Genomic DNA, 56,839 nt, shown 5'->3' on the forward strand with positions numbered 1-56,839 from the left:
TGTTTATGTTTTGTCATAGTAGACCTCGTTTCTAACTCAAACGTCTCACACTTAATTCCACCATAAAAATCCGTTTTAGACTAATTTCCACTTTGGTCAGGCAAGTGGAAGTTACTTTGAGAAGTTACAAAAATAGTTTTTTTATTTTAGTAAACGTTTCCCTTGTTTTCAAATTGCTAAAAAAGTGGTACAATATAGGATAGCTTACTATTATCTGAATCAACTGATTTGGAGAGAAAGGATTCATTTTGAAATCAATAGGCTTTATTGAAAAGCTGAAAGGGTTGTCTAGTAAAGAGCTGATTTTATTGGGAATTATCCTGAGTATCTTTTTGCCCTTTTATCTTTTTGTAGTTGTATTCTGTTTATATATTATCAGTTTGATTTTTACAGGAGACATGAAAAGTATTCTTCAGAAAATGGGGGAGCATCCGATGCTGCTTCTTTTTCTTGGCTATAGTACTGTTATATCCATTCTTGCACAAAATTGGATGGGTCTTGTGGCTTCAGTAGGAATGTTTCTGTTTGCTATTTTATTTTTGCACTATCAGTCGATTTTATCCCATAAATTCTTTCGCTTGATTTTGCAGCTCGTCTTGTTTGGTAGCGTCTTGTCAGCTGCTTTTGCGAGTTTAGAACATTTCCAAATTGTGAAGAAATTTAACTATGCTTTTCTTTCCCCCAATATGCAGGTCTGGCATCAGAATCGTGCAGAAGTGACCTTCTTTAACCCTAATTATTATGGAATTATTTGTTGTTTCTGTATCATGATTGCCTTCTATTTGTTTACAACGACCAAGTTGAATTGGTTGAAAGTATTCTGTGTGATTGCAGGCTTTGTGAATCTCTTTGGTTTGAACTTTACGCAAAATCGAACTGCCTTTCCTGCTATTATCGCTGGAGCCATTATTTATCTCTTTACGACCATTAAAAACTGGAAGGCCTTTTGGCTTAGTATTGGGGTCTTCGCGATTGGTTTGAGTTTCCTCTTTTCCAGTGATTTGGGAGTTCGGATGGGTACTTTAGACTCTTCTATGGAAGAACGCATTTCTATCTGGGATGCTGGGATGGCCTTGTTTAAGCAAAATCCTTTTTGGGGTGAAGGACCATTGACCTATATGCACTCTTATCCTCGGATACATGCTCCTTATCATGAACATGCCCACAGTCTTTATATTGATACGATTCTGAGTTACGGAATTGTGGGGACCATTTTATTAGTTTTGTATTCTGTTGCTCCTGTTCGCTTGATGATGGATATGAGTCAGGAGTCGGGGAAACGTCCGATTATCGGTCTTTATCTATCTTTCCTTACAGTGGTTGCTGTACACGGAATCTTTGACTTGGCCCTCTTCTGGATTCAGTCAGGTTTCATTTTCTTGTTAGTTATGTGCAGTATTCCATTGGAGCATCGAACTTTGGTATCGGACATGACAGATTAAGTTTTATAAGATTAAAATTCTTCTACCTTGGGTAGGAGATTTTTTATGCGATGGGCATGTTGTGCATCTGAGGTGTAAGTCCTCTGTAGGGATCCACTATCGGTGAATACAATAGCTCTCCCCAAGCCTGACTATCGTGAGGTAGTGGATTAAAATGGTCTGGGGATAGATCGTTTTAAGTCTGACGCAGGAAATAAGAATTGTCAGAGGAAGGGATAGCGAAATCGTGGCACTACTAACAGGAACGTGATAGCAAGGCGTATATAGTGGATAAGGTAGCGAGAAATTTTAAAGTATAAAAGATAGTCTTAATCTATATGTGTAAATCACGAAAGTAATTGAATTCGGAATAAGGTTGGTGTGAAAAAGATATAGTAAACGGAATCTTGAATACTAGAATGATACTTCTACAATATTGTTATAATTTAATTTGAATTCCAAAATCACATTGTTCAGTCTGTATTTCGTTTTACTATAGGTCTTCCTAAACTCCAAAGTTTCTGCGTCAAATTTCCTATTTTCGCTGTAGCCTTTGATACTTCGAACGACAATTTGAATCATATATTCAGAAAAAATGAAAAATTTGTGTTAATAAGCCTAAATATTCTGAAAATTCGTTTGATTTTTAATGGATAATGTGATATAATGGTTGTCAATCTATAATTCACATAAACAGAGGAGTAGAAAATGAAAAAAAGTCGTGTATTTGCTACGGCAGGTCTTGTTTTATTAGCAGCAGGTGTACTTGCAGCATGCAGTTCTTCAAAATCATCTGATTCATCAGCGCCAAAAGCTTACGGTTATGTTTATACAGCAGATCCAGAAACATTGGACTACTTAGTTTCAGGTAAACAAAGTACAAAGGTAGTAACTTCAAATGGTATTGATGGTTTATTTTCTAATGATAAGTATGGAAATCTTATTCCTGCAGTTGCAGAAAATTGGGAAGTGTCAAAAGATGGCTTAACCTACACTTATAAGATTCGTAAGGGTGTAAAATGGTTTACATCAGATGGTGAAGAATACGCTGAAGTGACTGCTAAAGACTTCGTAAATGGATTGAAGCACGCTGCAGATAAAAAATCACAGGCCATTTACCTAGCTGAAAATTCTGTTAAAGGTTTGGCGGATTACCTATCAGGGACTTCAACAGACTTTTCAACAGTTGGTGTTAAAGCGGTTGATGATTATACACTTCAATATACTTTGAACCAGTCAGAACCATATTGGAATTCTAAAATGGTTTATTCAATTTTCTGGCCTTTAAACGAAGAATTTGAAAAATCAAAGGGAAGCGATTTCGCTAAACCGACAGATCCAACATCTTTGCTCTACAATGGACCATTCTTGCTCAAAGCTTTGACTGCAAAATCTTCTGTGGAATTTGTAAAAAATGAGCAATATTGGGACAAAGAAAATGTTCATATAGACACTGTTACCCTAGCATACTATGATGGTTCTGACCAGGAATCGCTGGAACGTAACTTTACAAATGGAGCTTATAGTAAAGCTCGCCTTTTTCCTACTAGTTCTAACTATGCTAAAGTTGAAGAAGACTACAAAGATAATATCTATTATACCCAACCAGAAGCTGGAATTGCAGGTTTGGGTGTGAATATTGATCGTCAAAGTTACACTTATACTTCTAAGTCAACCGATTTAGAAAAAAACTCTACTAAAAAGGCATTACTTAATAAAGATTTTCGTCAAGCGTTGAACTTTGCCTTTGATCGTTCGTCATACTCTGCTCAAATAAATGGTAAAGACGGAGCTACTTTAGCAGTTCGGAATTTATTCGTGAAACCAGATTTTGTTTCAGCTGGAGAGAAGACTTTTGGTGATTTAGTTGCTGCTCAACTTCCTGCCTACGGAGATGAGTGGAAAGGTGTGAATTTAGCTGATGGTCAGGATGGTTTATTTAATGTTGACAAAGCTAAAACAGAATTTGCCAAAGCTAAGAAAGCTTTAGAAGCAGAGGGTGTACAATTTCCTATTCATCTGGATATCCCAGTAGACCAAACAGCCAAAAATTTTGTTGCACGTATTCAATCCTTTAAACAATCTATAGAGACGGTTCTTGGTGCTGAAAATGTCGTAATTGATATTCAACAAATGACAACTGACGAGTTGCATAATGTTACTTATTATGCTGCAAATGCTGCTGCAGAAGATTGGGATTTATCTGGAGCAGTTGGATGGAATCCAGACTTTGAAGATCCATCTACTTATCTTGATATTTTGAAATCAACCAGTGGTGAAACGACAAAATCTTACTTAGGGTTTGATAATCCAAATAGTTCTGCAGTAGTTCAAGTTGGTTTGAAAGAATACGATAAATTAGTTGATGAAGCCGCTAAAGAGACAAGTAATTTGAATGTACGCTATGAAAAATATGCTGCAGCTCAAGCATGGTTGACAGATAGTTCCCTCTTCATTCCTGCTATGGCTTCTACTGGAGCAGCACCAGTAATTTCACGAATTGTTCCGTTTACAAATGTGTTTGCACAATCTGGGGATAAAGGTTCGGAACTATACTTTAAATATATTCAATTACAAGATAAGGTTGTAACAAAAGAAGAGTATGAAAAAGCTCGTGAAAAATGGTTGAAAGAAAAAGCTGAATCAAATGAGAAAGCTCAAAAAGAATTGGCAAGTCATGTGAAGTAAATAATTTCTAATAGAACTTTCTCTCCATGAGGAGAAGGTTCTTTTGGGATTTTTAAAGGAAATAATATGAAAAAATATATTTTTATGCGTGTTTTGCGGTCATTGGTTTCGATTTTCTTAGTAACGACTTTGACCTACACGATTATCTATACCTTGGTTCCTCGAAAATTGATTTTCAAGCAGGATCCTAACTATAATAAAATTGCGACAACGGCTGATAAACGTGATAACTATGAAAATACTGTGTTTGAGCGTATGGGCTACATTGAGTATTACGATACTAAAGAGTTGCAAGAAAAGGCAAGTAGCATGGATTCTTCTGTAACAGTAGAGGCAAATGCGACCAATAAAGCTATTTATGAAAAGTACATCAATCAATTAGGTCATGGTTGGACTTTGGGAGAATTTACTGAAAGTGGTCAATTTTATGCTACTCGTGAAATTCCAATTTTTGAACGTGTTTTTCACTTCTATGCTAACTTGATTGACATTGACCATACAAATAAAATTCAAGACCCTGAAAACCCAGACTTGAAACGCTATCTTCGTTTTGAAAATGATCCAGCTATCGGATGGTCATTGGTCGGTTCGGGTACTAAACATAAATATCTCTTGTACTTCAACAGTCAGTTCCCATTTGTGCATCAAAATTTTGTGAATATCAATTTAGGTGACTCTTATCCAACCTATGCTAATACACCAGTTCTTCAGGTTATTACTCAAGGTCAAGGACAAACCAAAACTGCCCAAGTTCAGTTCCCAACAGGTAAGAAAACGTCTTCTGTGAATATTTACTCAAGAACCTACAAGTCACCTAGTCAGGCTGACTCTCGTGAAGTAGCTAGCTATGGGAAAGATGATCCTTACACAGCGACTGAAAGTAATTACCAATATCCATCTATGATTGTCAGCTCTGCTATTGCTGGTTTGATTGGTTTGGTGATTTCTTATGCGATTGCCGTGCCACTTGGTTCAGCCATGGCTCGTTTCAAGAACACTTGGATCGATAGCTTCTCAACAGGGGCTTTGACCTTCTTGATGGCACTTCCAACAATCGCCCTTGTTTATATTGTTCGATTGCTTGGTTCCTCAATTGGTTTACCAGATTCATTCCCTATCTTGGGAGCTGGAGATTGGCGTTCTTACGTTTTACCAGCAGTAATCCTTGGTTTGTTGGGTGCTCCTGGTACAGCCATTTGGATTCGTCGTTACATGATTGACTTGCAATCTCAAGACTTTGTTCGTTTTGCTCGTGCAAAAGGTTTGTCTGAAAAAGAAATTTCAAACAAACACATCTTTAAAAATGCCATGGTTCCGCTGGTTTCAGGAATTCCTGGTGCCGTTATTGGGGTTATCGGTGGTGCAACCCTTACTGAAACAGTCTTCGCCTTCCCAGGTATGGGTAAAATGTTGATTGACTCTGTAAAAGCATCTAATAACTCCATGGTCGTTGGTCTTGTCTTCATCTTTACATGTATTTCTATCTTCTCCCTTCTTTTAGGAGATATTTGGATGACCATTATTGATCCACGTATTAAATTGACTGAGAAAGGAGGCAAATAATGTCTACAATCGATAAAGAAAAATTTCAGTTTGTAAAACGTGACGATTTTGCCTCTGAAACTATTGATGCGCCAGCATATTCTTACTGGAAGTCAGTGTTTAGACAATTTATGAAGAAAAAATCAACTGTAGTTATGTTGGGAATATTGGTAGCTATCATTTTGATGAGTTTCATCTACCCAATGTTTTCTAAGTTTGATTTCAATGATGTCAGCAAGGTAAACGACTTTAGCGCTCGTTATATCAAGCCGAATGCTGAGCATTGGTTCGGTACAGACAGTAACGGTAAATCTCTTTTTGACGGTGTCTGGTTCGGAGCTCGTAACTCTATCCTCATTTCTGTGATTGCGACAGTGATTAACTTGGTTATCGGTGTTTTTGTCGGTGGTATTTGGGGAATTTCAAAATCAGTAGACCGTGTGATGATGGAAGTTTATAACGTCATCTCAAACATCCCATCTCTTTTGATTGTTATTGTCTTGACTTACTCAATCGGAGCTGGATTCTGGAATCTGATTTTTGCCATGAGTGTGACGACATGGATTGGAATTGCCTTCATGATCCGTGTGCAAATCTTGCGTTACCGTGATTTGGAATACAACTTGGCGTCACGTACTTTGGGAACACCAACCTTGAAGATTGTTGCTAAAAACATCATGCCTCAATTGGTATCTGTTATTGTGACAACCATGACTCAAATGCTTCCAAGCTTTATCTCATACGAAGCCTTCTTGTCTTTCTTCGGTCTTGGATTACCAATTACAGTGCCAAGTTTGGGTCGTTTGATTTCAGATTATTCACAAAACGTAACAACTAATGCTTACTTGTTCTGGATTCCATTGACAACCCTTGTCTTGGTATCCTTGTCCCTTTTCGTAGTTGGTCAAAACTTAGCGGATGCTAGTGATCCACGTACACATAGATAGGAGTAGAAATGACAAAAGAAAAAAATGTAATTTTGACTGCTCGCGATATTGTCGTGGAATTTGACGTTCGTGACAAAGTATTGACAGCCATTCGCGGCGTTTCCCTTGAACTAGTTGAAGGAGAAGTATTAGCCTTGGTAGGTGAGTCAGGATCAGGGAAATCTGTTTTGACAAAGACTTTCACAGGTATGCTTGAAGAAAATGGTCGCATTGCCCAAGGTAGTATTGACTACCGTGGTCAGGATTTGACAGCCTTGTCTTCTCACAAAGATTGGGAACAAATTCGTGGGGCTAAGATTGCGACTATCTTCCAGGATCCAATGACTAGTTTGGACCCCATTAAAACAATTGGTAGTCAGATTACAGAAGTTATTGTAAAACACCAAGGAAAGACAGCTAAAGAAGCGAAAGAATTGGCCATTGACTACATGAATAAGGTTGGGATTCCAGATGCAGATAGACGTTTTGATGAATACCCATTCCAATATTCTGGAGGAATGCGTCAACGTATCGTTATTGCGATTGCCCTTGCTTGCCGACCTGATGTCTTAATCTGTGATGAGCCAACGACTGCCTTGGATGTAACTATTCAAGCTCAGATTATTGATTTGCTAAAATCTTTACAAAACGAGTACCATTTCACAACAATCTTTATTACCCACGACCTTGGTGTGGTGGCAAGTATTGCGGATAAGGTAGCGGTTATGTATGCAGGAGAAATCGTTGAGTATGGAACTGTTGAAGAAGTCTTCTATGACCCTCGCCATCCATATACATGGAGTCTCTTGTCTAGCTTGCCTCAGCTTGCTGATGATAAAGGGGATCTTTACTCAATCCCAGGAACACCTCCGTCACTTTATACTGACCTGAAAGGGGATGCCTTTGCCTTGCGCTCTGACTATGCAATGCAGATTGACTTCGAACAAAAAGCTCCTCAATTCTCAGTATCAGAGACGCATTGGGCTAAAACTTGGCTTCTTCATGAGGATGCTCCAAAAGTAGAAAAACCAGCTGTGATTGCAAATCTCCACGATAAGATTCGTGATAAAATGGGATTTGCCCATCTGGCAGACTAGGAGGAAGGAAATGTCTGAAAAATTAGTAGAAATCAAAGATTTAGAAATTTCCTTCGGTGAAGGAAGTAAGAAGTTTGTCGCGGTTAAAAATGCCAACTTCTTTATCAACAAGGGAGAAACGTTCTCGCTTGTTGGTGAGTCAGGTAGTGGGAAAACAACTATTGGTCGTGCCATCATTGGTCTAAATGATACAAGTAATGGTGATATCATTTTTGATGGTCAAAAGATTAATGGTAAGAAATCGCGTGAACAAGCTGCGGAATTGATTCGTCGTATCCAGATGATTTTCCAAGACCCTGCAGCAAGTTTGAATGAACGTGCCACTGTTGATTATATTATTTCTGAAGGTCTTTACAATCATCATCTGTTCAAAGATGAGGAAGAACGTAAAGAGAAGGTTAAAAGTATTATCCGTGAAGTGGGGCTTCTTGCTGAGCACTTGACTCGTTACCCTCATGAATTCTCAGGTGGTCAACGTCAACGTATCGGTATTGCCCGTGCCTTGGTCATGCAACCAGACTTTGTTATTGCGGATGAGCCCATTTCAGCTTTGGACGTTTCTGTACGTGCCCAAGTCTTGAACTTGCTTAAAAAATTCCAAAAAGAACTTGGCTTGACCTATCTCTTTATCGCCCATGACTTGTCGGTTGTTCGTTTTATTTCAGATCGTATCGCAGTTATTTACAAGGGTGTTATTGTAGAGGTTGCAGAAACAGAAGAATTGTTTAACAATCCAATTCACCCATATACTCAAGCCTTACTTTCAGCGGTACCAATCCCAGATCCAATCTTGGAACGTAAGAAGGTCTTGAAGGTTTACGATCCAAGTCAGCACGACTATGAGACTGATAAGCCATCTATGGTAGAAATCCGTCCAGGTCACTATGTTTGGGCTAACCAAGCCGAATTGGCGCGTTACCAACAAGGGTTAAACTAATAATGGTTTTATAATTTCCATGTCAATTTTTATGGAAATTATAAACCTTTTTTTGTTGGACTGATTTGAAAAAACTTTGAAAGCGGCTTGAAAGAATTTTCGAAAAATTTTAAAAAATTCTGAAATATTCTTGACAGGTGATGAAAAAGGTGGTAAGATAGGAAACATCAAAAAAGAAAGCAGAAAAAGAAATGAATAAAAGACAAGCTGTAACAATGAATCAAAACTTTTACTTTAGCTACTTTAGATAGTGTTTGTAGACATGTCACCATGGATGCAAACAGTTCAAGCAATTTGTTTGTATCTATGTGGCTAAGATTTTTGATTGTGGTCCATATAGATGAATATCTAAATGGACTAGCAAAGTTATAACTTGTTAGATTTTTTCAAGCATCCGTTTAGGTATTATCTAGGCGGTTTTTTGTTTTATACTCTTCGAAAATCAAATTCAAACCACGTCAACGTCGCCTTGCCGTACTCAAGTACAGCCTGCGGCTAGTTTCCTAGTTTGCTCTTTGATTTTCATTGAGTATTATCTTTTCTGAGAAGGAGTTTCATTATGAAAGTTGTTCGAAAATTGCTAGCACCCCTCTTGGTAGTGGGGATCCTCTTAACCTCTCTGATCAGTTTGCATCAGTTGAAGGCAGATAAGAAAAAAGATGTATTTCGTATCGGTATTTCACAATTTATTACCCACCAGTCTCTAGACGCTACTAGAGAAGGTTTTGTGGATGAGCTGGGCAAGCAAGGTTATATTGAAGGGAAAAATATCGAGATTGATTTGCAAAATGCACAGGGAGAACAAAGAAATCTAAAAACGATTTCCCAGCAACTAGCAGAATCTAGTGATGTCGTTCTAGCTATCGCAACGCCTTCTGCTCAGAGCTTGGCTAATACAACACAAACGACACCGGTTATCTTTTCAGCGGTAACAGATCCTGTCAGTGCCAAGTTGGTTGAGTCAAGAGAACATCCTGGGGGCAATGTAACTGGGACAAGCGATCAGTCATCAGATGCCATTTCAACCCAAATCAATTTGATAAAGAAAGTGTTGCCAAAAGCTAAAACGATTGGAATCCTCTATACTCAGAGCGAGCCAAACTCAGTTGTCCAAAAGGATGAAGCTAAGCGCCTTCTGGAAGAAAAAGGCTTTACCGTTGTTGAAAAAACAGTCTTGGACAGTAACAACGTCAAGGCGGCAGCAGAAAGCTTGATGGCAGAGGTGGATATGGTTTTTGTACCAACGGATAATATCATTTCATCAACCATGGAAACAGTCAAGCAGGTTTCTATTAAACACAAGGTTCCAGTATTCGGTGGTTCAACAGAAATGATTGCTGTTGGCGGCTTGTATAACTACGGAACTAATTATGAAGAATTGGGAAGACAGACAGCTCGCATGCTGATTCGTGTTTTAAAAGGTGAGAAGCCAGAAAATATAGCAGTTGAGTTGCCTGAAAAACTGGAATTACATACCAATCAAGAAATGGCAGATGCATTGGGAATTGATATTAGTAAGTTAGAAGGCAAGGAATAAGGAGGTTTGAGATGAATTTTGTATTATCTAGTTTATCAGAAGGTTTGTTGTGGTCGATTATGGCTATTGGGGTCTACTTGACTTTCCGTATTTTGGATATTGCGGATATGACTGCTGAAGGAGCCTTTCCACTGGGGGCGGCTGTCGTCGTATCTCAGATACAGGGAGGGACAAATCCTTGGATTGCGACCGTACTTGCTGTGCTGGCAGGTATGGTAGCAGGTCTGGTATCAGGAATGCTCCACACCAAGATGAAAATTCCAGCTCTCTTGACAGGGATTGTGACCTTGACAGGGCTTTATTCAATCAATATTAAAATCATGGGAAGTGTGCCCAATCTTTCCTTGGGAGATTCTGCAACTGTCTTTAAACAGTTGGCTAGCTTGGGACTGACAAATGAAGAAGCTGTTTTCTCACTTAGTTTGGCCTGTCTATTACTTGTTTGTTTGGTCTTGACTCTTTTGATGAAAACAGAGATTGGCTTGGTCTTGCGTTCGACTGGGGACAATATTCCGATGAGTGAGGCCAATGGGGTCAATGTAGACACCATGAAGATTGTTGGTTACATGATTTCAAACGGCTTGATTGCCCTATGTGGTTCCTTGTTTGCCCAAAATGATGGATTTTCAGATGTGACTTCTGGGACAGGAACCATCGTTGTTGGTTTGAGTGCAGTGATTATTGCGGAAGTCTTGATACACGACTTGACCATTGGAGGCCGCTTATTATCCATCGGAATCGGTGCTATTGTATACCGTTTGATTATTTTAAATATCTATGAAATTCCAAATCTAGATCAAAACCTAGTTCGTCTCTTTAATGCAATTTTGCTAGCCTTAGTTTTATTTGCACCAGAATTGCAAAAGAGGTTAAAGATTCGTGGTCTGAAATTGAGAAATGAATAGGAGGAGAAAGTTATGGCAAGTTTGTTAACACTTGAAAATATTCACAAAACATTTGAAGCAGGGACGGTCAATGAGAACCATGTCCTCAAAGGATTAGATTTAGAAGTTGAAGAGGGAGATTTTATCTCTGTGATTGGTGGAAATGGAGCAGGGAAATCCACTTTGATGAATATCTTGGCTGGCAATCTATCGGTGGACGAAGGGGACCTTCTACTGGCAGGGAAATCCATTAAAAATCTGAGTGTAAGAAAGAGAGCTAAGGATATTGCCCGTGTTTTTCAAGATCCTAAGATGGGAACAGCTTCTCGTTTGACGATTGAGGAGAATATGGCTATTGCCTTGAGACGCGGGCAGAAGAGAGGGCTTGGTTGGGGCGTGAAGGAGAAGGATAGAATCCAGTTCCAAGAAGCCTTGAAAGAGTTGAATATTGGCCTTGAAAATCGCTTGAAAGTAGATACTCAATACCTTTCAGGAGGACAAAGACAGGCCTTGACCCTAGTCATGGCAGCCTTGGTGAAACCTAAGCTCTTGTTGTTGGATGAACATACTGCGGCACTTGACCCGAAAACTAGTCAAATGGTGATGGATTTGACGCAAAAGATTGTGGAACACCATCAGTTGACGACTTTGATGATTACCCACGATATGAACCATGCGATTGAGTACGGAAATCGTCTCATTATGCTCTATCAAGGCAAGATAGTGGTGGATGTAAAAGGAGAAGAGAAAAAGCATCTGACAGTTGAAGACCTCATGCATCTCTTCCAGAAAAATAGTGGCCAAAGTTTGGTCAGTGATGAATTGGTTTTGGGATAAAGAAAAAGGCTGAGATCTAGTGTCTCAGTCTTTTATTTCTTGCGTTTTGCAAAATCTCTTCAAACCACGTCAGCTCTATCTGCAACCTCAAAACAGTGTTTTGAGCAGCATGCGGCTAGCTTCCTAGTTTGCTATTTGATTTTCATTGAGTATAAACTCAGCAAGGAGCCCTCTTTTGCAGAAAAGAAGGGTTCTTTTTGCTGTCTATTCCCTCCCTGAAAGCGTAAAACAAACTAGTCAGGGTGGCTAGTTTGTGGTATAATGAAAGAGACTCAAAAAGAAACAGGAGAAAAATGATGGATTTACTTTTAGCAATTGTATTGATTGTGCTAGCTTTTCTAGGAGGAGCTCTTGGAGGAATGTACTTGGTTCGTAAGCAAATCGAAAAAGAATTTGCTGACAACCCACGTTTGAATGCTGAAGCAGTTCGTACTCTTTTGAGTGCAAATGGTCAAAAACCAAGCGAAGCTAAGGTACAACAAGTTTACCACCAAATCATCCGCCAACAAAAGGCAGCCCTTGCCAACAATAAAAAGAAAAAATAAATAAGGAAAAGTCTGGGATGAAAGTTCCAGACTTCTCACTATGTTGGCTATGGTTTAGGGATGAGACTTTTTCCTTGCATTCTATTGATATTTGATTATGATTAAGAGAGATAGTTGTTGATGAGGCTGTCATTATTCAGTTCATAAGGAACGGTAATCATAATGAACTATCAATCAGAAAAAAGACTAGAAAGAAGACTGTATGGATAATCGACCAATTGGTTTTTTGGATTCGGGTGTCGGGGGCTTGACCGTTGTGCGCGAGCTCATGCGCCAGCTTCCCCATGAAGAAATCGTCTATATTGGAGATTCGGCACGGGCGCCCTATGGTCCCCGTCCTGCTGAGCAAATTCGTGAATATACTTGGCAGTTGGTCAACTTTCTCTTGACCAAGGATGTTAAGATGATTGTCATTGCTTGTAACACTGCGACTGCGGTCGTCTGGGAAGAAATCAAGGCTCAACTAGATATACCAGTCCTGGGTGTGATTTTGCCAGGAGCTTCGGCAGCTATCAAGTCTAGCCAAGGTGGGAAAATCGGGGTCATTGGAACGCCCATGACGGTACAATCAGACATTTATCGTCAGAAAATTCATGATCTGGATCCAGACTTACAGGTGGAGAGTTTGGCCTGTCCCAAGTTTGCTCCCTTGGTTGAGTCGGGTGCTCTGTCAACCAGTGTCACCAAGAAAGTGGTCTATGAAACCCTGCGTCCCTTGGTTGGAAAGGTGGATAGCCTGATTTTGGGCTGTACCCATTATCCGCTCCTCAGACCCATTATTCAAAATGTCATGGGGCCAAAAGTTCAGCTCATTGATAGTGGGGCAGAGTGTGTACGGGATATCTCAGTCTTACTTAATTATTTTGAAATCAATCGTGGTCGCGATGCTGGACCACTTCATCACCGTTTTTACACAACAGCCAGCAGCCAAAGTTTTGCACAAATTGGTGAAGAATGGCTGGAAAAAGAGATTCATGTGGAGCATGTAGAATTATGACAAATAAAATTTATGAATACAAGGATGAACAGGACTGGTATGTCGGGTCCTATGGTATTTTTGGTGGCGTCCGGACGTTGACGGATGATGACTTGGATTTTCCTCTATTGGAGTTTGCCCAAAGATTTCGAGATGAGGATCGAGGTTTTCCTGTTTCTGTTACTGTTTTACGCTATGGTTCTCTCTACCGTTTATTGTCTTTTGTGGTAGATATCCTCAACCAAGAAATGGGACGAAATGTGGAAGTTATCCAACGTCAGGGGGCTTTGCTCTTGGTTGAAAATGGGCAACTCCTGCATGTAGAATTGCCTAAAGAAGGGGTCAATGTTCATGATTTCTTTGAGACAAACAAGGTCAGAGAAACCTTATTGATTGCGACTCGAAACGAAGGCAAGACCAAGGAATTTCGAGCTATCTTTGACAAGCTAGGCTACGATGTGGAAAACCTCAATGACTATCCTGACTTGCCTGAAGTAGCAGAAACAGGCATGACCTTCGAAGAAAATGCCCGTCTCAAGGCAGAAACCATTTCCCAATTAACGGGCAAGATGGTTTTGGCAGATGACTCAGGTCTCAAAGTCGATGTCCTTGGTGGCTTGCCAGGTGTCTGGTCAGCTCGTTTCGCAGGAGTGGGAGCTACTGACCGTGAAAACAATGCCAAACTCTTGCACGAATTGGCCATGGTCTTTGAACTCAAGGACCGCTCGGCTCAATTCCATACAACCCTAGTCGTAGCCAGTCCAAACAAGGAAAGCTTGGTTGTTGAAGCAGACTGGCCTGGCTACATTAACTTTGAACCCAAGGGTGAAAATGGCTTTGGCTATGACCCTCTCTTCCTTGTAGGAGAGACAGGCAAGTCCTCAGCTGAATTAACCCTTGAAGAAAAAAATAGCCAATCTCACCGTGCCTTAGCCGTTAAGAAACTTTTGGAGGTATTTCCATCATGGCAAAGCAAACCATCATTGTAATGAGCGATTCCCATGGCGATAGCTTGATTGTGGAAGAAATCCGTGATCGCTATGTGGGCAAAGTTGATGCCGTTTTTCATAACGGCGATTCTGAACTGCGTCCCGATTCTCCCCTTTGGGAAGGCATCCGTGTTGTTAAAGGGAATATGGACTTCTATGCAGGCTATCCAGAACGTCTGGTGACTGAGCTTGGATCGACCAAGATTATCCAAACCCATGGTCACTTGTTTGACATCAATTTCAACTTTCAAAAGTTGGACTACTGGGCTCAGGAAGAAGAGGCCGATATCTGTCTCTATGGTCACTTGCATGTGCCAAGTTCTTGGATGGAAGGCAAGACCCTCTTTCTAAATCCAGGTTCCATCAGTCAACCACGTGGTACCGTCAGAGAATGTCTCTATGCTCGTGTGGAGATTGATGACAGTTATTTTAAAGTGGACTTTTTGACACGAGACCATGAGGTGTATCCGGGCTTGTCCAAGGAGTTTAGCCGATGATTGCCAAGGAGTTTGAGACTTTCTTGTTGGGGCAAGAAGAAACTTTTTTGACTCCTGCTGAAAATCTAGCTGTGTTGATTGATACCCACAATGCGGATCATGCGACACTCTTGCTCAGTCAGATGACCTATACCCGTGTTCCTGTTGTAACAGATGAAAAACAGTTTGTTGGGACGATTGGGCTCAGAGATATTATGGCTTATCAGATGGAGCATGACTTGAGTCAAGAAATTATGGCGGATACGGATATTGTTCATATGACGAGAACGGACGTAGCGGTCGTCTCGCCTAATTTTACTATTACAGAGGTCTTGCACAAGCTGGTAGATGAGTCCTTCTTGCCGGTTGTGGATGCGTCTGGTATTTTCCAAGGGATTATTACGCGCAAGTCTATCCTCAAGGCAGTCAATGCCCTCTTGCATGACTTTAGTAAGGAATATGAGATTCGATGCAAATAAAAGACAGGATTTCAGACTTTTTAGAGGAAAAGCAGGGTCTGTCTGCCAATTCCAAGCAGTCCTATAGGTATGATTTGGAGCAATTTTTAGACATTGTAGGCGAGCGGATTTCTGAGACCAGTCTCAAGATTTACCAAGCCCAGCTAGTCAATCTAAAAATCAGCGCTCAGAAGCGAAAGACTTCGACCTGTAACCAATTTCTCTACTTTCTCTATCAAAAAGGAGAAGTGGATAACTTTTATCGTTTGGAATTAGCTAAACAAGCTGAAAAGAAGACCGCAAAGCCGGAACTGTTAGACCTAGACTCTTTTTGGCAAGAAAGTGACGTTCCAGAGGGTCGCTTGCTAGCGCTCTTAATTCTAGAAATGGGGCTCTTACCGAGTGAGATTTTAGCTCTCAAGGTTGAGGATATCAATCTGGATTTTCAGGTGTTGCGAATCAAGAAGGCTTCCCAACAGAGGATTGTTACCATTCCCACAACTTTGCTTTCAGAATTAGAGCCCTTGATGAGCCAGACCTATCTTTTTGAAAGGGGAGGGAAAGCCTATTCCCGTCAGTGGGCCTTTCGTCAGCTAGAGTCTTTTGTCAAGGAGAAAGGTTTTCCATCATTATCAGCTCAAGCCTTACGTGAACAGTTCATTCTAAGACAAATAGAAAACAAGGTCGATTTGTACGAAATTGCAAAAAAATTAGGATTAAAAACAGTCCTTACCTTAGAAAAATATAGATAATGGATATTAAATTAAAAGATTTTGAAGGGCCCCTGGACTTGCTCTTGCACCTGGTTTCTAAGTACCAGATGGATATCTACGATGTTCCTATCACAGAAGTCATTGAACAGTATCTAGCCTATGTCTCAACTCTGCAGGCCATGCGTCTGGAAGTGACAGGTGAGTATATGGTTATGGCCAGTCAGCTCATGCTGATCAAGAGCCGCAAGCTTCTTCCAAAGGTAGCGGAAGTGACCGATTTGGAGGATGACCTGGAGCAGGATCTCCTCTCTCAAATTGAAGAATACCGCAAGTTCAAGCTCTTGGGGGAGCACTTAGAAGCCAAGCATCAAGATCGGGCCCAGTATTATTCCAAAGCGCCGACAGAGTTGATTTACGAAGATGCGGAGCTTGTGCATGACAAGACGACCATTGACCTCTTTTTGGCTTTTTCAAATATCCTAGCCAAGAAAAAAGAGGAGTTTGCACAGAATCACACGACTATCTTGCGGGATGAGTATAAGATTGAGGACATGATGGTTATCGTGAAAGAGTCCTTGACTGGACGAGATCAATTGCGCTTGCAGAATTTGTTTAAGGAAGCCCAGAATCTCCAAGAGGTCATCACCCTCTTTTTGGCAACCCTAGAGTTAATCAAAACCCAGGAGCTGATCCTCGTGCAAGAGGAAAGTTTCGGAGATATTTATCTCATGGAAAAGAAGGAAGAAAGTCAAGTGGCCCAAAGCTAGACTTGATAGAGAGGAAAGATGAGTACTTTAGCAAAAATAGAAGCGCTCTTGTTTGTAGCGGGTGAAGATGGGATTAGAGTCCGCCAGTTAGCTGAACTCCTCTCTCTGCCACCGACAGGCATCCAACAGAGTTTAGAAAAATTAGCCCAGAAGTATGAAAAGGACCCAGATTCCAGTTTGGATCTGATTGAGACTGGGGGCGCTTATAGATTGGTGACCAAGCCTCAATTTGCAGAGATTTTGAAGGAATACTCTAAGGCACCTATCAACCAGAGTTTATCTCGGGCTGCCCTTGAGACCTTGTCCATTATTGCCTACAAACAGCCCATCACACGGATAGAGATTGATGCCATCCGTGGGGTCAACTCGAGTGGGGCTTTGGCAAAGTTGCAGGCCTTTGACTTGATACGAGAAGACGGGAAAAAAGAAGTGTTGGGTCGTCCCAACCTCTATGTGACTACAGATTATTTCCTAGATTACATGGGGATAAACCATTTAGAAGAATTACCAGTGATTGATGAGCTTGAGATTCAAGCCCAAGAAAGCCAATTATTTGGTGAAAGGATAGAAGAAGATGAGAATCAATAAGTATATTGCCCACGCAGGTGTGGCCAGTAGGAGAAAAGCAGAAGAGCTGATCAAGCAAGGTTTGGTGACGGTTAACGGCCAAGTGGTACGTGAACTAGCAACGACCATCAAGTCAGGCGACAAGGTCGAAGTTGAAGGCCAGCCTATCTACAACGAAGAAAAGGTCTACTATCTGCTTAACAAACCACGCGGTGTCATTTCCAGTGTGACAGATGACAAGGGGCGTAAGACTGTTGTCGACCTCTTGCCTAACGTGAAGGAGCGCATCTACCCTGTAGGTCGTTTGGATTGGGATACATCAGGAGTTTTGATTTTGACTAATGATGGGGATTTTACGGATGAGATGATTCACCCTCGTAATGAGATTGACAAGGTTTATGTCGCGCGTGTTAAAGGTGTGGCCAATAAGGATAATCTCCGCCCCTTGACCCGTGGACTGGAGATTGATGGTAAGAAAACCAAGCCGGCTGTCTATGAGATTCTCAAAGTGGATCCAGTCAAAAACCGCTCTGTGGTGCAGTTGACTATCCATGAAGGGCGTAATCACCAGGTTAAAAAGATGTTTGAAGCTGTCGGCCTTCAAGTAGACAAATTATCACGGACTCGTTTTGGACACCTAGACTTGACAGGACTCCGTCCGGGAGAATCCCGTCGTCTTAATAAAAAAGAAATCAGCCAACTACACACCATGGCTGTAACCAAGAAATAATGAAACGAATTTTGATAGCGCCTGTGCGCTTTTACCAACGGTTTATCTCACCAGCCTTTCCACCCTCTTGTCGCTTTGAGCCGACTTGTTCCAACTACATGATTCAGGCTATTGAAAAACATGGCTTCAAGGGTGTTTTGATGGGTTTGGCTCGAATTTTACGTTGCCATCCATGGTCGAAAACAGGTAAGGACCCCGTCCCAGACCATTTTTCCCTTAAACGGAATCAAGAAGGGGAATGAGGTTGGGCAAAAGGTTTTAATAAAATGATAAAAACGCATCCTATCAGGTTTGAGTGAGCTTGATAGGATGCGTTTTATCATGTAAAGATGTGATTGAGTTTAAAGCAGCTTATTTCAAGGCTTTTTGTGCATCTTCAATCATGAGTTTTGTTGATTCAAGTCCGCCTCCGCTTAGATACCAGAGATCTGGTGTTAGTTGGATGATCTTTCCATTTTTAGCGGCAGGTGTTTCAGCGATGAGGGCATTTTCTAGGACGCCATCGTTGCTTGAGTTGTCACCACCGATGGCAAGGGTACGGTTGATGACAAAGAGGATGTCAGGGTTGATTTCTTTGACACTTTCAAAGCTGACTTCTTGTCCGTGGCGTGAGTCTTCGAATTTAGTGTCAGTTGGCTTGAATTTCAAGGTTTGATACAAGAAAGAGAAACGAGATTGGGCACCAAAGGCAGCCATTTTTCCTTCATTGAGGAGGATAGCAAGGGCTTTTTTGTCAGAACTTTCGTTTTTAGTTGCGACTTCTTGGATGCTCTTGTCTAGCTTGTCCAATTCTTCCTTGGCTTTCTGTGTACCAGTTTCACCAAAGGCGCTTGCTAGGGATTCGATATTAGTCTTGGTAGAAGTCCAGTAGTCATCTTTGCCTGCTTGGAAGAGAACAGTCGGAGCGATTTCGTTGAACTTATCTACGAATTTTTGGGTACGTGGTGAAGCGATAATTAGGTCTGGTTCAAGAGCAGCAAGGGCTTCTAGGTCTGGCTCAACCATAGAACCAACATTTTTAACTTTTCCAGCTAGGTCTTTTAGATAAGTCGGAACAGTTTTTGTAGGCATTCCGACGATATTCTTTTCAAAACCTAAAGCGCGAATAGTATCCGCAGCACCGAGGTCAAAGGTCACAATCTTTTCAGGGACTTTTGAAAGTGTGACTATACCTAGTGAACTTTTAATGGTTACCTCTGTTGGAGCAGAGCTACTTGACTCCGTCTTACTAGTGCTTGAGTTTGTACTACATGCACCAAGTAGGAGCAAGAAGCTGGCCGCTAGGGCAGTGAGATAAAGTTTAAGGGATGTTTTCATAATTTCTCCTTTTTAAAATGTGATAACGATTTAGGGAGTCTCTAGGTTTTATTGACTAAGAGACTGAAAGTTCTCTAACTTGAGCTTCTATGTTACTAGCTATAGATACAAATCTTTTTGCCATTGATATCAGCTAGCGTGATAGGAATTTCATATAGTTGACTGAGCAGATCAGCTTGCATGATTTGATCTGTTGTTCCCTTGCGAAAGACTCGGCCGTCCTTGAAGGCGACAATTTCATCCGCATACTGGCTGGCCATGTTAATATCGTGGAGGACGATGATAATGGTCTTTCCGAGTTCTTCCACCAGTCTCCGAAGAATCTGCATCATGCTAACGCTTTGTTTGATGTCGAGATTGTTGAGTGGTTCGTCCAGCAAGATAAAGTCTGTATCCTGGGCCAGTACCATAGCGATAAAGACCCGCTGGAGCTGGCCTCCAGACAGGCTATCGATGTAGCGGTCTTTTAAGTTGGTCAGTTCTAAATAGTCCATAGTTTCTCGGATTTTTTCCCAGTCTTCTGGTCTCAGTCGACCTAGACTGTAAGGAAAACGTCCAAAACTGACCAGTTCTTCAACAGTCAATTTGGCTTGGTAATTGATTTTCTGCTTTAGGATAGTCAGTTCTTGAGCCAGTTCTTGTGAATTCCAACTCTCGATTTCACGGCCTTTGATACTGAGAATTCCCTGATCTTTCTTGGTCAGTCTGCTCATGATGGAGAGGAGAGTCGATTTTCCAGCACCATTTGGACCAATGAAGGCTGTCAGTTTCTGAGGACTGACTTCAAGTGAAATGTCTTGCAGAATATCCTGTTTTTGAATGGATTTGTCAATGTTTTCCAGTTTCACCGACGTGCCCTCCTGTAGAGTAAAATAAAGAATAGGAGCCCCCCTACACTCTCGATAATCATACTGATGCGAATTTCCAGTGCAAAGACTCGTTCAATCAGGGCCTGCCCCAAGGTCAAGCTAATAAATCCAACCAGAATGGCTACGATAAAGAGTAACTTGTGCCGATAGTCTTTGACGATTAGGTAGGTGAGATTGGCCAGCATAAAGCCGAAGAAGGCCATAGGTCCCACTAGGGCAGTTGCTGTTGAGGTCAAAAGTACGATGCCCCAGAGGAGCTCTTTCTGTTCTTTTTCAACATCGAGTCCCAATATTTGAGCTGTTTCTCTTTGTAGGTGCAAGACATCCAGAATGACTGCTTTTCGAAAGAAAAAGATGGTCAAAGCAAGGATAATCAAAGAGCCGATGACTAGGATGGAAGTGTTGAGATGCTGAAAGGAAGCAAAGAGACTGTTTTGTAGTTTATCGTATTCATTTGGATCCATCAGGACTTGGAGGAAGGTACTGATATTTCGAAAGAGACTTCCGAGGGCTAGACAGATCAGCAGGATGAAGACCAGGTCTTGCTTCATCAGTGTCTTCAAGTAGCCTTGTAAGGCAAGAAAGAAGAGGGATTGAAGCAGAAGCAAAACTAGGAATTCTAAGATAGGAGACTTCCCAAGTTGAAGAAACTTGCTTTCAAAAACCAGTAGCAGAGTTTGTAGCAAAACATAGAAGGATTGGATTCCTAAAATACTAGGCGTCAGGAAGCGATTTTCCGTCAGGGTTTGAAAACTAATGGTCGAAATCCCTGTCGCGATGGCTACCAAGAGATAAACGATGATTTTTTGGGAACGCAACTTCCAAGCAAAGGCTGACAAGTGAGTGATGGGCCAAAAGTAGAGGAGACAAGCTCCGATGGCCAGAATAATGAGAAGCCAGAAGAGCTTGGTATGTTTGCTTTTAAACTGCATCTTTTCGTCCCCCTCTCCATAGAAGTAGGATAAAGACGAGGCTACCAATGATTCCTAGTAGAAGACTGACAGACAACTCATAGGGTCGAATCAGAACTCGGGATAGGATATCGCAAGCCAGAACTAGATTGGCTCCAACCAGTGCGACGATAAGTTTGGTCTGACTTAGATTATCTCCATAACGCTTGCGAACAAGATTGGGAACAATAACTCCGAGAAAAGGTAAGCCACCCACGGTAATCATGGTGACACTAGTCGTTATAGCAACCAGAAAGAGAGCCAGTTTTTCAAGTAGGGAGTAAGAAATCCCCAAACTCTCACTGGCTTCCTTGCCCAGATTCATGATGGTAAAAGTTTGGGATAATTTCCAAACGGCTATCAGGATGATGAGGCCTAAAAAGAGCCATTCATACTGATGATTCTGAATCATGGAGAAGGAGCCCTGGGTCCAAGCTGTCATACTCTGAACCAGATTGAAACGGTAGGCGATAACTTCTGTCACAGAACCGATAATCCCGCTATAGATGATCCCAATCAGAGGCAACATCCACCTTTCCTTTATAGAAAAAATAGTCATAAAGGCTAGGAAGAAGAGGGTGAATACGATGGATGAAACAAAAGCGAAGAGCATCTTTTGGGTCAGACTAGCCGACGGAAAGACAAAGAGGCTCAGCACCATTCCCAGTTTGGCAGCTTCAGTCGTTCCAACTGTGCTTGGAGCAGCAAACTGATTTTGAGTGATAGTCTGCATGAGAAGTCCTGCCATACTCATACTAGAGGCAGTCAGGAGAATGCTAATGGTCCTTGGGAGACGGGACTCTTGAAAGAGAAGCCAGGTCTGCTGGTCGAAAGCAAAGAGCTTTCCCCATGAAAAATCACTGGTTCCAATGCTAATAGAGAGAAAGACTAGGAGTAGAAGTAAGCCAATTAAATAATGAGAAAGTTTCATACCCCATCCTTTCATGTAGATTTGGTACCGAAAGATACCTGCGGATATTACTGTAACACGATTTCTTTAATCTGTCAATAAATTTTCTGACAATTTAATAAATAAAACAAGGAGAGAGCACTAGGACTTTCTCCTCTGTTATCTTATTCCAAAATATTATTCCCCTCTTTAACTCGCCAACGATAGTCTGATAAAATAATATCTTCGAGGGAGTAGCTAGCTTGCCAGTCAAGATATTGTTTAGCTTTTGATGCATCTGCTAGGACGCTGGCTGGATCACCAGCACGACGAGCAACAATTTCGTGTGGTATTTTTTGATTCAGTAGTTCTTCAGCAGTTTTAAAGATTTCTTTGACAGTATAGCCTTTTTCAGTTCCTAAGTTAAAGATTTGAGAAGAACTGTTTTCTTGAAATAGGTAGTTCATTCCTTTAACATGAGCCTGTGCAAGGTCCAAGACATGAATGTAATCTCGAATACATGAACCATCACGTGTATCGTAGTCATCTCCAAATATTTTCAGGCTATCATTTTGTCCCAATGCGGTCTTGTTGATATTTGGAATGATATGAGTTGGATTTTTCACGCGCAGACCGTTTGAAGCATCCATTTCAGCCCCAGCTACATTAAAGTAACGGAAAATGACATATTTCCAATCGTAGCGATTGGCCATCCAGTAAATCATTCGTTCGCCCATCAGTTTTGTCTCTGCATAAGGGTTGACAGGGTCGAGCAGGGTATCTTCAGTAGCTGGCTTGTCAATACAGTTATTACCATAGAGAGAAGCAGTCGAAGAGAACATGATTTTTTGAATACCAACTTCAGATAAGACTTTGAGAACTTGGTTCATACCAGCAACATTGGCAGTGAAGTATTTACTTGGATTTTCAATACTTTCGCTCACAACAATTTCACCTGCACAATGAAGAACAGCATCAATCTTATTTTCTTCTAAGTAAGCTTTTAGGGCGCTAGCATCATAAACATCCAGTTGTTTAAAGCTAGCACGACTATCCACAGCCGAACGATTTCCTGTAGAGAGATTATCTAGAACATGTACCTGATAGCCAGCATTTAAAAGAGCTTTAACGGTATGGGAGCCAATATAGCCAGCTCCACCTGTAACAAGAATTGTTTTGGTCATGATTTTTTCCTTTACCTATTTTTGTACTATTTTAAAGAAAGAAGAAGGCGAAGTCAACTATTTTCTGCAAATTTCATGAAAAAATTGAACAAATATAGTATTGAATTGTTTTTTGTTTGGGAATTAATAGTTGGGTTAATCTTGGAATAGTTCTTAGATTTTACCTCACATGCAAGAAAATACAATCTTTTTCTAAGATAGAGCAGGACTAAGATACTAACTTAGAAATCCACCTTCCCACTATCCTTCTCCTATAAAAAGTGGTAAAATGGATGGAAGAAAGAAGGAACTGAAATGACAACATTATTTTCAAAAATCAAAGAAGTAACAGAACTAGCTGCGATCTCAGGTCATGAGGCGCCTGTCCGTGCTTATCTTCGTGAAAAGTTAACACCGCACGTGGATGAAGTGGTGACAGATGGCTTGGGTGGTATTTTTGGTATCAAACATTCAGAAGCTGCAGATGCACCGCGTGTCTTGGTCGCTTCTCACATGGATGAAGTTGGTTTTATGGTCAGCGAGATTAAGCCAGACGGTACATTCCGTGTCGTAGAAATCGGTGGCTGGAACCCTATGGTAGTCAGCAGCCAACGTTTCAAACTTCTGACTCGTGATGGTCGTGAAATTCCTGTGATTTCAGGCTCTGTTCCTCCACATTTGACTCGTGGAAAGGGTGGACCAACCATGCCTGCTATTGCAGATATCGTCTTTGATGGTGGTTTTGCGGATAAGGCTGAGGCAGAAAGCTTTGGCATCCGTCCTGGCGACACCATCGTACCAGATAGTTCTGCAATCTTAACAGCCAATGAAAAAAATATCATCTCAAAAGCTTGGGACAATCGCTATGGAGTTCTCATGGTGAGCGAGCTAGCTGAAGCCTTGTCAGGTCAAAAACTTGGCAATGAACTCTATCTTGGCTCTAACGTCCAAGAAGAAGTTGGTCTTCGTGGTGCTCATACTTCCACAACTAAGTTTGACCCAGAAGTTTTCCTAGCAGTTGACTGCTCACCTGCTGGTGATGTTTATGGGGGTCAAGGCAAGATTGGAGATGGAACCTTGATTCGTTTCTACGACCCAGGTCACTTGCTTCTCCCAGGAATGAAGGATTTCCTTTTGACAACAGCTGAAGAAGCTGGTATCAAGTACCAATACTACTGTGGTAAAGGCGGAACGGACGCTGGCGCAGCCCATCTGAAAAATGGTGGTGTCCCATCTACAACAATCGGTGTTTGCGCTCGTTATATCCACTCTCATCAAACCCTCTATGCAATGGATGACTTCTTAGAAGCGCAAGCTTTCTTGCAAGCATTGGTGAAGAAATTGAATCGTTCAACAGTTGATTTGATTAAACATTATTAAACCATAAGGGAGGTGGTAGAGATGGTAGAACCAAACCTAGAAAGCCTTATAAAAGATCTTTACAATCATGCTCGACATGATTTGAGTGAAGATTTAGTTGCTGCTCTCCTAGAGACTGCTAAAAAACTGCCTACTACAAATGAGCAATTGCTGGCAGTTCGTCTCTCAGGTCTGGTCAATCGTGAATTGCTCAAGAATCCCAAACATCCGGCGCCTGAGTTGCTCAACTTGGCTCGTTTTATCAAGAGAGAAGAAACCAAGTACAGAGGAACCGCAGCTTCTGCGCTTATGTATGGGAATATTTTTAAAATGCTTTGATTCCATTGTGGATCAAAGCATTTTTTTGTAAGACCTATCTCGTGAGCGTTCAAATAGTAGTAACAAGGAATCATGAGAAGTTAGCCGAGACCATAGTAGTGATGAAACTTCTGTAATGGAAGTGGAGAGAAGGGGGGAATCGTCAAACGGTAGGGGATAGGCTGTTTGAAGGGTGCTATGGGAAAGATAGGGTAAGGTGAAATTAAATACGAACAAATTGATTGGGAAATTCAAATCGCTTTCTATCAATGTTTTAGAAGATACAGTGCCCTAGTCCAACTTCAATATACTATAAAAGAACAGATGGAAGCAATTAAGATTTACTTCTATCTTTAAAATAAATGGTCTGATAGGAAAAACGTATCCCCTCATAAAATATAGGATAGTACGGATGGAAGGCTTTTGTAGACTGGAGGACGAAGGAGTTTAGAAACTCTCGTTAAAAGTTAGTTGAGCCGGAGTATGGTGGTGTGAATCATTAACAAAAATTATTTCTACATCGAAATAGTTGACAGTTGAAAGGACAAGTGTTACAATTATTTCATTCGTTTCGATATCGAAATAAATTGGAGGTGTTATGAAAGATAGTCATTTGCTAGCCCATCATATTCGTTTGTTGAATGGGCGGATTTTTCAAAAGTTACTGAGCCAAGACCCTGAAGCTCTTTATCGGAGTGAGCAGGGGAAGATTTTAGCGGTTTTATGGAATAGTGAAACTGGCTGCGCAACTGCGACAGATATTGTGCTTGCGACTGGGCTTGCGAATAATACGCTGACGACTATGATAAAAAAGCTAGAGGAACAAAATCTTGTAACTGTTAGTCCATGTGGAAAAGATAAGCGTAAGAAGTATTTGGTTTTAACAGAGTTGGGCAAGTCCCAGAAAGAAGTGGGGCATCGTGTCAGTCAGAAATTGGATACGATTTTTTACAAAGGATTTTCAGAGGAAGAAATTCGTCAGTTTGAAGCCTTTCAAGAAAGGATTTTGGCGAATCTGAAAGAGAAGGCAAATGAGGATTAAAATAGATCAAATTAGCTGTTTATAAGTAAAGGCCACTCTTGACTTTATTTTCCAACTCTTAGGACAAGGAAACTATGTGGTTAGCTATGGTCAGACTCAGATTGACGGAGTTGCCTATGCCCAGTACGATATCTTCCGTTTAGAGAACGGGAAAATTGTGGAGCATTGGGACAATAAGGAAGTCATGCCTAAGGTAGAAGACTTGACCAATCGAGGGAAGTTTTAAATGAGGACAAAGAATGATTGAATACAAAAATGTAGCTTTACGTTACACAGAAAAAGATGTCTTGAGAGATGTCAATTTACGGATTGAGAATGGGGAATTTATGGTTTTAGTTGGTCCATCTGGCTCAGGTAAGACGACCATGATTAAGATGATTAACCGTCTCTTGGAACCGACTGATGGAAATATTTATATGGATGGCAAGCGCATCAAAGACTATGATGAGCGTGAACTTCGTCTTTCTACTGGTTATGTTTTACAGGCTATTGCTCTCTTTCCCAATCTAACGGTCGCGGAAAATATTGCCCTGATTCCTGAGATGAAGGGCTGGACTAAGGAAGAAATTGCTCAGAAAACAGAAGAGCTTTTGGCAAAGGTTGGTTTACCAGTAGCTGAGTATGGGCATCGTTTGCCTAGTGAATTATCTGGTGGAGAACAGCAACGGGTCGGTATTGTTCGTGCCATGATTGGTCAGCCTAAGATTCTCCTCATGGATGAACCTTTTTCAGCCTTGGATGCTATTTCGAGAAAACAGTTGCAGATTCTGACAAAAGAATTGCATAAAGAGTTTGGAATGACAACTATTTTTGTAACCCATGATACGGATGAAGCTCTGAAATTGGCGGACCGTATTGCTGTCTTGCAGGATGGAGAGATTCGTCAGGTGGCGAATCCCGAGACGATTTTAAAAGCTCCTGCCACAGAATTTGTAGCAGACTTGTTTGGAGGTAGTGTTCATGACTAATTTAATTGCAACTTTTCAGGATCGTTTTAGTGATTGGTTGACAGCTCTATCTCAACATTTGCAGTTGTCACTTTTGACCTTGTTGCTGGCTATCTTTATAGCGATTCCCTTGGCTGTTTATCTTCGTTATCATGAGAAATTGGCGGATTGGGTCTTGCAGCTTGCAGGGATTTTCCAGACTATCCCGTCACTGGCCTTGTTGGGGCTCTTTATCCCCTTGATGGGAATTGGAACCTTGCCGGCTTTGACAGCTCTGGTGATCTATGCGATTTTCCCGATTTTGCAAAATACCATCACTGGACTCAAGGGAATTGATCCGAGTCTGCAAGAGGCTGGGATTGCCTTTGGGATGACTAGATGGGAACGTCTCAAGAAGTTTGAAATTCCACTTGCCATGCCTGTTATCATGTCTGGGATTCGGACAGCAGCAGTATTGGTTATCGGTACAGCAACCTTGGCGGCCTTGATTGGTGCAGGGGGGCTGGGTTCCTTTATCCTTTTGGGAATTGACCGTAATAATGCCAGTCTAATTTTGATTGGGGCACTTTCTTCTGCAGTGCTGGCCATTGCCTTTAACTTCCTACTAAAAGTGATGGAAAAAGCAAAATTGCGGATGATTTTTTCTGGTTTTGCCTTGGTGGCAATATTGCTCGGTCTATCTTATAGTCCAGCCCTCTTAGTTCAAAAAGAGAAAGAGAACTTGATCATTGCTGGGAAATTGGGACCGGAACCAGAAATTTTGGCCAATATGTATAAGTTGCTGATTGAAGAAAATACCAGTATGACCGCGACTGTTAAACCGAATTTTGGGAAGACAAGTTTCCTTTATGAAGCTCTGAAAAAAGGTGATATTGACATCTATCCTGAATTTACTGGTACGGTGACTGAAAGTTTACTTCAACCATCACCGAAAGTAAGTCATGAGCCAGAGCAGGTTTATAATGTGGCGCGTGATGGCATTGCCAAACAGGATCATCTAGCCTATCTCAAACCCATGTCTTATCAAAATACCTATGCTGTAGCTGTTCCGAAAAAGATTGCTCAAGAATATGGCTTGAAGACCATTTCGGACTTGAAAAAAGTGGAAGGGCAGTTGAAGGCAGGCTTTACACTTGAGTTTAATGACCGTGAAGATGGAAATAAGGGCTTGCAATCAATGTATGGTCTCAAGCTTAATGTAGCGACCATGGAGCCAGCCCTTCGCTATCAGGCAATTCAGTCAGGTGATATTCAAATCACGGATGCCTATTCGACTGATGCGGAATTGGCACGTTATGATTTACAGGTATTGGAAGATGACAAACAACTCTTCCCACCTTATCAAGGGGCTCCACTAATGAAAGAAGCTCTTCTCAAGAAACATCCAGAGTTGGAAACGGTTCTCAATAAATTGGCTGGTAAAATTACTGAAAGCCAGATGAGCCAGCTCAACTACCAAGTCGGTGTTGAAGGCAAGTCAGCAGAACAAGTAGCCAAGGAGTTTCTACAAGAACAAGGTTTGTTGAAGAAATAGTTTGAAAATGTCAAACTCAACTTTGTTAAACGATTATATAGAAGAACGCTCAGACAATGTCGTCTGGGCTTTTTTATTGTCGAAAAGATAAAAACTCAGTAGCCTGGGCATAAGGCAACTGAGCTCTAGTCTGTATTTAGTCTTTAGAAATGAGAAGGTCTAGATAAAACTGGACAACTTCCTGATTTGTGAAGTCTTGCCCTTTTTTGAGCCACCAGGTCAAGGTTTCGATAAAGTTGGTCACGACCAAGTGTTGGAGATAAGAAACAGGCAGACTTGGGTGAGATTCTTTCAACTCATCAGCCAACATGGGATAGACATGGTGCTCCAGTTCTTTATGAAGTTGGCGAAGGAAGTAGTCATTTTTGGAGAATAGCAGACTGGTGATATGGTCTTGGTTTTTCTGAAAATGAAGAAAGAGATGGGCGAGATAAACCTTAGTTGAAATGGATTTTTCTCTTTCAAAAAGATGATGGAATAGGTAGCGGCAAAGCTCGTCCAGAAGCAGCTCCTTGCTCTCATAGTGACAGTAAAAAGTAGAACGTCCTACATCTGCGAGATCAATAATATCCTGAACAGTAGTGGATTCGTAGCCCTTATCGTTCAAAAGTTGTAGAAAAGCTTGAAAGATGGCTTTTTTTGTTTTGCTGATACGGCGGTCAATCTTAGTCATATAGACACTTGAGGCAAATTGTTCAGAACTGAATAAAGCTGACCTTTTGCTTCTATCCTTTCTTTGAGTTTTAGTGGATAATGATAATGAACAAGATGTTCATAAATCTATTATAACAAAGGAATGAGAAAGATGAAGGCAAAATATACTGTTTGGCTAGCTTTTTTCTTAAATTTGACTTATTCCATTGTCGAGTTTATCGCTGGTGGAGTGTTTGGTTCTAGTGCAGTTCTTGCTGACTCGGTGCATGACTTGGGAGATGCGATTGCTATTGGGATCTCAGCCTTTTTGGAAAGTATCTCCAATCGTGAAGAAGACAGCCACTATACCTTGGGCTACAAGCGTTTTAGCCTTTTAGGGGCCATGGTAACGGCTGTGATTCTTATGACAGGGTCCGTTTTGGTCATTTTGGAAAATATAGCGAAAATCTTTCATCCACAACCGGTCAATGATGAGGGGATTCTCTGGTTAGGAATTATTGCGATTACTATCAATGTGCTAGCGAGTCTCGTCATTCGCAAAGGACAAACCAAGAACGAATCCATTCTCAGCCTGCACTTTCTGGAAGATACCTTGGGTTGGGTGACTGTCATCCTGATGGCCATTGTTCTTCGATTTACCGATTGGTATATCTTGGATCCGCTCTTGTCTCTTGTTATTTCCTTCTTTATTCTGTCAAAAGCCCTTCCACGTTTTTGGAGCACGCTCAAGATATTCCTCGATGCAGTGCCAGAAGGAGTAGATATCCAGAAGATCAAGACGGATTTAGCAGAATTGGACCATGTCGCTAGTATCAATCAGCTTAATCTCTGGACTATGGATGGTTTGGAAAAAAATGCCATTGTCCATGTTTGTTTAAAAGAGATGGAGCATATGGAAACTTGTAAAGAATCTATTCGAATTTTCCTCAAAAATTGTGGCTTTCAAAATATTACCATTGAAGTTGATGCAGACCTAGAAAGTCACCAAGCACATAAGCGAAAGGTGTGAGTTGGAGCAGAATCATAGAGATTATTAGAGAAACAGCCTTGCTAGAGGTCGTTTTGTAATCCTAATCATTCCTTGTACTCTCTCTCAATGTCAGTCTGGTTCCCAGCATAGTAAGGCTAGGGATTTTGCGACCGTGGAGTACTTCCTTATTAAGAATATCCATGCCTGCTCTGCCCATTTCTTCGGTATAGACGGTGATGCTGGAGAGGGGAGGATAGACTTGCTTGGTCAGGCTAGTATCGTTAAAGGAAATGAGGCTGACGCGGTCTGGCAGGCTGATTCCAGCTTCTTGGAGGGCACGGAGGGCACCGATAGCCAAACTATCGCTGGCTGCGAAAAAGGCTGGTGGGAGTTGGTCTCCTAAACTCTGAATGGCCTCCTTCATCAAGTCATAGCCAGACTGGGCAGTAAAGCTTCCTTGAAAGACTAGTTCATCATGATAGATTCCCTTTGCTTGACTGTAGTTTCTGAAATTTTCCAGCCGCTTATCCTCAATGATTTCTTCTTGGTCGGTTGTTTCCTCAAGCCCTGTTAGAATCCCGATATGGTCCATCCCTTGGATGAGAAAATAATCGACAACTTGTTTCATGGCAGTATAAAAGTCCGTGATAATGCAGGTATGTCCCAGGGAAAGTGTATCGCTGTCTAGAAATACAAGAGGCTTTTGGTATTCTTCAAAGGCAGAAATCTGAGCTCGGCTAAACTTTCCGATGCAGAGAATCCCGATGACTTCCTCGCTCAGTGTAAAAGGATGGTCATTAAAATAGCGCAAGATATCATAGTCCAGTTCTTGGGCTCTTTTTTCTATGCCTAGGCGAATCTGGTAGTAGTAGAGGTCGTCCAGCTCCCCTTGTTCGCTGACCCATTGGATAATGGCAATCTTTTGCTTGGGTTTGTGGGACTCGCCTGTCTTGAGGTGCTTGGTGTAGCCCAGCTCTTCAGCAACGGTTAAAATACGGTGTCTGGTTTCTTCTGTAACAGATAGGCTCTGGTCGCGATTGAGGACGCGGGATACGGTCGCGATAGAGACAGAGGCTAGCTGTGCAATGTCTTTTAAGGTAGCCATAAATCCTCCTTTTTAAGGTTAGTATATCATATTTTTCTGCCTTTTACTGATATTTTAGTAAAATTTTAGTAAAAAGGATTGACCTTGGGAAATCCCTTGGATACAATAGAAGAAAACGATTACACGTTAAGGTGACTTAACGGACAGTCAAAGGAGAATTCATATGACACAACATCTTACTGCAGAAGCACTTCGTAAAGACTTTCTTGCCGTTTTTGGTCAAGAAGCAGACCAAACATTCTTTTCACCAGGTCGTATCAATCTGATTGGTGAGCACACAGACTACAACGGTGGGCACGTTTTTCCTGCTGCTATTTCCTTGGGAACTTACGGTGCAGCGCGTAAGCGTGACGACCAAGTTTTACGTTTCTACTCAGCTAACTTTGAGGACAAGGGCATTATCGAAGTGCCTCTCGCTGACCTCAAGTTTGAAAAAGAGCACAACTGGACCAATTATCCAAAAGGAGTTCTTCATTTCTTGCAAGAAGCTGGGCATGTGATTGACAAAGGTTTTGATTTTTATGTTTATGGGAATATCCCAAATGGTGCTGGTTTGTCTTCTTCAGCATCCCTTGAACTCTTAACAGGAGTAGTGGCTGAGCATCTCTTTGATTTAAAATTAGAGCGTCTCGATTTGGTTAAAATCGGAAAACAAACAGAAAACAACTTTATCGGAGTGAATTCTGGCATTATGGACCAGTTTGCTATCGGTATGGGAGCTGACCAACGTGCTATTTACTTAGATACCAATACTTTAGAATACGACTTGGTGCCACTTGATTTGAAGGATAATGTCGTTGTTATTATGAACACCAATAAACGTCGTGAATTGGCGGATTCTAAATATAATGAACGCCGTGCTGAATGTGAAAAAGCAGTGGAAGAATTGCAAGTTGCTTTAGATATTCAGACCTTGGGTGAATTGGACGAGTGGGCCTTTGATCAATATAGCTATCTGATTAAAGATGAAAATCGTTTGAAACGTGCTCGCCATGCTGTGCTTGAAAACCAACGTACCCTTAAAGCTCAAGCAGCCCTTCAAGCAGGAGATTTGGAAACATTTGGTCGTTTGATGAATGCGTCACACGTTTCCCTAGAGCATGACTATGAAGTGACTGGATTGGAATTGGATACTCTTGTTCACACAGCTTGGGCACAAGAAGGTGTTCTCGGTGCTCGTATGACAGGGGCAGGTTTTGGTGGATGTGCTATTGCCTTGGTGCAAAAAGATACTGTTGAAGCCTTTAAGGAAGCTGTTGGAAAACACTACGAGGAAGTAGTTGGCTACGCTCCAAGCTTCTATATCGCTGAAGTTGCAGGTGGCACTCGCGTCCTTGACTAGTCAAAAGGAGGCTCTATAGTGACCTTAGTAGATAAATTTGTAACACATGTCATTTTTGAAAGTACCTTTGAGGAAATGGATCGAATCTACCTGACTAATCGTGTTTTGGCACGAGTGGGAGACGGTGTTTTGGAAGTTGAGACCAATCTGGATAAAGTGATTGACCTCAAGGATCAGCTGGTTGAGGAAGCCGTTCGATTAGAGACGATTGAAGATAGTCAGACTGCGCGTGAAATCCTTGGTACTGAACTGATGGACTTGGTGACTCCTTGTCCGAGTCAGGTTAATCGTGACTTTTGGGCAACCTACGCCTACTCTCCTGAGCAAGCGATAGAGGATTTTTATCAACTCAGTCGGAAAAATGACTACATCAAACTCAAGGCCATTGCTAAAAATATCGCTTATCGTGTTCCATCTGATTATGGAGAACTTGAAATTACCATCAATCTCTCTAAGCCTGAAAAGGATCCGAAAGAGATTGCGGTAGCCAAGTTGGTGCAAGCTAGTAATTATCCTCAGTGTCAACTTTGTTTAGAGAATGAGGGTTACCATGGTCGGGTCAACCACCCAGCTCGCAGCAACCACCGGATTATCCGTTTTGAAATGGTTGGTCAGGAATGGGGGTTCCAGTATTCGCCCTATGCTTACTTTAATGAGCATTGTATCTTTTTAGATGGCCAGCATCGTTCCATGGCCATTAGTCGTCAGAGTTTTGAACGTCTGTTGGCTATCGTAGAGCAGTTTCCAGGATATTTTGCTGGATCTAATGCCGACTTGCCGATTGTGGGGGGCTCTATTCTGACTCATGACCACTATCAGGGAGGTCGTCACGTATTTCCTATGGAATTAGCTCTCTTGCAAAAGACCTTCCGATTTGCTGGTTTTGAGCAGGTTAAGGCTGGGATTGTCAAGTGGCCAATGTCAGTGTTGCGTTTGACTTCGGATTCCAAAGAAGATTTGATCAACTTGGCTGATAAGATTTTGCGAGAATGGCGGCAATATTCAGATCCTGCAGTGCAGATTTTGGCAGAGACAGATGGGACACCGCATCACACCATCACACCTATAGCGCGTAAGCGTGATGGACAGTTTGAGTTGGACTTAGTCTTGAGAGACAATCAGACTTCTGCAGAACATCCTGACGGGATCTATCATCCTCACAAGGATGTCCAACATATCAAGAAGGAAAATATCGGCTTGATTGAGGTCATGGGCTTGGCCATCTTGCCACCACGTCTAAAAGAAGAAGTAGAGCAAGTCGCTAGCTATCTTGTAGGAGAAGCTGATACAGTTGCCGATTATCATCAGGAATGGGCAGACCAACTTAGAGGCCAATATCCAGACATAACAGATAAAGAAAAAGCCCTTGAAATCGTCAAGGACTCTGTGGGTACTATCTTTGCGCGTGTACTTGAGGATGCAGGAGTCTACAAGCAGACGGAACAAGGGCAGACAGCCTTTATGCGCTTTGTGGAGCAGGTCGGAATTTTGCCAGACTAGGTGCTTTCTCCTTGCACAGTCCTATAAAAAGTAGTATCATAGTGTCGTTTGAAATATCAGGAGGAAACGATGAAAGACTTTCATTTTGACGCTATATCTGCCTTTGAAAATTACGAAATTGAACAAATGAGAGATGGTCACGTTGTGGTGACGACCAAAGTAGTGAACTCGTCGCTCAACTACTATGGCAATGCCCATGGTGGCTATCTATTCACGCTATGTGACCAAATCAGTGGTTTGGTGGTTATCTCGCTGGGACTTGATGGGGTGACACTCCAATCCTCTATCAACTACCTTAAGGCAGGAAAACTCGACGATGTATTGACCATTAAAGGAGAATGTGTCCATCAAGGTCGTACAACCTGTGTGATGGATGTGGATATCACCAATCAAGAGGGCAGAAATGTCTGTAAGGCAACCTTTACTATGTTTGTCACAGGCCAACGGTCAGAAGATAGACAGGTAAGGATATAACATAAAAAGAGGCTCGCACCTCTTTTTCTTATTTCTTTTTATGATTTAGTACCGCATTGAGGACAATGGCTAGTAGGCTGGCTACGACGATTCCGTTTGAGAAGAACATTTGGAAGGCTGTTGGCATGCTGACAAAGAGATTACTGTTGTTGAGTCCGACACCTGCAGCGATGGAGACTGCTGCAATAAGGAAGTTGTGTTCATTGTTAGCAAAGTCAACACGAGCGAGGATTTGCATCCCTTGAATAGATACAAAACCAAACATCACCAGCATAGCACCACCGAGGACAGGGCTCGGAATGATTTGGGCAAGGGCACCAAACTTAGGAAGGAGTCCAAGGAGAACCAGGAAACCAGCTGCGTAGTAGATTGGCAGGCGAGTCTTAATGCCTGATAATTTAACCAAACCAACGTTTTGTGAAAATCCTGTGTAAGGGAAGGTGTTAAAGATTCCTCCGAGAAGTACGGCCAAGCCTTCTGCGCGGTATCCGTTGCGAAGGCGCGTGCTATCGATTGGATCTTTCGTGATATCAGACAAGGCCAGATAAACACCAGTAGACTCAACCATAGACACCGTTGCGATGATACACATCATGACAATAGATGAGATTTCAAAGGTTGGCATCCCAAAGTAGAGTGGAGTTGGGACATGGACAAGTGGTGCTGCCGCAACAGGAGAGAAGTCCACCAAGCCCATAGTAGCAGCAATGGCAGTTCCAACAACCAGACCAATCAAAATAGAGATAGACTTGATAAATCCTTTGGTAAAGATATTAATTAAGAGGATAATCAGAACAGTAATAGTGGCAAGCAAGAGACTTTGACCAGTTGGTTCTGGAGCGTTATTTCCCATATTTCCAATAGCAACAGGGATCAAGGTTAAACCAATCGTGGTAATAACAGATCCTGTTACGATAGATGGGAAGAGATTGGCCACTTTTGAGAAGATGCCTGAAACAAGAACCACGTAAATCCCTGATGCGATAAGGGCACCAAACATAGCGCCACTACCATGGCTTTGTCCAATCATAATCAAGGGAGCGACTGATTGGAAGGCAACTCCGAGAACGACTGGTAGCCCAATCCCAAAGTATTTGTTGAGTTGGAGTTGGAGGAAAGTTGCCACCCCACACATGAAGATATCTGTAGAAATCAGGTAGGTCAATTGCTCAGTTGAATAGCCAAGGGCTGTCGCAATCATGATGGGAACCAGGATAGATCCTGAGTACATGGCTAGTAAGTGCTGCAAGCCAAGAACGGCTGCTTGTGAATGTTTTTCTTGAGTTTGCATTAGAGATCTGCCTCCTTAAATACGACTTGACCATTTTCAAAACGATCCAAACGAGCGAGTGATAGAACAGGGTAGCCTGCTTTTTCAAGCAAATCACGGCCATCTTGGAAGGATTTTTCAATCACAATACCGATAGCTTCGACTGTGGCACCAGCTTGTTCGATGATTTGAATCAAGCCTTTAGCAGCTTGGCCATTAGCAAGGAAGTCGTCGATAATCAAAACCTTGTCCTCTGGTGAGAGGAATTTTCCAGCGATAGAAACGGTGCTGGTTACCTGCTTGGTAAAGGAGTAAACTTCGGCAGTTAAGATTCCTTCGTTCATAGTGATGTTTTTAGCTTTTTTAGCGAAAATCATGGGAACGTTTAAGGCTTCAGCTGTAAAAACGGCTGGGGCAATACCAGACGCTTCAATGGTTACGACCTTGGTAATGCCAGCAGAAGCAAATTTTTCCGCAAAAACCTTACCAATCTCTCTCATCAAGCTAAAGTCAACTTGGTGGGTTAAAAAGGAATCCACCTTGAGGATGTTATCACCCAAGATATGCCCATCCTTGAGGATGCGCTCTTCTAATAATTTCATAAGACCTCCTAAAGTCTAAAAGCCAGTTTACTTGTTGGTTAAATGTTTCTATGGGGATCCAGTTTGCTAGTACTATATATTTGATAAAACTAGTACGAGCGAAGCGAGTCTTATCAAATATTTCCCGTTGTAGTGGTATCATAGACAATAAGTTTGTTATTGTCTATGACGGAATTTTTGAGACTTTTGGCTCAAAAATTAGGGATGAAATTCCGAAGGAAGTTGCTCCCGTCCGCACTAATTAAGGGAAATATTAAAAATATTCAAAAAGGACCTACTTAATCTCTAAGTAAGTCCCCCAAATAGGCATGGCAAAAACGACCATACCTCACTTCTGACTTACTTATTGTTAGGTGTTCCGGCACCTTGTAGAAACGTCGTGCCAATTCACGACATAAACAAGTAAAATGATATTCAATTTCAAATAGGCTTGAGCCAATGTTTTTATTTTACACTAAATAACTTTAGAAATCAAATATTTTGTTAGTGTTTTGGTTTGAAAAACGAACAAATATAATAAAAAAAGGCAAGAATTAACTTATTGACTAACATTTAGAAGGTTTTTCCATCATAAAAGGCATATTATCAAGATTTTTCAAGACTTGACAATATGCCTTTTTCTTCAGTCTTTATGTTTCTACTCGCTAAATCTTAAAAAATAGCCATCTGGATCCAAAACTGCAAATTCATGAGGATAGATATATTGTTCGCCAACTCGAAATTCTCTTTTAGTCAAAGGACGATGAATAGGATAGTTAGACTCGATTACTTTCTGATAGAGTCGAGGAACATCTGCAATGCCAAAGGAAATATTGACACCGCGCCCGAAAGGATAGGTCAGCTGAGCTAATTCTTCTGCGCTGCCTTCTTCTAGCATAAGTTGGCAGTCTTCAAGCGAGAGGAAGAGAAATTTCTCCTCTGGACGCTCGTATTCGACAGAAAATCCCAGCAAGTCGCAGTAGAAGTGGCGTGATTTTTCGATGTCAGATACTACAAATTCAGGAATGACGGCTTGATAGTCCATTCGTTTTCTCCTTAGAGTTCAATCTCCAAGACAATGGGTGTATGGTCTTGACGAGCTCCTGAGTCAATCATATCAGACTTGGTCACCTTGTCAGCCACGCGGTTGCTTGTCAGCCAGTAGTCGATTCTCCAGCCTGTATTGTTGATTTTAGAAGTCTTACTGCGTTGTGCCCACCAAGTGTAGCGTTCTGGAACATCGCCGTGAATATGGCGGAAGGTGTCGGTAAATCCAGTTGCCAAGAGGTTGGTAAATCCAGCACGTTCCTCGTCGGTAAATCCAGGTGAACGGCGGTTGCTAGCAGGATTTGCAAGATCGATTTCATTGTGGGCTACGTTATAGTCACCGGTCGCAAGGACTGGTTTTTCTTTGTCTAGTTCAGCCAAGTACTCAGCATATTTGACATCCCAGATTTGGCGTTCTTCCAAGCGTTTGAGACCGTCGCCAGCATTTGGTGTGTAAACTTGGGTCACGAAAAATTTATCAAATTCTAGAGTGATGATACGACCTTCCAAGTCCATGGTAGAAGGGGCACCGATTTCTGGGAAAGTGACAGTGGGGGTGAGTTCTTTCTTATAGAGGAACATGGTACCAGCGTAGCCTTTGCGGGCAGGTTCTTGGGAAGAGCGCCACGTATTTTCGTAGCCTGGGAAGAGTTCTTCTAAAATTTCCAAGTGTTTTTTTGTAGGACCCTTGGCAGAAAGCTTGGTTTCTTGGATAGCGATAATATCAGCATTTTCAGCGACCAAAGTTTGTAGTACTTCTTGGGACAATTTGGCACGAGCTGAGTCACTAGTTAGGGCTGCATTGAGGGAATCAATATTCCATGAGATGAGTTTCATAAAGTTACCTTTTTCATTCAGATTATAGATTTTATTATACCAAAAAAAGGTCTATTTCCCCAACGTATGGTTTGAAAAAACACTCTCTTTTGTTTATAATGTAAGAATGATTTTATGAAAGGGAGTGAAAATAAATGAAATTTTACTCATATGACTATGTGCTTAGTCAAATTAGTCAGCAAAATGGCATCATGATTGGCTTTGGGATTGTGCTCCTAGCTATCACAGGATTTTTTGCTTTTAAGGCTTATCGTGATAAAAAGGGGACTAAGTTTCGGGAATTGGTCATGATTTTAGCCTTGACCTTAGTAGCCATGCTTTTGGTGACAATTTCAAAATACCAGACCAATCAAGCCTCTAACAATCAATTTCAAACCTCCCTTCATTTCATAGAGGTTGTTTCCAAAGACTTGGGAGTGGATAAATCAGAAGTTTATGTCAATACTTCTGCAACCACTGATGGAGCGCTTGTCAAGGTAGGTTCAAATTTCTACCGCGCCATGAACGGAAGCCAACCAGACAAGTATCTTTTAGAGAAATTAGAATTGAATCGAACAGATGCTATTGAATTGGTGGAGGTAAACAAATGACACTCAACTATATGGAAATTTTAATCAAACTGGCTCTGGGTCTATTCTCGCTTGTTTTTGTTATCAATGTGACAGGAAAGGGAAACTTGGCGCCTAACTCTGCGACAGACCAAATTCAGAACTATGTTCTTGGTGGTATCATTGGTGGGGTGATTTACAATAGTTCTATCAGTATTCTCCAGTATGCAGTGATTTTGATGATGTGGACGATTTTAGTTTTGACCCTCAAGTGGCTCAATAACAATGTTCGTTTTGTCAAACGCTTGATTGATGGAAAACCAACTCTCCTCATTAAAAATGGGAAGATTGACCCAGAAGCCTGTCGTTCAGTTGGCTTGTCTGCAGCGGATGTAGCCCTCAAGCTTCGTAGCCAAGGGATTTTCCAGATGAAACAAGTCAAACGAGCTGTGCAGGAGCAAAATGGCCAACTCATCGTGGTACAAATGGGAGATGAAAATCCTAAGTATCCAGTTGTGACTGACGGTGTGATCCAAGTAGATGTTTTGGAATCGATTGGTCGTAGCGAAGAGTGGCTGCTTGATAATCTCAGCAAGCAAGGGCATGACAATGTTGCCAATATCTTTATCGCTGAGTATGACAAGGGTGCGGTCACAGTCGTAACCTATGAATAAGAAAAACCTGGGGTCTTGTACTCTTCGAAAATTAAATTCAAACCGCGTCAACGTCGCCTTGCCGTATGTAGGTTACTGACTTCGTCAGTTCTATCTACAACCTCAAAGCAGTGCTTTGAGCAGCCTGAGGCTAGTGTCCTAGTTTGCTCTTTGATTTTCATTGAGTATTGGCCTCAGGTTTCCATTTGCAATCAGAAAGGGATTTTATGTCCATTATTCAAAAACTTTGGTGGTTTTTCAAGTTAGAAAAACGCCGTTATCTAGTCGGGATTGTGGCCCTGATTTTGGTTTCCGTCCTCAATCTCATTCCCCCTATGGTTATGGGGCGGGTCATTGATGCCATCACATCGGGACAATTAACCCAGCAGGCCCTCCTTCTTGACCTATTTTACCTGCTGCTTGCAGCCTTTGGGATGTACTATCTGCGCTATGTTTGGCGTATGTATATTCTTGGGACTTCCTACCGTCTGGGACAGATTATGCGCTCTCGCTTATTTGAGCATTTCACAAAAATGTCTCCAGCTTTTTATCAAACCTATCGGACGGGGGACCTGATGGCACACGCAACCAATGATATTAATGCCTTGACTCGTCTAGCAGGTGGAGGAGTAATGTCTGCGGTGGATGCATCAATCACAGCTTTAGTGACCTTGTTGACCATGCTCTTTAGCATTTCATGGCAGATGACCTTGGTTACCATTCTTCCCCTGCCTTTCATGGCTTATGCGACCAGTCGTCTAGGGAGAAAGACCCACAAGGCCTTTGGCGAATCGCAAGCCGCCTTTTCCGAACTCAATAACAAGGTGCAGGAGTCCGTATCAGGTATTAAAGTGACCAAGTCTTTCGGTTACCAGGCGGACGAGCTCAAGTCCTTTCAGGCAGTCAATGAATTGACCTTCCAAAAGAACCTCCAAACCATGAAATACGATAGTCTCTTTGACCCCATGGTTCTCTTGTTTGTTGGTTCCTCCTATGTTTTAACGCTTTTGGTTGGCTCCTTGATGGTTCAGGAGGGGCAGATTACCGTTGGGAATCTAGTTACCTTTATCAGCTACTTGGATATGCTGGTTTGGCCTCTCATGGCAATCGGTTTTCTCTTTAATATCACTCAGCGAGGGAAGGTTTCCTATCAGCGGATTGAGGAACTTTTGTCTCAGGAATCACCTGTACAAGACCCTGAGTTTCCTCTAGATGGTATCGAAAATGGGCGTTTGGAGTACGCTATTGACAGCTTTGCCTTTGAAAATGAGGAAACACTGACGGATATTCACTTTAGTTTAGAAAAAGGGCAAACTCTGGGCTTGGTCGGGCAGACAGGCTCTGGGAAAACGTCCTTGCTCAAGCTCCTCTTGCGTGAATACGATGTGGATAAGGGTGATATTTACCTAAACGGTCATAGTATTCGTGACTATCGTCTGACAGATCTTCGTAGTCTTATGGGCTATGTTCCTCAAGACCAGTTCCTCTTTGCGACTTCAATCTTAGACAATATCCGCTTTGGGAATCCTGATTTACCACTTTCAGCGGTCGAGGAAGCGACCAAGCTAGCCCAAGTTTACCAAGACATTGTAGCCATGCCTCAGGGATTTGATACGCTGATTGGTGAAAAAGGAGTCAGTCTTTCTGGAGGTCAAAAGCAGCGTCTGGCCATGAGTCGAGCTATGATTTTAGACCCTGATATCTTGATTTTGGATGATTCTTTGTCGGCCGTGGATGCCAAGACAGAGTATGCGATTATCGACAACCTTAAGGAGACGCGAAAGGACAAGACAACCATTATTACGGCTCATCGCCTGAGTGCAGTTGTCCATGCAGATTTGATTTTAGTCCTGCAAAATGGTCAAATTATCGAACGAGGCACGCACGAAGACCTACTAGCCATGGATGGCTGGTATGCTCAAACCTACCAGTCTCAGCAGCTGGAAATGAAAGGAGAAGAAGATGCAGAATAAACAAGAACAATGGGTTGTATTGAAGCGCTTGATGTCTTATCTCAAGCCTTATGGACTCCTGACTTTTTTGGCACTTAGTTTTCTCCTAGCGACTACAATCATAAAAAGTGTCATTCCCCTTGTCGCTTCCCACTTTATTGACCAGTATCTCAGCAATCTCAACCAACTCGCTGTGACCGTTTTGCTGGCCTACTATGGCCTTTATATCCTACAAACTCTGGTCCAGTATGTCGGCAATCTTCTCTTTGCGCGGGTGTCTTACAGTATTGTTAGGGATATTCGTCGGGATGCCTTTGACAATATGGAGAAATTGGGCATGTCTTATTTTGACAAGACGCCAGCAGGATCTATCGTCTCTCGTTTGACAAATGACACTGAGACCATCAGCGATATGTTTTCAGGGATTTTATCTAGCTTCATCTCAGCAGTTTTCATCTTTCTGACAACCCTTTATACCATGTTGGTGTTGGATTTTCGTTTGACGACTTTAGTCTTGCTCTTTCTCCCCTTGATTTTCCTTTTGGTCAATCTCTATCGGAAAAAATCAGTGAAAATCATTGAGAAAACCAGAAGTCTCTTGTCAGATATCAATAGCAAGCTGGCAGAAAACATCGAGGGAATCAGGATTATCCAGGCCTTTAATCAAGAGAAGCGCCTGCAGGCGGAATTTGATGAGATCAACCGAGAACACTTGGTCTATGCCAACCGTTCTGTAGCCTTGGATGCCCTCTTTTTGAGACCTGCCATGAGTTTGCTGAAACTTCTAGGCTATGCTGTCTTGATGGCCTACTTTGGCTATCGTGGACTTTATTTGGGAATAACAGCTGGAACCATGTATGCCTTTATCCAGTACATCAACCGCCTTTTTGACCCCTTGATTGAGGTGACGCAAAACTTTTCAACCCTGCAAACGTCTATGGTGTCTGCAGGACGTGTCTTTGCCTTAATCGATGAGAGGACCTATGAGCCACTTCAAGAAGATGGGAAGGCTAAAGTCAAAGAAGGAAATATCCGTTTTGAACATGTGTGCTTCTCATATGATGGCAAACATCCGATTCTGGATGACATTTCCTTCTCCGTTAATAAGGGTGAGACCATTGCTTTTGTGGGGCATACAGGTTCAGGGAAATCTTCTATCATCAATATCCTCATGCGCTTTTATGAATTTCAGTCAGGGCGAGTTCTCTTGGATGATGTGGATATTAGGGACTACAGTCAAGAAGAACTGAGAAAAAATATCGGGCTGGTCTTGCAGGAACCCTTCCTCTATCATGGGACCATTAAGTCCAATATCGCCATGTACCAAGACATTAGTGATGAGCAGGTCCAGGCTGCTGCAGCCTTCGTGGATGCAGATTCCTTTATTCAAGAACTTCCTCAGGGATATGACGCCCCTGTTTCCGAGCGTGGGTCGAGCTTCTCTACTGGTCAGCGTCAGCTTCTGGCCTTTGCTAGAACAGTAGCCAGTCAGCCTAAAATTCTGATTTTGGATGAAGCGACAGCCAATATTGACTCTGAAACAGAAAGTCTGGTTCAAGCTTCTCTGGCTAAGATGAGACAGGGACGAACAACCATTGCCATCGCCCACCGTCTTTCGACCATCCAAGACGCCAACTGTATCTACGTATTGGACAAGGGGCGCATTATAGAGAGTGGAACCCATGAAGAACTCTTGGCTCTGGGAGGAACCTATCACAAGATGTATAGCTTGCAGGCAGGGGCAATGGCCTAATACTCTTTGAAAATCTCTTAAAACCAGGTCATCTTTATCTGCAACCTAAAAGCTGTACTTTGATTTTCATTGAGTGTAAGAAGGAAATCCTTCAAATTACAGATTTCTTTCACCGCCTTTTCCATTTTGTGGTATAATGAAAAATGTTGACAAATAGTATAATAAAAACAAAGGAGAAACAGCATGCTGAAATGGGAAGACTTGCCCGTGGAAATGAAATCAAGCGAGGTTGAGTCTTACTACCAGCTTGTCTCTAAAAGGAAGGGTTCGCTGATTTTCAAGCGTTGTTTGGACTGGGTTTTGGCCTTGGTTGTACTGGTTCTGACCTCTCCCATCTTTCTCATTTTGAGCATTTGGATCAAGTTGGATAGCAAGGGGCCAGTGATTTACAAGCAAGAGCGCGTGACCCAGTACAATCGACCTTTCAAGATTTGGAAGTTCCGTACCATGGTGACGGATGCGGATAAAAAAGGGAGTCTGGTGACTTCTGCTAACGATAGTCGTATTACCAAGGTTGGCAATTTCATCCGCCGTGTGCGTTTGGACGAATTGCCTCAGTTGGTCAATGTCCTTAAAGGCGAAATGTCCTTTGTCGGTACACGACCTGAAGTGCCACGCTACACAGAGCAGTATAGCCCTGAAATGATGGCGACCTTGCTCTTACCAGCAGGAATTACCTCTCCAGCCAGCATCAACTACAAGGATGAGGATGCTATCATCAGTCAAATGACGGAGAAAGGTCTGTCGGTTGACCAAGCCTATGTCGAACACGTCCTTCCTGAAAAGATGAGCTATAACCTCGCCTATCTCCGAGAGTTTAGTTTCCTTGGAGACATCAAAATCATGTTTCAAACCGTGTTTGAAGTGCTAAAATAAAGTAGTCATGAGAAAATGAGTACAGATAAAAGGAGCAAATCAATGCCAAATTACAATATTCCATTTTCACCACCCGATATTACAGAAGCAGAAATTGCTGAGGTAGCGGATACCCTGCGTTCTGGTTGGATCACAACAGGTCCTAAGACAAAAGAACTGGAGCGTCGCTTGTCTCAATACACACAGACGCCTAAGACTGTCTGTCTTAACTCTGCGACTGCCGCTCTTGAGTTGATTTTGCGCGTCTTGGAAGTTGGACCTGGTGATGAAGTCATCGTTCCAGCCATGACCTATACAGCTTCATGTAGTGTCATCACGCACGTAGGAGCAACACCTGTCATGGTGGATATTCAAGCAAATACTTTTGAGATGGACTATGACTTGCTGGAGCAAGCTATCACTGAGAAAACTAAGGTGATCATCCCAGTAGAGCTCGCGGGGATTGTTTGCGATTATGACCGTTTGTTCCAAGTAGTGGAGAAGAAACGTGATCTCTTTACCGCTTCAAGCAAGTGGCAAAAGGCCTTTAACCGTATCGTGATTGTTTCTGATAGTGCCCATGCTTTGGGATCTGCTTATAAAGGACAACCAGCTGGTTCTATCGCTGACTTTACTTCTTTCTCATTCCATGCCGTTAAGAACTTTACAACGGCAGAAGGTGGAAGTGCGACTTGGAAGGCCAATCAAGCGATTGATGACGAAGAGATGTACAAGGAATTTCAAATCCTTTCCCTTCATGGTCAAACCAAAGATGCTCTTGCCAAGATGCAACTGGGGTCATGGGAATACGATATCGTCACACCAGCCTACAAGTGCAATATGACCGATATCATGGCTTCCCTTGGTTTGGTACAATTGGACCGTTACCCTGGTTTACTAGAACGTCGTAAGGAGATAGTGGACCGCTATGATCGTGGTTTTTCAGGTTCTCGTATCCATCCATTGGCACATAAGACTGATACTGTCGAATCTTCACGCCACCTCTACATCACCCATGTAGAAGGAGCGAGATTAGAAGAACGCAGTCTTATCATTCAAGAATTGGCCAAAGCAGGAATTGCAAGTAATGTCCACTACAAACCGCTTCCGCTCTTAACAGCCTATAAGAATCTTGGCTTTGATATGGCGAATTATCCTAAGGCTTATGCCTTCTTTGAAAATGAAATTACGCTCCCTCTTCACACTAAATTAAGCGATGAAGAAGTGGACTATATCATTGAGACTTTCAAAACAGTTTCTGAAAAAGTGCTAGCTTTATCAAAAAAATCGTAAAAAAGTCTTGACAAAGAAAAAACAAAGTATTAAAATAAGTTCAACAAATCAGAAAAGTAACTATTTTTGATCTTCAGGGAGCCTGTGGTGATTGTGAACAGGTGGTTGGAAGTAGTGAAAGTGGGCTGATTTTAAAAATGAATTTGAAACAATGAAAATTCGGTGCGCACACCTTACAGTGCAACTTGTTGTTAGACAAGGCAGAGATGTAAAGGGATAGTCCCTTTATAGTTGAGGTGGCACCGCGTTACCAACGCCCTCACGCAGAGTAATTTTCTGTGTGTGGGCTTTTTCATATCTTGAAATCAATACAGAAAGAGGAAAAATTTTATGACAACTAAGGGATATTTTGGACAATTTGGTGGTAGTTTTGTACCGGAGCCGATTCAAGCTTTGTTGGATGAGTTGGAAGTGACATTTGACAAGTACAAGGATGATCCAGAATTTTTGGCAGAATTTCGCCATTACTTGAAGGATTATTCAGGTCGCGAAACACCGCTCTATTTTGCAGAAAGTTTGACAGACCACTTAGGTGGTGCTAAGATTTATCTCAAGCGCGAAGACCTTAACCACCTTGGTTCTCACAAGCTCAACAACGTTTTAGGACAAATTCTTTTGGCCAAACGTATGGGCAAAAAACGAGTGATTGCGGAAACAGGAGCTGGTCAGCACGGTGTTGCGACAGCAGCGGCTGCAGCCAAGTTTGGTATGGCCTGTGATGTCTACATGGGAGCAGAGGATGTGGAACGTCAACGTCTCAATGTTTTCCGTATGGAGATGATGGGAGCAACTATTCACGCAGTTGAAACAGGGACTCGTACCCTCAAAGATGCTGTTGATGCAGCCTTTGGAGCATGGATGAATGACCTTGAAGCCTTTTATGTTCTGGGATCTGCTGTGGGACCTCACCCATATCCAACCATTGTTCATGAGTTCCAAAAGGTCATTAGTGAAGAATCTCGCCGTCAAATCTTAGAAAAAGAAGGTCGTTTACCAGACTACGTTATTGCTTGTGTAGGTGGTGGTTCCAATGCCATTGGCGCTTTTTCTCAGTATGTGGCTGATGAAGAAGTTAAATTGGTTGGAGTCGAAGCTGCTGGTCATGGACTTGACACAGACAAGCACGCAGCTACTATGACAAAAGGTAGTATCGGAATTGTTGATGGCATGAAGACTTATGCAGTCTTTAAGGAAGATGGAGAGCTAGCTCCAGTTTACTCTATCTCAGCTGGCTTGGACTATCCAGGGGTTGGACCAGAACACGCCTATTTCAAAGATTCAGGTCGCGTGGAATATGTGGCTGCGACGGATGAAGAAGCTGTTCAGGCTCTCCTCCTTCTCAGCAAGACTGAAGGAATTATCCCAGCGATTGAAAGTTCGCACGCTATTGCAGAAGCAGTTAAACGTGCACCGAAACTAAGTAAAGACGACATTATCATTATCAATGTCTCTGGCCGTGGAGACAAGGACGTAGCTGCAATTGCGGACTACCTAGAAGCTAAAAAATAATAGATGGAAAAATTACAGTCTTTTCTCTCACAGAGAGCTTGTGGTTGCTGAAAACAAGCAGAGAAAGCTGTAAGGTTGGGTCCATCTGAAACGAGAGAAGAAAACATAATTCTCAAGGGAGTGCCCTTTATCGCACAACCTGTTACAGGAGGTTTCTGAGACAGGAATGAGAGATAGGAGAAATCCTATAATTGAGGTGGCACCGCGAATTTCGTCCTCACGCAAGTTATTTTGCGTGGGGATTTTTCATACAGTCGCCACGGACTAGAAGTAGAACTGAAAGGGAAATTACAATGGAACGAATCATTCATGGAGATGTCTTATCACCAATCTTGGCTTATATGCGCCTAAAGGGGCAACACAAGGTTATCTTAGAGAGTATTCCGAGAGACAAGGAAACCGCTCGTTTTTCTATCTTAGCCTATAATCCAGTTTTTGAGATTAAGTTTGAAAGTGGAGTTCTTTATCAAAATGGTCAAGTGATTGATCGGGATCCCTTGGATTTCCTTTATGAAGTGACTCATAAGAGCCAGCACCATTCAGACCTACCTTTTGGTGGGGGAGCCATTGGTTTTGTTGGTTACGATATGATTTCGCTTTATGAAGAAATTGGTCAAATTCCTGAAGATACAATTGGAACGCCAGACATGCATTTCTTTGTCTATGAGAGTTACATGGTCTTTGACCACAAGAAGGAAAAAATCCATGTCATCGAGGATGCTCTCTATAGTGAGCGTAGTCAAGAAGACTTGGAAAAAGCCTTGAACCAAGTGCTTGAGGAATTACGCATTCCTGCTCCAAATGAATTTGAAGACTTGGATCTATCTCCGTTAGACTTCAAACCCCATATCGCTCCTCAGAAGTTTGAGGAAATGGTGGAAACCGCTCGTGACTTGATTCGAAATGGAGATATGTTCCAATGCGTGCTTAGTCAACGCTTCTCAGCAGAGGTTACTGGAAATCCATTTGACTTCTACAGAAATCTTCGCGTGACCAATCCATCGAATTACCTCTATTTCTATGACTTTGGGGATTATCAAATCATCGGAGCTAGTCCAGAAAGTTTGGTTTCTGTCAAAAATGGCATCGTGACAACCAATCCGATTGCAGGTACGCGACCAAGAGGAGCTACGGATGAAGAAGACAAGGCTTTGGCGACAGACCTGCTTTCGGATGAGAAGGAAACAGCAGAGCATCGAATGTTAGTAGACTTGGGACGAAATGATATTGGCCGCATCTCTGAAACGGCCAGTGTCCAAGTAACCAAGTATATGGAAGTGGAGCTTTTCCGTTATGTCATGCATTTGACCAGTGTGGTCAAGGGGCGTTTGCTTCCAGAACTCACTGCTATGGATGCTTTGAAAGCAACACTTCCTGCTGGAACCGTTTCTGGAGCACCAAAGATTCGAGCGATGAGACGCATCTATGAACTGGAAACGGAAAAACGGGGCGTATACGCAGGAGCAATCGGCTACTTGTCTGCGACGGGTGATATGGATTTCGCCATTGCCATCCGAACCATGATTCTCAAAAATCAAACAGCCTATGTTCAGGCTGGGGCAGGGATTGTCTATGACTCTATCGCCCAAAACGAATACCAAGAAACCATTAACAAGGCTAAATCTATGACTAGAATTGGAGAACTAAGACCATGATTTTATTGATTGACAACTATGATTCTTTTACCTATAACTTGGCCCAATACATTGGGAATTTTGCAGAAGTTCAGGTTTTGAGAAATGATGATCCCAAGCTGTATGAAGAAGCTGAAAAAGCAGATGGTCTGGTCTTTTCGCCCGGCCCTGGTTGGCCAGTTGATGCTGGAAAGATGGAAGACATGATTCGTGACTTTGCTGGTAAGAAGCCGATTCTTGGGATTTGTTTGGGCCACCAAGCCATTGCAGAAGTCTTTGGTGGGAAGCTAGGTTTGGCTCCCAAAGTCATGCATGGGAAACAGAGCAATATCAACTTTGAAGAGCCATCTGTTTTGTATCAAGGCATCGAGGCTGGCCGTGCAGTCATGCGTTACCACAGTATTTTGATTGAAGAAATGCCAGAAAACTTTGAAGTGACAGCTCGTTCGACTGATGACCAAGCTATCATGGGGATTCAACACAAAACACTTCCAATTTATGGCTTCCAGTACCATCCAGAGAGTATTGGAACGCCAGATGGCTTGTCTTCTATTCGGAATTTTATCGAGAAGGTTGTAAAGTGAGGAAACTAGGATGAAAGAGATTATTGAAAAACTAGCAAAATTTGAAAATTTATCAGGTGTGGAAATGACGGATGTCATTGAGCGTATCGTAACTGGACGTGTAACGGAGGCGCAGATTGCTTCTCTCCTCTTAGCTCTTAAGATGAAGGGAGAAACACCTGAAGAACGTACAGCCATTGCCCAAGTCATGAGAGGGCATGCCCAACATATTCCAACTGAAATTCATGATGCCATGGACAACTGTGGTACAGGTGGGGACAAGTCTTTCAGTTTTAATATTTCCACAACTGCAGCCTTTGTCTTGGCTGGTGGTGGTGTTCATATGGCAAAACACGGTAACCGCTCGATTTCTTCTAAATCTGGTTCTGCAGATGTCCTAGAAGCCTTGGGCATCAACCTAGACCTCAAACCAGCTGAACTAGGTAAGGTCTTTGATAAAACTGGAATCGTCTTTCTCTTTGCTAAAAATATGCACCCAGCTATGAAATACATCATGCCAGCTCGTTTGGAGTTGGGAATTCCAACGATTATGAACTTGACTGGTCCCCTGATTCACCCAATGGCTTTGGAAACACAGCTTCTTGGTATTAGTCGTCCAGAACTTCTAGAAAGTACAGCTCAGGTTTTGAAAAATATGGGTCGCAAACGTGCTGTCGTAGTTGCTGGACCAGAAGGGCTAGATGAAGCCGGCTTGAACGGGACAACCAAGATTGCACTTCTTGAAAATGGCGAAATCACCTTGTCAAGCTTTACTCCAGAGGATTTGGGGATGGAAGGCTACGCTATCGAAGATATTCGTGGTGGGAATGCTCAGGAAAATGCAGAAATTTTGCTCAGCGTTCTTAAAAATGAACCAAGTTCATTCTTGGAAACGACAGTTTTAAATGCTGGTCTTGGTTTCTATGCCAATGGTAAGGCAGCTAGCATCAAGGAAGGAGTTGCCTTGGCTCGTCAAGTGATTGCTAGTGGCAAGGCCCTTGAAAAACTCAGACTGTTACAGGAGTACCAAAAATGAGTCAGGAATTTTTATCACGAATTTTGGAGCAGAAAGCGCGTGAAGTCGAGCAAATGGAGCTGGAGCAAATCCAGCCCTTGCGCCAGACCTATCGCTTGGCAGAATTTTTGAAGAATCATCAAGACCGCTTGCAGGTGATTGCAGAAGTCAAGAAAGCTAGCCCTAGTCTGGGAGATATCAATCTCGATGTGGATATTGTGCAACAGGCCCAGACTTATGAAGCAAATGGCGCAGTGATGATTTCGGTTTTGACAGATGAGATTTTCTTTAAAGGACATTTGGATTATCTACGGGAGATTTCCAGTCAGGTGCAGATTCCGACGCTCAACAAGGACTTTATCATCGATGAAAAGCAAATCATCCGTGCTCGAAATGCAGGTGCGACAGTCATCTTGCTTATTGTCGCAGCCTTGTCAGAAGAACGCCTCAAGGAACTGTACGACTACGCGACTGAGCTTGGTCTGGAAGTCTTGGTGGAAACTCACAATCTAGCTGAACTAGAAGTGGCCCACAGACTTGGTGCTGAGATTATTGGGGTTAATAACCGCAACTTGACCACCTTTGAAGTCGACTTGCAGACCAGTGTAGATTTGGCTAAACATTTCAAAGATGATTGCTTGTACATTTCTGAATCTGCTATTTTCACAGGGCAGGATGCGGAACGAGTAGCACCATTCTTTAACGGAATTTTAGTAGGAACAGCTCTCATGCAGGCAGAAGATGTAGCCCAGAGAATTAAGGAGTTGCAGATTGACAAAGGTTAAGATTTGTGGACTATCGACCAAAGAAGCGGTGGAGACAGCCGTGTCAGCAGGAGCCGACTATATCGGTTTTGTCTTCGCACCTAGTAAAAGACAGGTGACCTTGGATCAGGCTGCTGAGCTGGCAAAGCATATTCCTGCGGATGTCAAAAAGGTTGGTGTATTTGTTTTACCAAGTCGGGCTCAACTGCTAGAAGTCATTGACAAAGTTGGCTTGGACTTGGTTCAAGTTCACGGTCAGGTGGCAGATGATTTGTTTGAGAATTTGCCTTGTGCCAGTATTCAGGCTGTGCAGGTGGATGGAGATGGTCATGTACCCGATTCTCAGGCAGACTATCTACTCTTTGATGCTCCAGTGGCAGGGAGTGGCCAGACCTTTGACTGGGGCCAACTGGATACGACAGAACTAGCTCAGCCATTTTTCATCGCAGGTGGGCTTAATGAAGACAATGTAGTAAAAGCAATTCAACACTTTACTCCCTATGCAGTAGATGTATCAAGCGGAGTGGAGACAGATGGACAAAAAGATTATGAAAAGATTAGAAGATTTATAGAGAGGGTAAAGAATGGCATATCAAGAACCAAATAAAGATGGATTTTACGGAAAATTCGGCGGACGTTTTGTCCCAGAAACATTGATGACAGCAGTTTTGGAATTGGAGAAGGCCTACCGTGAAAGTCAGGCAGACCCAAGTTTCCAAGAGGAATTAAACCAACTTTTGCGTCAGTATGTGGGACGTGAAACTCCCCTTTACTACGCAAAAAACTTGACCCAGCATATCGGCGGAGCCAAGATTTATCTTAAACGTGAAGACCTTAACCATACAGGGGCCCACAAGATTAACAATGCCTTGGGACAAGTTCTTCTGGCTAAACGCATGGGCAAAAAGAAAATTATCGCTGAAACAGGTGCTGGTCAGCACGGTGTGGCAACTGCAACTGCTGCAGCCCTCTTTAACATGGAATGTACTATCTACATGGGTGAGGAAGATGTCAAACGCCAAGCCCTCAATGTCTTCCGTATGGAGCTTTTGGGAGCCAAGGTTGAGGCAGTGACAGATGGTTCGCGCGTGCTCAAGGATGCGGTCAATGCAGCCCTTCGTTCATGGGTGGCTAATATCGATGATACCCACTATATCCTTGGTTCTGCCTTGGGACCTCATCCATTCCCAGAAATCGTTCGTGACTTCCAAAGTGTCATTGGTCGAGAAGCTAAACAACAGTATCGCGATATGACAGGTCAAGATCTGCCAGATGCCCTAGTAGCCTGTGTTGGTGGTGGTTCTAATGCTATCGGGCTCTTCCATCCCTTTGTAGAAGATGAGTCTGTAGCTATGTATGGGGCTGAAGCAGCAGGACTTGGTGTGGATACAGAGCACCACGCAGCTACCTTGACCAAGGGTCGTCCGGGTCTCCTTCACGGTTCTCTCATGGATGTGCTCCAAGATGCCCATGGTCAAATTCTTGAAGCCTTCTCTATCTCAGCAGGTTTGGACTATCCTGGTATCGGTCCAGAACATTCTCACTACCACGATATTAAACGTGCCAGCTATGTCCCTGTGACAGACGAAGAAGCCTTGGAAGGATTCCAACTCTTGTCTCGTGTGGAAGGGATTATCCCAGCCTTGGAATCAAGCCATGCGATCGCTTTTGCGGTGAAGTTGGCCAAAGAACTTGGACCGGATAAGTCTATGATTGTCTGTCTATCAGGTCGTGGGGATAAGGATGTGGTTCAAGTCAAAGACCGCTTGGAAGCAGATGCAGCAAAGAAGGGAGAAGCTCATGCCTAAGACACTAACAGAAAAATTAAACGCTATAAAAGCAACTGGAAAAGGAATTTTCGTTCCTTATATCATGGCTGGGGACCACGAAAAAGGTTTGGATGGACTAGGAGAAACAATACACTTTTTAGAAGATTTGGGTGTTTCGGCTATTGAAGTGGGTATTCCCTTTTCAGACCCTGTTGCAGATGGACCTGTTATCGAAGAAGCTGGCTTGCGCAGTTTAGCCCACGGGACCTCTACCCAGGCTTTGGTTGAAACCTTGAAAACCATTCAAACAGAGGTGCCACTTGTCATCATGACCTACTTCAACCCCCTCTTTCAGTACGGTGTGGAGAACTTTGTCAAAGATTTGGAAGATACAGCGGTTAAGGGCTTGATTATTCCAGACCTGCCTCATGAGCATGCCAACTTTGTAGAACCATTTTTGGCAGATACAGACATGGCCTTGATTCCCCTAGTTAGTTTGACGACAGGAATTGAGCGCCAGAAAGAGTTGATTGAAGGGGCAGAAGGATTTGTCTATGCCGTTGCCATCAATGGGGTGACAGGGAAATCTGGCAATTACCGTGCAGACTTGGACAAGCACTTGACTCAACTGCATCAAGTAGCTGATATCCCAGTATTGACAGGTTTTGGCGTATCTAGTCAAGCCGATGTAGAACGCTTCAATGCGGTGTCAGATGGCGTTATCGTCGGTTCAAAAATCGTAAAAGCTCTCCATGAAGGAGAGCCAATTGAGGACTTTATCAAACAAGCAGTAGCTTACCAAAAATAATTACACAAGCAGCGAACAAGAGGAAAGGCACGAAAGGAAGTCTTTCCTTTTTCTTTTGTAGGAGAAAGGCTAGGATGCCTGTCGCAGAAGCAAATTGAATCAAGATGAGTAATTCTGTTGAGCTAAAGACGAGAGTACAAGAAGCTAAAAAGAGAAAATCCCCTGCGCCCATTCGGATATCAATAAAGTGAGCCAAAATTCCAAGGACAAGGAAGAAAATCATGACCAGATTCCAGCCAGAGCAGGCCATGAGGATTAGGTGGAAAGTCATCCAGACCAGTAAGGGATATTCCTGATGGCGAAAGTCGTAGATGCCCAAGGTCAAACCAGCAGTGATTAGAATGACTTGTCCTATGGAAATCCAGCCCCAAGACCAAGCTAGAAAGAGGAGTCCTAAGCCTAGTTCCAAAAGGGCATACCAGACTGGATAAGGAGCCTTGCAGTAGCGACAGCGAAAGCGATTGAGCACCTGCGAGAGAATCGGAATCAAATCTAAGGGCCGCAAGCGAGTCTGACAGGAATCACAATGACTAGCTGAAAAGATAATAGATTGCTCTGGAAAGCGGTCAATGACCAAACCAAGAAAGGAAGCGAGAATGCTCCCGACAAGAAAAAAATAAATATCAATCATACTTATCTATTCGTAAAAAATAGGAGAAGTAGTATAATGGAGAAACATAGATAAGATGGTGAGGTCAAGATGACAATTCGTTTTGAAGAAAATGTGAGCAAAGAAAATGCTCAGCTCGTCTGCCGATGGTCCAACTCCCTTGGCAAATCCTTTCAAGAACAATGGATGGGAACAATGATTCCTTTTCCCTTGACAATTCAAGTTTTGCAAGAGTTGGAAGGGATCTTTTCAATCTTTGAAGGACAAGAGTTTGTGGGGCTTATCCAGAAAATCAGGCAAGAAGACAGCAATCTTCATATTGGAAGATTTTTTATCAACCCCCAGAAACAGGGGCAAGGCTTAGGTAGCCAGGCTTTAAGGAAATTTGTTAGTTTGGTCTTTGAAAATGGAGACATAGATAGTATTTCTCTAAATGTCTTCGAGTCAAATCAAACAGCTTACAATCTTTACCAAAAAGAAGGATTTGAAATCGTTCAAATGGTTGAAGCATCTGAACGGAGATACATCATGAAAAAAGGGTAGATAGGAAGTAAAAAAGTCTTTTCCTGTGGTAGGTAGATTCCTATATATGAATATTGAAGGGATTTTAGAAAGCCAATTGGAGTGATTTTATTCATGATAGGAAAAAGGATCTGGTCAAAAATGATTGAGAAATAGTTGCTTAAAAAGCGTTTGCATGATACTATATATTGAAAGGAGGTGATAATATGGTAGAACAAAGAAAATCAATTACCATGAAAGATGTTGCTTTAGAAGCAGGAGTTAGCGTTGGAACAGTTTCACGTGTGATTAATAAAGAAAAAGGCATTAAAGAAGTAACCTTGAAAAAAGTGGAACAAGCGATTAAAACTTTGAATTACATTCCAGATTACTATGCTAGAGGAATGAAAAAAAATCGAACAGAAACGATTGCAATCATTGTACCAAGTATCTGGCATCCCTTCTTTTCAGAATTTGCTATGCATGTGGAAAATGAAGTCTATAAGAGGAATAATAAATTACTCTTATGTTCTATAAATGGTACAAATCGAGAGCAAGACTACCTGGAGATGTTGCGTCATAATAAAGTTGATGGAGTGGTTGCCATTACATATAGTCCAATTGAACATTACTTGACGTCAGGAATTCCCTTTGTTAGTATTGACCGCACATACTCAGATATTGCCATTCCTTGTGTTTCATCAGATAATGATGCAGGTGGAAGAGAAGCAGCTAAACAATTAATTAGTAAAGGATGTCGGCATTTAGCCTTTGTGGGCGGACATAATACAACCATTAATGAAACTAAACGTCGTAGAATTTCATTTGAAAAGTATATCCAAGAGCATAAAATACCTCTTAGTATTTTTGATTTGGATGAGACAGTTACTGACTATCATGGAAAGCTAGAGAGTTTCTTGGAAGAAAATCCTTCTATAGATGGAATTTTTACAATCAACGATTTTACAGCTTTGGATGTGACTGAAATTCTAGAAAAGAATGGCAAACGTATTCCTCATGATGTCCAAATTATTGGATACGATGGAATTAAAATGGCTGGAGATAGAGATTATCTACTTTCAACAATTGAGCAACCCCTGGAGGAAATGGCTAGAGAAGCTGTACGAATCCTATTTGATATCATCGAAGGAAAGGCTGTTAATTTGCAGACCATCCTACCAGTAAAATTTGTTGAAGGAAAAACAACAAAAAATGAAAATAAGTCTTGACAGAAAGCGCTATCAATGATAGAATAAATTCAGATAAAAAAGATTTATTTTTTTAGAACAAAAATGAAACGTTTCAAAAACAAAATAAATAGACAGCGCCAAGCGTTATCTTTTTAAAACAAAAAATGAAACGTTTCAAAAAAGGAGGTTGCTATGAATAGCAAAGCGAAGCAAGTTTCTCTTTGGGAAAGAATCAAGAAACAAAAACTCTTGTTATTGATGACTGTCCCTGGTTTAGTTTTAACCTTTATCTTTAAATACATCCCTATGTATGGGGTTTTAATCGCATTTAAAGATTATAATCCCTTAAAAGGAATTTTAGGGAGTGATTGGATTGGTTTTTCTGAGTTTACAAAATTCATATCCTCTCCCAACTTTGGTATCTTGTTAGCCAATACTTTAAAATTAAGTATCTATGGTTTATTGCTTGGCTTTTTACCACCAATCATTCTTGCTATTATGCTCAATCAACTCTTGAGTGAAAAAGTCAAAAAACGAATTCAGCTCATTTTATACGCACCAAACTTTATATCAGTCGTTGTTATCGTTGGTATGATTTTCCTTTTCTTTTCAGTGGGAGGACCAATTAACAATTTTCTCTCTATGTTTGGAATGAAGGCTGACTTCTTGACAAATCCAGACTTCTTTAGACCCTTATACATCTTTAGTGGTATCTGGCAAGGAATGGGATGGGCTTCAACGCTCTACACGGCAACATTGGTAAATGTAGATCCAGCCTTAGTAGAAGCAGCCCGACTGGATGGAGCCAATATCTTCCAACGAATCTGGCACATTGATATTCCAGCTCTTAAGCCTATTATGGTTATCCAATTTGTTTTAGCTGCAGGTGGAATCATGAATGTCGGATATGAAAAAGCATTCCTGATGCAGACATCGTTGAACTTGCCAACTTCTGAAATTATCTCTACATATGTCTATAAAGTTGGTCTTGTATCAGGAGACTATTCTTACTCAACAGCGGTTGGTTTGTTTAATGCAGTGATTAACGTAGTATTGCTAGTCGCGGTTAACCAAATCGTTAAACGCATGAATAATGGTGAAGGAATTTAAGGAGGAAAGTATGAAAAATTCGATTATGGATACAAAATTTGATAGACGTATCTT

The 56,839-nt window shown here is 42.0% G+C and carries 58 protein-coding genes, 1 pseudogene, 1 riboswitch and 1 other annotated feature (1 of these 61 cut by a window edge); of the genes and pseudogenes, 47 read left to right on the top strand and 12 right to left on the bottom strand.

Annotated elements, in window-relative coordinates; all coding sequences use genetic code 11:
* Positions 1–248: 248 nt before the first annotated feature.
* From DSY56_RS02825 to yidD, 19 genes are all read left to right on the top strand, one after another.
* Positions 249–1,442, top strand: a complete 1,194-nt coding sequence (locus DSY56_RS02825) for an O-antigen ligase family protein (RefSeq protein ID WP_112443789.1) — start codon at positions 249–251, stop codon at positions 1,440–1,442.
* A 687-nt stretch (positions 1,443–2,129) separates the two neighbouring features.
* Entirely contained in the window at positions 2,130–4,109 is a 1,980-nt protein-coding gene (locus tag DSY56_RS02830; protein ID WP_061438704.1) for a peptide ABC transporter substrate-binding protein, read from the top strand.
* Between the two features lie 66 nt (positions 4,110–4,175).
* Positions 4,176–5,672: an ABC transporter permease gene (locus tag DSY56_RS02835; protein ID WP_112443790.1), complete on the top strand. Its 1,497-nt coding sequence runs from the start codon at positions 4,176–4,178 to the stop codon at positions 5,670–5,672.
* Positions 5,672–6,598 carry an oligopeptide ABC transporter permease OppC gene (gene oppC / locus DSY56_RS02840; protein WP_000103703.1) on the top strand — a complete coding sequence of 309 codons (927 nt, stop codon included), beginning with the start codon at positions 5,672–5,674 and terminating at the stop codon, positions 6,596–6,598. Before DSY56_RS02835 ends, oppC begins: the two co-directional genes overlap by 1 nt.
* A gap of 8 nt (positions 6,599–6,606) precedes the next feature.
* Positions 6,607–7,674, top strand: coding sequence for an ABC transporter ATP-binding protein (locus DSY56_RS02845; protein WP_000159549.1), 1,068 nt, complete (start codon positions 6,607–6,609; stop codon positions 7,672–7,674).
* A gap of 10 nt (positions 7,675–7,684) precedes the next feature.
* A complete protein-coding gene (locus DSY56_RS02850; RefSeq protein WP_112443791.1) occupies positions 7,685–8,611 on the top strand; it encodes an ATP-binding cassette domain-containing protein in 927 nt (308 codons plus the stop codon).
* Positions 8,612–9,170: 559 nt separating this feature from the next.
* Positions 9,171–10,148 (top strand): ABC transporter substrate binding protein, encoded by a 978-nt coding sequence (locus DSY56_RS02860; protein ID WP_112443792.1) that lies wholly within the window; start codon positions 9,171–9,173, stop codon positions 10,146–10,148.
* Between the two features lie 11 nt (positions 10,149–10,159).
* Positions 10,160–11,053 (top strand): ABC transporter permease, encoded by an 894-nt coding sequence (locus DSY56_RS02865; RefSeq protein ID WP_112443793.1) that lies wholly within the window; start codon positions 10,160–10,162, stop codon positions 11,051–11,053.
* Positions 11,054–11,065: 12 nt separating this feature from the next.
* Positions 11,066–11,869, top strand: coding sequence for an ABC transporter ATP-binding protein (locus tag DSY56_RS02870; RefSeq protein ID WP_000157661.1), 804 nt, complete (start codon positions 11,066–11,068; stop codon positions 11,867–11,869).
* A 296-nt stretch (positions 11,870–12,165) separates the two neighbouring features.
* A complete protein-coding gene (locus DSY56_RS02875; RefSeq protein ID WP_000364990.1) occupies positions 12,166–12,414 on the top strand; it encodes a YneF family protein in 249 nt (82 codons plus the stop codon).
* A 202-nt stretch (positions 12,415–12,616) separates the two neighbouring features.
* Positions 12,617–13,411, top strand: a complete 795-nt coding sequence (racE, locus tag DSY56_RS02880) for a glutamate racemase (protein ID WP_000370376.1) — start codon at positions 12,617–12,619, stop codon at positions 13,409–13,411.
* On the top strand, positions 13,408–14,379 hold the full coding sequence (locus tag DSY56_RS02885; RefSeq protein WP_112443794.1) for a nucleoside-triphosphate diphosphatase: 972 nt from the start codon (positions 13,408–13,410) through the stop codon (positions 14,377–14,379). The genes racE and DSY56_RS02885 overlap by 4 nt, the downstream gene beginning before the upstream one ends.
* On the top strand, positions 14,355–14,876 hold the full coding sequence (locus DSY56_RS02890; RefSeq protein ID WP_112443795.1) for a metallophosphoesterase: 522 nt from the start codon (positions 14,355–14,357) through the stop codon (positions 14,874–14,876). The genes DSY56_RS02885 and DSY56_RS02890 overlap by 25 nt, the downstream gene beginning before the upstream one ends.
* On the top strand, positions 14,873–15,334 hold the full coding sequence (cbpB, locus tag DSY56_RS02895) for a cyclic-di-AMP-binding protein CbpB (protein ID WP_112443796.1): 462 nt from the start codon (positions 14,873–14,875) through the stop codon (positions 15,332–15,334). Before DSY56_RS02890 ends, cbpB begins: the two co-directional genes overlap by 4 nt.
* Complete coding sequence (gene xerD, locus DSY56_RS02900) at positions 15,331–16,065, top strand: site-specific tyrosine recombinase XerD (RefSeq protein WP_306416188.1); 735 nt, start codon at positions 15,331–15,333, stop codon at positions 16,063–16,065. Before cbpB ends, xerD begins: the two co-directional genes overlap by 4 nt.
* On the top strand, positions 16,065–16,793 hold the full coding sequence (locus DSY56_RS02905; RefSeq protein ID WP_112443798.1) for a segregation/condensation protein A: 729 nt from the start codon (positions 16,065–16,067) through the stop codon (positions 16,791–16,793). Before xerD ends, DSY56_RS02905 begins: the two co-directional genes overlap by 1 nt.
* 18 nt (positions 16,794–16,811) lie before the next feature.
* The gene (scpB, locus tag DSY56_RS02910) at positions 16,812–17,381 is read left to right on the top strand and encodes an SMC-Scp complex subunit ScpB (protein WP_023933648.1); all 570 of its coding nucleotides are present in this window, start codon (positions 16,812–16,814) and stop codon (positions 17,379–17,381) included.
* A complete protein-coding gene (locus tag DSY56_RS02915) occupies positions 17,368–18,090 on the top strand; it encodes a pseudouridine synthase (protein WP_001222228.1) in 723 nt (240 codons plus the stop codon). Before scpB ends, DSY56_RS02915 begins: the two co-directional genes overlap by 14 nt.
* Positions 18,090–18,332 carry a membrane protein insertion efficiency factor YidD gene (gene yidD / locus DSY56_RS02920; protein WP_050230852.1) on the top strand — a complete coding sequence of 81 codons (243 nt, stop codon included), beginning with the start codon at positions 18,090–18,092 and terminating at the stop codon, positions 18,330–18,332. Before DSY56_RS02915 ends, yidD begins: the two co-directional genes overlap by 1 nt.
* 109 nt (positions 18,333–18,441) lie before the next feature.
* Here yidD and DSY56_RS02925 read toward each other — a convergent pair whose 3' ends face one another.
* The 5 genes from DSY56_RS02925 to galE form a co-directional block, all read right to left on the bottom strand.
* Positions 18,442–19,407, bottom strand: coding sequence for a siderophore ABC transporter substrate-binding protein (locus tag DSY56_RS02925; protein WP_112443799.1), 966 nt, complete (start codon positions 19,405–19,407; stop codon positions 18,442–18,444).
* A 95-nt stretch (positions 19,408–19,502) separates the two neighbouring features.
* Positions 19,503–20,255 carry an iron ABC transporter ATP-binding protein gene (locus DSY56_RS02930; protein WP_112443800.1) on the bottom strand — a complete coding sequence of 251 codons (753 nt, stop codon included), beginning with the start codon at positions 20,253–20,255 and terminating at the stop codon, positions 19,503–19,505.
* Positions 20,252–21,208: an iron chelate uptake ABC transporter family permease subunit gene (locus DSY56_RS02935; protein WP_112443801.1), complete on the bottom strand. Its 957-nt coding sequence runs from the start codon at positions 21,206–21,208 to the stop codon at positions 20,252–20,254. The genes DSY56_RS02930 and DSY56_RS02935 overlap by 4 nt, the downstream gene beginning before the upstream one ends.
* Positions 21,198–22,157, bottom strand: a complete 960-nt coding sequence (locus DSY56_RS02940; RefSeq protein ID WP_200832344.1) for an ABC transporter permease — start codon at positions 22,155–22,157, stop codon at positions 21,198–21,200. Before DSY56_RS02940 ends, DSY56_RS02935 begins: the two co-directional genes overlap by 11 nt.
* Before the next feature lie 143 nt (positions 22,158–22,300).
* Entirely contained in the window at positions 22,301–23,299 is a 999-nt protein-coding gene (galE, locus tag DSY56_RS02945; RefSeq protein ID WP_112443803.1) for a UDP-glucose 4-epimerase GalE, read from the bottom strand.
* A gap of 294 nt (positions 23,300–23,593) precedes the next feature.
* On the opposite strand from galE, the gene pepA reads away from it, so the two are divergent.
* The 6 genes and pseudogenes from pepA to DSY56_RS02975 all read left to right on the top strand — a co-directional run bounded on the left by pepA (position 23,594) and on the right by DSY56_RS02975 (position 28,478).
* Positions 23,594–24,658, top strand: a complete 1,065-nt coding sequence (pepA, locus tag DSY56_RS02950) for a glutamyl aminopeptidase (RefSeq protein WP_112443804.1) — start codon at positions 23,594–23,596, stop codon at positions 24,656–24,658.
* 21 nt (positions 24,659–24,679) lie between these two features.
* The gene (locus tag DSY56_RS02955; protein ID WP_112443805.1) at positions 24,680–24,976 is read left to right on the top strand and encodes a bacteriocin immunity protein; all 297 of its coding nucleotides are present in this window, start codon (positions 24,680–24,682) and stop codon (positions 24,974–24,976) included.
* Positions 24,977–25,553: 577 nt separating this feature from the next.
* The gene (locus tag DSY56_RS02960; protein ID WP_112443806.1) at positions 25,554–25,997 is read left to right on the top strand and encodes a MarR family winged helix-turn-helix transcriptional regulator; all 444 of its coding nucleotides are present in this window, start codon (positions 25,554–25,556) and stop codon (positions 25,995–25,997) included.
* Positions 25,998–26,031: 34 nt separating this feature from the next.
* A pseudogene (locus DSY56_RS02965) lies at positions 26,032–26,223 on the top strand (nuclear transport factor 2 family protein); the annotation flags it as partial.
* A gap of 13 nt (positions 26,224–26,236) precedes the next feature.
* Positions 26,237–26,965 carry an ATP-binding cassette domain-containing protein gene (locus tag DSY56_RS02970; RefSeq protein ID WP_112443807.1) on the top strand — a complete coding sequence of 243 codons (729 nt, stop codon included), beginning with the start codon at positions 26,237–26,239 and terminating at the stop codon, positions 26,963–26,965.
* On the top strand, positions 26,958–28,478 hold the full coding sequence (locus DSY56_RS02975) for an ABC transporter permease/substrate-binding protein (RefSeq protein ID WP_112443808.1): 1,521 nt from the start codon (positions 26,958–26,960) through the stop codon (positions 28,476–28,478). Before DSY56_RS02970 ends, DSY56_RS02975 begins: the two co-directional genes overlap by 8 nt.
* A gap of 136 nt (positions 28,479–28,614) precedes the next feature.
* On the opposite strand, the gene DSY56_RS02980 is transcribed toward DSY56_RS02975, so the two are convergent.
* Positions 28,615–29,151, bottom strand: a complete 537-nt coding sequence (locus DSY56_RS02980; RefSeq protein ID WP_112443809.1) for a TetR/AcrR family transcriptional regulator — start codon at positions 29,149–29,151, stop codon at positions 28,615–28,617.
* A 132-nt stretch (positions 29,152–29,283) separates the two neighbouring features.
* On the opposite strand from DSY56_RS02980, the gene DSY56_RS02985 reads away from it, so the two are divergent.
* Positions 29,284–30,141 carry a cation diffusion facilitator family transporter gene (locus DSY56_RS02985; protein ID WP_200832345.1) on the top strand — a complete coding sequence of 286 codons (858 nt, stop codon included), beginning with the start codon at positions 29,284–29,286 and terminating at the stop codon, positions 30,139–30,141.
* 61 nt (positions 30,142–30,202) lie between these two features.
* On the opposite strand, the gene galR is transcribed toward DSY56_RS02985, so the two are convergent.
* A complete protein-coding gene (galR, locus tag DSY56_RS02990) occupies positions 30,203–31,207 on the bottom strand; it encodes a DNA-binding transcriptional regulator GalR (protein ID WP_112443811.1) in 1,005 nt (334 codons plus the stop codon).
* Positions 31,208–31,370: 163 nt separating this feature from the next.
* On the opposite strand from galR, the gene DSY56_RS02995 reads away from it, so the two are divergent.
* The 3 genes from DSY56_RS02995 to DSY56_RS03005 all read left to right on the top strand — a co-directional run bounded on the left by DSY56_RS02995 (position 31,371) and on the right by DSY56_RS03005 (position 34,523).
* Positions 31,371–32,549 carry a galactokinase gene (locus tag DSY56_RS02995; protein ID WP_112443812.1) on the top strand — a complete coding sequence of 393 codons (1,179 nt, stop codon included), beginning with the start codon at positions 31,371–31,373 and terminating at the stop codon, positions 32,547–32,549.
* A gap of 18 nt (positions 32,550–32,567) precedes the next feature.
* On the top strand, positions 32,568–34,049 hold the full coding sequence (locus DSY56_RS03000; RefSeq protein WP_112443813.1) for a UDP-glucose--hexose-1-phosphate uridylyltransferase: 1,482 nt from the start codon (positions 32,568–32,570) through the stop codon (positions 34,047–34,049).
* Positions 34,050–34,118: 69 nt separating this feature from the next.
* Positions 34,119–34,523, top strand: coding sequence for a PaaI family thioesterase (locus tag DSY56_RS03005; RefSeq protein ID WP_112443814.1), 405 nt, complete (start codon positions 34,119–34,121; stop codon positions 34,521–34,523).
* 28 nt (positions 34,524–34,551) lie between these two features.
* Here DSY56_RS03005 and DSY56_RS03010 read toward each other — a convergent pair whose 3' ends face one another.
* The 4 genes from DSY56_RS03010 to DSY56_RS03030 form a co-directional block, all read right to left on the bottom strand.
* Positions 34,552–35,814 carry a nucleobase:cation symporter-2 family protein gene (locus DSY56_RS03010; RefSeq protein WP_112443815.1) on the bottom strand — a complete coding sequence of 421 codons (1,263 nt, stop codon included), beginning with the start codon at positions 35,812–35,814 and terminating at the stop codon, positions 34,552–34,554.
* Positions 35,814–36,395: a xanthine phosphoribosyltransferase gene (locus DSY56_RS03015; protein WP_000770415.1), complete on the bottom strand. Its 582-nt coding sequence runs from the start codon at positions 36,393–36,395 to the stop codon at positions 35,814–35,816. The genes DSY56_RS03010 and DSY56_RS03015 overlap by 1 nt, the downstream gene beginning before the upstream one ends.
* 326 nt (positions 36,396–36,721) lie before the next feature.
* Positions 36,722–36,817, bottom strand: a riboswitch (purine riboswitch).
* A gap of 215 nt (positions 36,818–37,032) precedes the next feature.
* On the bottom strand, positions 37,033–37,419 hold the full coding sequence (locus tag DSY56_RS03025; protein WP_112443817.1) for a bleomycin resistance protein: 387 nt from the start codon (positions 37,417–37,419) through the stop codon (positions 37,033–37,035).
* An 11-nt stretch (positions 37,420–37,430) separates the two neighbouring features.
* Positions 37,431–38,258 (bottom strand): exodeoxyribonuclease III, encoded by an 828-nt coding sequence (locus DSY56_RS03030; protein ID WP_112443818.1) that lies wholly within the window; start codon positions 38,256–38,258, stop codon positions 37,431–37,433.
* Between the two features lie 134 nt (positions 38,259–38,392).
* On the opposite strand from DSY56_RS03030, the gene DSY56_RS03035 reads away from it, so the two are divergent.
* The 14 genes from DSY56_RS03035 (at position 38,393) to trpA (ending at position 53,374) form a co-directional block, all read left to right on the top strand.
* Positions 38,393–38,848: a DUF3290 family protein gene (locus tag DSY56_RS03035; protein WP_112443819.1), complete on the top strand. Its 456-nt coding sequence runs from the start codon at positions 38,393–38,395 to the stop codon at positions 38,846–38,848.
* Positions 38,845–39,480, top strand: coding sequence for a DUF421 domain-containing protein (locus DSY56_RS03040; protein ID WP_112443820.1), 636 nt, complete (start codon positions 38,845–38,847; stop codon positions 39,478–39,480). The genes DSY56_RS03035 and DSY56_RS03040 overlap by 4 nt, the downstream gene beginning before the upstream one ends.
* Before the next feature lie 206 nt (positions 39,481–39,686).
* Positions 39,687–41,432: an ABC transporter ATP-binding protein gene (locus DSY56_RS03045; protein WP_112443821.1), complete on the top strand. Its 1,746-nt coding sequence runs from the start codon at positions 39,687–39,689 to the stop codon at positions 41,430–41,432.
* Positions 41,422–43,164: an ABC transporter ATP-binding protein gene (locus tag DSY56_RS03050; protein WP_112443822.1), complete on the top strand. Its 1,743-nt coding sequence runs from the start codon at positions 41,422–41,424 to the stop codon at positions 43,162–43,164. Before DSY56_RS03045 ends, DSY56_RS03050 begins: the two co-directional genes overlap by 11 nt.
* Positions 43,165–43,347: 183 nt before the next feature.
* Positions 43,348–44,040, top strand: coding sequence for a sugar transferase (locus DSY56_RS03055; protein ID WP_112443823.1), 693 nt, complete (start codon positions 43,348–43,350; stop codon positions 44,038–44,040).
* A gap of 42 nt (positions 44,041–44,082) precedes the next feature.
* Complete coding sequence (locus tag DSY56_RS03060) at positions 44,083–45,312, top strand: DegT/DnrJ/EryC1/StrS family aminotransferase (RefSeq protein WP_200832347.1); 1,230 nt, start codon at positions 44,083–44,085, stop codon at positions 45,310–45,312.
* A 330-nt stretch (positions 45,313–45,642) separates the two neighbouring features.
* A complete protein-coding gene (trpB, locus tag DSY56_RS03065; RefSeq protein WP_112443825.1) occupies positions 45,643–46,821 on the top strand; it encodes a tryptophan synthase subunit beta in 1,179 nt (392 codons plus the stop codon).
* Positions 46,818–47,043: a binding site (T-box leader), on the top strand. Its footprint overlaps the gene before it by 4 nt.
* A 71-nt stretch (positions 47,044–47,114) precedes the next feature.
* Complete coding sequence (gene trpE / locus DSY56_RS03070) at positions 47,115–48,476, top strand: anthranilate synthase component I (RefSeq protein WP_112443826.1); 1,362 nt, start codon at positions 47,115–47,117, stop codon at positions 48,474–48,476.
* Positions 48,473–49,039 carry an aminodeoxychorismate/anthranilate synthase component II gene (locus tag DSY56_RS03075; protein WP_112443827.1) on the top strand — a complete coding sequence of 189 codons (567 nt, stop codon included), beginning with the start codon at positions 48,473–48,475 and terminating at the stop codon, positions 49,037–49,039. Before trpE ends, DSY56_RS03075 begins: the two co-directional genes overlap by 4 nt.
* 10 nt (positions 49,040–49,049) lie before the next feature.
* Positions 49,050–50,054 (top strand): anthranilate phosphoribosyltransferase, encoded by a 1,005-nt coding sequence (trpD, locus tag DSY56_RS03080; protein WP_112443828.1) that lies wholly within the window; start codon positions 49,050–49,052, stop codon positions 50,052–50,054.
* Complete coding sequence (trpC, locus tag DSY56_RS03085) at positions 50,051–50,818, top strand: indole-3-glycerol phosphate synthase TrpC (protein WP_112443829.1); 768 nt, start codon at positions 50,051–50,053, stop codon at positions 50,816–50,818. Before trpD ends, trpC begins: the two co-directional genes overlap by 4 nt.
* Complete coding sequence (locus DSY56_RS03090; protein WP_112443830.1) at positions 50,805–51,404, top strand: phosphoribosylanthranilate isomerase; 600 nt, start codon at positions 50,805–50,807, stop codon at positions 51,402–51,404. The genes trpC and DSY56_RS03090 overlap by 14 nt, the downstream gene beginning before the upstream one ends.
* Complete coding sequence (gene trpB, locus DSY56_RS03095; protein ID WP_112443831.1) at positions 51,382–52,605, top strand: tryptophan synthase subunit beta; 1,224 nt, start codon at positions 51,382–51,384, stop codon at positions 52,603–52,605. The genes DSY56_RS03090 and trpB (DSY56_RS03095) overlap by 23 nt, the downstream gene beginning before the upstream one ends.
* Positions 52,598–53,374, top strand: a complete 777-nt coding sequence (gene trpA, locus DSY56_RS03100; RefSeq protein WP_112443832.1) for a tryptophan synthase subunit alpha — start codon at positions 52,598–52,600, stop codon at positions 53,372–53,374. Before trpB (DSY56_RS03095) ends, trpA begins: the two co-directional genes overlap by 8 nt.
* Here the strand turns inward: trpA and DSY56_RS03105 are convergent.
* A complete protein-coding gene (locus DSY56_RS03105; RefSeq protein WP_112443833.1) occupies positions 53,346–54,005 on the bottom strand; it encodes a prepilin peptidase in 660 nt (219 codons plus the stop codon). The genes trpA and DSY56_RS03105 overlap by 29 nt on opposite strands.
* A 69-nt stretch (positions 54,006–54,074) precedes the next feature.
* Here DSY56_RS03105 and DSY56_RS03110 point away from each other — a divergent pair, with 69 nt between their 5' ends.
* The 4 genes from DSY56_RS03110 to DSY56_RS03125 all read left to right on the top strand — a co-directional run.
* Positions 54,075–54,527, top strand: a complete 453-nt coding sequence (locus tag DSY56_RS03110; RefSeq protein ID WP_112443834.1) for a GNAT family N-acetyltransferase — start codon at positions 54,075–54,077, stop codon at positions 54,525–54,527.
* Between the two features lie 185 nt (positions 54,528–54,712).
* Positions 54,713–55,714 (top strand): LacI family DNA-binding transcriptional regulator, encoded by a 1,002-nt coding sequence (locus tag DSY56_RS03115; RefSeq protein ID WP_112443835.1) that lies wholly within the window; start codon positions 54,713–54,715, stop codon positions 55,712–55,714.
* A gap of 153 nt (positions 55,715–55,867) precedes the next feature.
* A complete protein-coding gene (locus DSY56_RS03120; protein WP_001084979.1) occupies positions 55,868–56,785 on the top strand; it encodes an ABC transporter permease in 918 nt (305 codons plus the stop codon).
* Positions 56,786–56,795: 10 nt separating this feature from the next.
* Positions 56,796–56,839, top strand: partial view of a carbohydrate ABC transporter permease gene (locus tag DSY56_RS03125; protein ID WP_112443836.1) — the 5' portion only. The gene runs 847 nt beyond the window's last position; only the first 44 of its 891 coding nucleotides appear in the window; it begins with the start codon at positions 56,796–56,798; the stop codon falls past the right edge of the window.

The organism is Streptococcus sp. 596553 (assembly GCF_900411395.1).
Classification (GTDB): domain Bacteria; phylum Bacillota; class Bacilli; order Lactobacillales; family Streptococcaceae; genus Streptococcus; species Streptococcus mitis_BA.

Excerpts from the sequence above, each read along its gene's own strand:
- galE (WP_112443803.1), bottom strand. The coding sequence starts at position 23,299 with ATGACCAAAACAATTCTTGTTACAGGTGGAGCTGGCTATATTGGCTCC.
- DSY56_RS02915 (WP_001222228.1), top strand. The coding sequence starts at position 17,368 with ATGAGAATCAATAAGTATATTGCCCACGCAGGTGTGGCCAGTAGGAGA.
- trpA (WP_112443832.1), top strand. The coding sequence starts at position 52,598 with ATGCCTAAGACACTAACAGAAAAATTAAACGCTATAAAAGCAACTGGA.
- yidD (WP_050230852.1), top strand. The coding sequence starts at position 18,090 with ATGAAACGAATTTTGATAGCGCCTGTGCGCTTTTACCAACGGTTTATC.
- galR (WP_112443811.1), bottom strand. The coding sequence starts at position 31,207 with ATGGCTACCTTAAAAGACATTGCACAGCTAGCCTCTGTCTCTATCGCG.
- DSY56_RS02865 (WP_112443793.1), top strand. The coding sequence starts at position 10,160 with ATGAATTTTGTATTATCTAGTTTATCAGAAGGTTTGTTGTGGTCGATT.
- DSY56_RS03120 (WP_001084979.1), top strand. The coding sequence starts at position 55,868 with ATGAATAGCAAAGCGAAGCAAGTTTCTCTTTGGGAAAGAATCAAGAAA.
- trpB (WP_112443831.1), top strand. The coding sequence starts at position 51,382 with ATGGCATATCAAGAACCAAATAAAGATGGATTTTACGGAAAATTCGGC.
- racE (WP_000370376.1), top strand. The coding sequence starts at position 12,617 with ATGGATAATCGACCAATTGGTTTTTTGGATTCGGGTGTCGGGGGCTTG.
- DSY56_RS02885 (WP_112443794.1), top strand. The coding sequence starts at position 13,408 with ATGACAAATAAAATTTATGAATACAAGGATGAACAGGACTGGTATGTC.
- DSY56_RS02870 (WP_000157661.1), top strand. The coding sequence starts at position 11,066 with ATGGCAAGTTTGTTAACACTTGAAAATATTCACAAAACATTTGAAGCA.
- DSY56_RS03115 (WP_112443835.1), top strand. The coding sequence starts at position 54,713 with ATGGTAGAACAAAGAAAATCAATTACCATGAAAGATGTTGCTTTAGAA.
- DSY56_RS02940 (WP_200832344.1), bottom strand. The coding sequence starts at position 22,157 with ATGAAACTTTCTCATTATTTAATTGGCTTACTTCTACTCCTAGTCTTT.
- DSY56_RS02955 (WP_112443805.1), top strand. The coding sequence starts at position 24,680 with ATGGTAGAACCAAACCTAGAAAGCCTTATAAAAGATCTTTACAATCAT.
- DSY56_RS02960 (WP_112443806.1), top strand. The coding sequence starts at position 25,554 with ATGAAAGATAGTCATTTGCTAGCCCATCATATTCGTTTGTTGAATGGG.
- DSY56_RS02875 (WP_000364990.1), top strand. The coding sequence starts at position 12,166 with ATGGATTTACTTTTAGCAATTGTATTGATTGTGCTAGCTTTTCTAGGA.
- DSY56_RS03040 (WP_112443820.1), top strand. The coding sequence starts at position 38,845 with ATGACACTCAACTATATGGAAATTTTAATCAAACTGGCTCTGGGTCTA.
- DSY56_RS02985 (WP_200832345.1), top strand. The coding sequence starts at position 29,284 with ATGAAGGCAAAATATACTGTTTGGCTAGCTTTTTTCTTAAATTTGACT.
- scpB (WP_023933648.1), top strand. The coding sequence starts at position 16,812 with ATGAGTACTTTAGCAAAAATAGAAGCGCTCTTGTTTGTAGCGGGTGAA.
- DSY56_RS02845 (WP_000159549.1), top strand. The coding sequence starts at position 6,607 with ATGACAAAAGAAAAAAATGTAATTTTGACTGCTCGCGATATTGTCGTG.
- trpD (WP_112443828.1), top strand. The coding sequence starts at position 49,050 with ATGAAAGAGATTATTGAAAAACTAGCAAAATTTGAAAATTTATCAGGT.
- trpE (WP_112443826.1), top strand. The coding sequence starts at position 47,115 with ATGGAACGAATCATTCATGGAGATGTCTTATCACCAATCTTGGCTTAT.
- DSY56_RS03035 (WP_112443819.1), top strand. The coding sequence starts at position 38,393 with ATGAAATTTTACTCATATGACTATGTGCTTAGTCAAATTAGTCAGCAA.
- DSY56_RS02860 (WP_112443792.1), top strand. The coding sequence starts at position 9,171 with ATGAAAGTTGTTCGAAAATTGCTAGCACCCCTCTTGGTAGTGGGGATC.
- DSY56_RS02905 (WP_112443798.1), top strand. The coding sequence starts at position 16,065 with ATGGATATTAAATTAAAAGATTTTGAAGGGCCCCTGGACTTGCTCTTG.
- DSY56_RS03075 (WP_112443827.1), top strand. The coding sequence starts at position 48,473 with ATGATTTTATTGATTGACAACTATGATTCTTTTACCTATAACTTGGCC.
- DSY56_RS03030 (WP_112443818.1), bottom strand. The coding sequence starts at position 38,258 with ATGAAACTCATCTCATGGAATATTGATTCCCTCAATGCAGCCCTAACT.
- DSY56_RS02925 (WP_112443799.1), bottom strand. The coding sequence starts at position 19,407 with ATGAAAACATCCCTTAAACTTTATCTCACTGCCCTAGCGGCCAGCTTC.
- DSY56_RS03005 (WP_112443814.1), top strand. The coding sequence starts at position 34,119 with ATGAAAGACTTTCATTTTGACGCTATATCTGCCTTTGAAAATTACGAA.
- trpB (WP_112443825.1), top strand. The coding sequence starts at position 45,643 with ATGACAACTAAGGGATATTTTGGACAATTTGGTGGTAGTTTTGTACCG.
- DSY56_RS03055 (WP_112443823.1), top strand. The coding sequence starts at position 43,348 with ATGCTGAAATGGGAAGACTTGCCCGTGGAAATGAAATCAAGCGAGGTT.
- DSY56_RS03010 (WP_112443815.1), bottom strand. The coding sequence starts at position 35,814 with ATGCAAACTCAAGAAAAACATTCACAAGCAGCCGTTCTTGGCTTGCAG.
- DSY56_RS02935 (WP_112443801.1), bottom strand. The coding sequence starts at position 21,208 with ATGCAGTTTAAAAGCAAACATACCAAGCTCTTCTGGCTTCTCATTATT.
- DSY56_RS03025 (WP_112443817.1), bottom strand. The coding sequence starts at position 37,419 with ATGGACTATCAAGCCGTCATTCCTGAATTTGTAGTATCTGACATCGAA.
- oppC (WP_000103703.1), top strand. The coding sequence starts at position 5,672 with ATGTCTACAATCGATAAAGAAAAATTTCAGTTTGTAAAACGTGACGAT.
- pepA (WP_112443804.1), top strand. The coding sequence starts at position 23,594 with ATGACAACATTATTTTCAAAAATCAAAGAAGTAACAGAACTAGCTGCG.
- DSY56_RS02850 (WP_112443791.1), top strand. The coding sequence starts at position 7,685 with ATGTCTGAAAAATTAGTAGAAATCAAAGATTTAGAAATTTCCTTCGGT.
- DSY56_RS03045 (WP_112443821.1), top strand. The coding sequence starts at position 39,687 with ATGTCCATTATTCAAAAACTTTGGTGGTTTTTCAAGTTAGAAAAACGC.
- DSY56_RS02835 (WP_112443790.1), top strand. The coding sequence starts at position 4,176 with ATGAAAAAATATATTTTTATGCGTGTTTTGCGGTCATTGGTTTCGATT.
- DSY56_RS02830 (WP_061438704.1), top strand. The coding sequence starts at position 2,130 with ATGAAAAAAAGTCGTGTATTTGCTACGGCAGGTCTTGTTTTATTAGCA.
- DSY56_RS03015 (WP_000770415.1), bottom strand. The coding sequence starts at position 36,395 with ATGAAATTATTAGAAGAGCGCATCCTCAAGGATGGGCATATCTTGGGT.
- trpC (WP_112443829.1), top strand. The coding sequence starts at position 50,051 with ATGAGTCAGGAATTTTTATCACGAATTTTGGAGCAGAAAGCGCGTGAA.
- DSY56_RS02975 (WP_112443808.1), top strand. The coding sequence starts at position 26,958 with ATGACTAATTTAATTGCAACTTTTCAGGATCGTTTTAGTGATTGGTTG.
- DSY56_RS03110 (WP_112443834.1), top strand. The coding sequence starts at position 54,075 with ATGACAATTCGTTTTGAAGAAAATGTGAGCAAAGAAAATGCTCAGCTC.
- DSY56_RS02980 (WP_112443809.1), bottom strand. The coding sequence starts at position 29,151 with ATGACTAAGATTGACCGCCGTATCAGCAAAACAAAAAAAGCCATCTTT.
- DSY56_RS03050 (WP_112443822.1), top strand. The coding sequence starts at position 41,422 with ATGCAGAATAAACAAGAACAATGGGTTGTATTGAAGCGCTTGATGTCT.
- DSY56_RS03105 (WP_112443833.1), bottom strand. The coding sequence starts at position 54,005 with ATGATTGATATTTATTTTTTTCTTGTCGGGAGCATTCTCGCTTCCTTT.
- DSY56_RS03060 (WP_200832347.1), top strand. The coding sequence starts at position 44,083 with ATGCCAAATTACAATATTCCATTTTCACCACCCGATATTACAGAAGCA.
- DSY56_RS02970 (WP_112443807.1), top strand. The coding sequence starts at position 26,237 with ATGATTGAATACAAAAATGTAGCTTTACGTTACACAGAAAAAGATGTC.
- DSY56_RS02995 (WP_112443812.1), top strand. The coding sequence starts at position 31,371 with ATGACACAACATCTTACTGCAGAAGCACTTCGTAAAGACTTTCTTGCC.
- cbpB (WP_112443796.1), top strand. The coding sequence starts at position 14,873 with ATGATTGCCAAGGAGTTTGAGACTTTCTTGTTGGGGCAAGAAGAAACT.
- DSY56_RS02890 (WP_112443795.1), top strand. The coding sequence starts at position 14,355 with ATGGCAAAGCAAACCATCATTGTAATGAGCGATTCCCATGGCGATAGC.